Origin of the sequence: Candidatus Ichthyocystis sparus (genome assembly GCF_900078745.1) — a bacterium.
Taxonomy (GTDB): Bacteria; Pseudomonadota; Gammaproteobacteria; order Burkholderiales; family 2013Ark19i; genus Ichthyocystis; species Ichthyocystis sparus.
This window is the reverse complement of record NZ_FKII01000043.1, coordinates 1-57,671: the sequence shown is the minus strand read 5'-3', so window position 1 is coordinate 57,671 and position 57,671 is coordinate 1. Positions and strand designations below refer to the sequence as shown.

Sequence of the window (57,671 nt, the reverse complement as noted above, 5' to 3'; positions counted from 1 at the left end):
ATTAAGATGCTTATGTCCTACGGGTGGTGCCAGTTTTTTCTTAGCTTCGATGTCTTTCTTTGCTTCGACGTCTTTCTTTGCTTCGACGTCTTTCTTTGCTTTGATATTGTTATCAGTAAATATCTTAAGCCCAAAGTGAAGTGGTAAAATATGTCCTTTAAAGCGAGTACTAAATGTAAATGAACAATCAATACCATCACATAGTGGCAACGCTATTGCTTGTCCGACCTGAACATTATCCCCTTTTTGCACAATATTTTTTCCAAGATGAGCATACACTGTAGCGTAATTGTACCCATGTCTAACTACTATAAGATTTCCATATTTTTTTAGTGAGGACGAAGACATAACCACCTGCCCTGCTGCTGCAGACACAACCTTATCTTTAGGGGATGTTATAATTAGGGCACCTCCAGCATTATCTTTTTTAAACGAAATAGGCTTATGAGTAGTAGGAAAAAAAAGTGGAATAAATTTTTTAGAGTACTTGTTATCTGCTATAGATAAAATACAATGGTTATTATTTAGTATGAGAGGTGTTTTAAACTCGGAGTTATCACTGTCATTAATGTTAAGAGACGAAGTTACTTGTTGCACAACCAATCCTGAAAATCTATTATTTTTACATTCTTCTGGTAATACTATAACCTCACCATCATGGATAACAGTAGATGAGGAAAAGTGCGGATTCAAACTTATTAGTCTAGATTTAGGACATTTGTAGAGCGTGCTGAAAGTTTTTATATCCTTGCTATCACCAAATATTACGTAGCACCCACGACAATATGAAATTGTAGATACAAATTTTTGCCTTTGTATATTACTATGGCTAATCTTCCCTCTCTCAGAAATCATGGCACATCCAGAAAGCAAGAAAGAGAAGATGGCAAAAATTATGCCCGATCTAAAATTAAACATAGTGGCAGTATAAAATCAATTAGGTTACTGTAGTTCTATAACTTTACCATCCATGATGGATCGTAAAAAGAGGTAGAATTACTCTGTACAAATTTCAATGGTGTAATGGATGCATAACGATTACGCGTAGCCCAAAAATCTTGACTATTCGAAAGTCCTAATGGGCCACTTAGATCACCCAACGAACAATGATACTCCTTATCTGATACTTTTTGACAAGATATTGGATGGGAAGTTTTTCTTTGCCCAAGGTTGGTGTATGCAAATCCTCTGCAATCTGAAATAGCCACTGGAGGTATGTTAACACTTATGGCAGAAGGAAAAGGTCTTAAAAAAAGAGTTTTGAAATAGTTTTCTAGAAATAACTTTACCACATGTCTTGCTGTATTAAAGTATATGGGGTTGTTGCTGCATAGAGAAAATGCAACTCCATGCACCCCATGCCAAAAAGCTTGCATTGCAACTGAAACTGTACCTGAATAAATTACATCTGAACCTAAATTAGCTCCCAAATTGATACCAGATAGGACGAGATCGGGCTTCCAATCAAAAAAACCTTCTAACGCTATTATCATACAATCTGAGGGTGTACCAAAGACCCTGTATACATTGGATTCCATTTCTTCAACTATAATATTTCCCTTAGTTACTGCGAAACTGGATGCGCTTCTATTACGATCAGGTGCAAAAACCACAATTTCTGAAGTATAATCCCGGGCTATTTTGGACAAAAGTACAATCCCTTCTGAATCATATCCATCATCATTACTTATCAAAATTTTCATAAATTTTCCTGAGTTATTATAAGATAGGAATTAAACAATTTTATCTAGTTGCTGAGTAAGAAACAAAAATACTTTGTCAAAAAATGTGCTAATACCGTCAGGAAAATGTACCCTATACTGTGCAAGATTAGCCCTTCCACCTCCTTTAGCAATTATGAGACTCGGAAAATCCTTAGCTATGGAACGTGCGTCTAATACATGTGATATAGTGTTAGAAACTGAAAAAATAAGATTAAAGCACGAATCGTCATTAGTAATAAAAATTACGATACTTGGACTGTAGTCCTTGGATAGGTAATTTACACAGAAAACGGCGTCTGATTTTTCCAGTTTGTCATCGTAAATCAAGAAAATCTTAACATCGTTGTGCAAGCAACATTTATTTTTGTAAGAAAGAACTCGCTCTAACAGACGCTCATTTTTTACCTGCTCTAGCAATTTCTGTGAAGTTATCAATTTGTCTGAAATTTTAGATATGCTACCAATAATATTAACGGGTTTACAACTAAGAATTTTTGATATTTTTTGTATTTGAGATGATCTTTCGTAAAATAGTCTGAGACTGGAAAATCCAGCGACAGCCTCAATACGACGCACACCAGATGAAACTGCAGATTCACAGGTAATAGCAAACAGTCCTATATTTCCAGTATTTTTTACGTGTATTCCTCCACACAATTCCCTAGATGAGCCTATTTGCAGAACACGAACTACATCTTCATACTTGTCTGAGGAAAGACTTATAGCTCCTGAGTTGATTGCTTCCCGATATGGCATAAAACAAATTTTGGTATCAGAAGATTGCATAACTTCATCATTGACAAAATTACTAATCTCAGAGAGTTGCTCTTCTGATATAGGATCACGATGGGAGAAATCAAAACGCAACTTATGTTCATCTACATAAGAACCACGTTGCTTAACATGTGTTCCCAGAATTTTGCGAAGAGCTGAGTTTAATAAATGGGTGGCAGAATGATGGCGCGCAATTTGCATTCTACGCTCTAAATTTACTTCACCCAACATAATATCAGATGTTTTGCAAGTACCTTTAGACATGAACCCAAAATGAGCAATAACAAGGGCAGATAGGTTTTGTGTATCAGTAACATTAAAAACAGATGATAAATCTTCTGAATACCATTTACCCGTATCTCCTACTGGTCCCCCTCCCTCTGGATAAAATGGCGTTTTATCACAAACGATAACCCCCTCTTGTGATTCCAAAAGAGATGGTACTAACTGTCCATTAACGTATATAGCTAATATGCTGGCAGACAATTTGCTAGTATCATAACCACAAAAATTAGAACGTACTTCATCACCAACGAATACCGAAAAATTTTTGCCAAAACAGCTGTGTGAACGTGCATTCTCCCGCTGGGCAGCCATAGCTCTATCGAAGCCGTCAGTGTCTACATAAATATTACGGGACTTGCAAACGTCTTCTGTTAGATCAAGAGGAAAACCAAAAGTATCATATAACTTAAATGCTACAGAGCCGTCTAAAATAGATATATTTTTAGAAAGCTCCCTTTCTAAAAGTACCATTCCATTTGCTATAGTCTCAAAAAAACGCTCCTCTTCATCCCTAATTTCTGATGCAATTCTTTCTTCTTCTGTTTTTAACTCTGGATAAGCATCTCCCATTATTGAGACTAGCTCAGGAAGTAATTTGTAAAAAAATGGTGACCGTTGGTTAAGCTGGTATCCATGGCGAATAGCCCTACGTATTATCCGCCTAAGAACATAATAACGTCCTTCATTACCTGGTATTACACCATCAAAAATTAGAAAAGCAGTTGATCTAATATGATCAGCAATAACTCTAAAAGAAGATTTGTAAGAAGAATCTGACAATCCTACTATAGATTCTATCGCCGAGATTAATCTACGAAATAAGTCAATATCATAATTTCCGCTTACCCCTTGCATTACAGCAGAAATACGCTCTAATCCCATTCCAGTATCAACACATGGTTTTGGCAAAGGTCTTAGAACACTGTCTGAACCAAGATCAAACTCCATGAAAACTATGTTCCAAATTTCAACAAAACGGTCACCTTCAGCAGAGGGCGATCCTGGAGGACCACCGGCTACAGATGGACCATGATCGTAAAAAATCTCCGTACATGGGCCGCATGGGCCAGTAGTAGCCATTTGCCAAAAATTATCTGATGTGTAGGCTTCTTCATTTTTATTTCCTATGCGTATGATGCGATCTTCCGGTATTTTTATTTTGTCACGCCATATGTTGTACGTTTGATCATCCGAAAAGTAAACTGTTACCCATAGGCGAGATATTTCTAACCTTAGAAAATCAATTAGAAAAGACCAAGCATAAGTAATAGCCTCTTCTTTAAAATAAGAACCAAAACTAAAGTTACCAAGCATTTCAAAAAATGTGTGGTGCCGTGATGTATAACCGACATTTTCTAGGTCATTATGTTTACCACCTGCGCGTAAGCAACGTTGCGCAGAAGCTGCCGTATCATATGAAAGACATTCTTTGCCTATAAAAACGTTTTTAAACTGAACCATGCCAGCATTTGTAAAAAGCAAAGTAGTATCTCTGCTATCTGGAACAAGAGAGCTTGAAGGAGCTATAGTATGCCCGTTATCTTTGAAAAAATCTAAAAAAGCGGTACGAACCTCATCCAATTTCATTCAGTCACGTCTCCAGAGAAACCGACAACAAAAAAAAACAAACCCAGAGACTAAAGCAGGGCATTTTAGAATAATAGACTAAAACACCCTGCGCTAAGAACGTAGTTATTTTTTAGCTGATTCTGCTTTCTCAATTGCAACAAAGGCCCTATCAGAATCGCGCTGTATTAGAAAAGCCGCCGACTTAACTGGAGAATTAATCATTTCGTCAAACTGCGACAACTCCTTAAGTGGTTTTCCATTCATAGCAACAAGAATATCGCCTGAACGCAATCCTACTTTGTATGCTGTACCGGTATTAATAATATTACCAATAAGCAATCCAGCTTTAGTATGGGCATCATCAAGTTCGGATGGCAACATCTCCCTCAAATAAATTCCCATGGGCTCATAAAAATGGAAGGGAGGAATATTGGCAGAAATTTTCCTATTATTCCATTCAACAATAATTTTTTGTTGAGAGCCATCGCGCCAGAGTACTATAGTTGCTGGCTTAGTATTATCATGCGTAGTAATAAGTGAATATAAGGTGCCGGCAGAAGTGACAGGGGTATTTTCAAAATGGGAAATACAGTCACCTGATGTAATACCAGCGCTTAATGCTGGTGATCCAGCCATAACTTGAGAAACTAGAACACAAGAATTTGGCTTTAATTTAAAAGAAGCGGCTAAATCAGGAGACAAATTTTGTGCCACCACACCCAGATATGTTGGTTTAATGAAGCCCTTTTTCTTCAATTCCAAAACTATTCTAGAAGCATAATCAGAAGGAATAACTAAGGAAAAATTACTAGAAAAATCAACATGTGGGGTATTTAATCCCAGAAGATTACCATTCATATCCAGCAAAAGGCCACCAATACTTTTAACTGTAAGTGATAGATCTGTCATTATAAAATGATGCGGGATATAGTAGCGAATAACACCATGGGACAAAGAATCGTCATAGCCAAGAGAAATTACCCACTGACCAATTGCTACTCCGTCCATATTAGCTAGCTTCGCTGGAAACAGCTTTTCTTCAGGAGAAATTTTAAGCAATGCTAGTCCACTATTACGATCAATACCAATTACCTGAGCTTCATAAACCTTGTTATCGTAAGTTGTAACCTGAACTCTCTCTACTCCATACAGTAAATAGGCAGAGGTCAGTATATAGCCATCACTTGAAAAAATTGCCCCTGAACCTTCGTAAAAAGAGTGAATACCCTGCACTTGACGGACATTAATTCTAAGTGAATCATCTAATTGCCCAAACCAAGAATCTAAATCGCGAGTTATATCATCAACTCCCCACCTAAAAAAATCTGGTTTGTGAGTAACACGGACATGAACCACAGATTTGCGTGCAGAGTCTAGGATTTTCGAAAAATAAGAAGTATTGTTTGCCAAACATTTGGAACAATTTGGTGATGCACTACGTATATTAATAGATTTAAAATATTTACTATTGGCATACGAGGGGTAGGACCTGATGGCGGCGATGGCTATAGCAGCACCCAAACACCCGACAAACAGGTAAGAAAAAAATATCTTAACAAGCCGTGACATAAAACATGCCCTCCTTAACAAAGTCTTGCAATTTGGAAAAATTTATCAAATGAGTTTCTACGAATTACAATTGTCCTCATCCACCACACGCTCATCAGTAGTTGGGTCGTTTTTTCTGAATCGAGCAATAAATGACCTTATAAATCCCCACAAAAGGTATAGTACAGAGATAACGAACAGCATATCAAAAATATCAATTAATGATTGGGACAAAGCTACTATAGCTAGCACCACCCAAACAACCCTGGAAAACGGGACGCTTTTTCTAAAATTAATGTTTTTCCCACTATAAAATGGGATATTGGAGATCATCATAAGACCAACACTAACGGTAAGAAACCACGAAATCATAGCCAAAAAAAACGGAGAAATGGCGGGATTGTGATTTCTTATAACTGTCACGTAACTCACTAGTAGCATAGCAGCTACTGGGCTTGGTAGGCCCAGAAAATGAGTCTTTGGCTCATCCTCACAGTCTAGAGAGACATTAAAACGAGCTAACCGCAGTGCTGCAGTTACGCAATAAATAAACGCAGCTGCCCAACCAGGACGGCCCATCAACTTCAGCGACCATTCGTACATAATCAGTGATGGCGCTGCCCCAAAACAAATCATGTCGGACAAGCTATCATACTCTGCACCAAACGAACTTTGAGTATGAGTAAGCCTGGCAATTCTTCCATCTAAGTTATCAAATATGGTGGAAAAAAATATTGCCAAAGCGGCACTACGAAAATCACCATCCATAGCACGTATTATAGCGAAAAAACCACAAAATAATGCCACAGTAGTTAATAAATTTGGTAATAAATACACCGTCTTTTTTTTTAGATTGCGCCTAGCAGAACGCAGCTCAAAAGCCCTCTTATACATAAGGATACTTTAACTCCTCAAAAAGAACCTCTATTCTGGCAGCTCACACAAGGCCGTCGTAGCTGCTTTAACTTTATCTCCCAAAGAAACCAATACACGAGACTCCACAGGAAGATAAATATCTAGTCTGGAACCAAAGCGAATAAAGCCGTATCTTTGACCAATTTCCACCGTCTGAGAAGAATCAACATAACAGAGTATCCTTCTAGCAATGAGTCCAGCTATTTGAACACATACCACATCTACTCCCCTGTTTGTTTTTAACCACAGAGCACATCTCTCATTATTATCAGAGGACTTATCCAAAGATGCATGCAAAAATTTTCCAGGAGTGTACCACTTATTGCAAATAAGACCAGAAATTGGTATACGGTTGCTGTGAACGTTGAAGACATTCATAAAAACACTGATCTTAATTGATGGTCTCTTAAGGTACGGGTCCTCGGTTTGGGTAACACTAACAATTCTACCATCTGCAGCTGACATAACTAAGCTAGGATCGGGATTTCCTACCGGCCTTTGGGGATCACGGAAGAACTGAATTACAAAAAGCACAAGCAGAATAAAGAACCAGGAAAAAACTAATCCCAGGAATACATGAACCGTAAATGCCAAAACAACAAACCCGGCAACGAGATACCGACCTTCAGGGGCAATCCAAGAAATAAGTCTACGCATAAGAAACCATATCCAAACACATATAAACGTTAAATTGTAGTCCTGGTTAGGATAATATTAAAAATAAAGACGCTAAGAATGGTCTTTGATGCACTTATACCCTATGTCAGACCTATACTGCATTCCTTTAAATGATATAGAGGGAATCATATCATATGCATTCTTGCGAGCAATACGTGCCGTCTCCCCCAGGACTGTTATACCAAAAACTCTCCCACCGGATGTTAAAAGGCAGCCATTTTCATATGTCGTACCAGAATGAAACAACTTAAAGGTGGCAGTATTATCTGGCAAAGATAGAATAGGACGTCCAACCACAGGATTCGAAGGATATCCCTCAGAAGCAATAACAACAACAAGGGCATAGCGTGTGTCCCATTCTATGTCTGGGTAAGATTCCATTTTTTGATGAGCAGCGGAAAAAAGTAACTCACTAAAATCTGATTTTAATCTCATCATTAAAACTTGGGTTTCAGGATCGCCCAAACGACAATTATATTCAAGCAGGAACAAGGAGCCATCTGACGAGAGCATGATCCCAAAATATAAAAACCCGGTATACGGCACTCCTTGATCAGTAAGAACTCCTTTTATCGTTGGCCTAACAATTTCACGCATTATTCTAGCGTATAGCTCAGGTGTAATTGAGGGTACAGGAGAAGTGGCTCCCATTCCACCGGTATTAGGTCCCAAATCACCAGTTCGAAGGCGCTTATAGTCTCTACTAGTAGCAAAGGTTTCAATGTTTTTTCCGTCAGTTAGCACCATAAAACTTATTTCGGTACCATTTAAACGCTCTTCCACAATAATAGATGCCCCTGAATTTCCCAGAGAGCGCTCATTGATAAGACTATCTACAACTTTGTAAGCTTCGTCCTTTGAGGATGGTAAGAATACTCCTTTGCCAGCAGCTAACCCGTCGGCCTTAATAACATAATCATACGATAAGCTATCTATATGTACCCGAGCTGCATCTGAACTGTCAAACCATGAATATTTTGCGGTAGGAATAGAATGGCGCGTCATAAATTCTTTAGCAAATATCTTGGAAGTTTCCATCTGAGCAACATCTTTCATAGGCCCAATAATAGGAATACCACGGCTTCTAAATAAATCCACTATTCCAAGTTCTAGTGGTTGCTCTCCACCAACAATTGTGTAATCTACTTCGTGCAATTTAGCAAAATCCGCTAGTGACTCAATATCAGTTGCTGCTATGGGAACATTTTCCATAGCCTCCTCGGAAGCGGTACCAGCGTTACCTGGTGCTACATAGATCTTGCTAACACGAGCTCCATAGGAAAGGCGCCATGCCATAGCATGCTCCCGACCGCCGGACCCAACGACTAAAATTCTCATAAAACCTATTCTCTCTATGTATATTCAGTAGTAATAATCAAGTAGATGAATAAAAAGCTAATTAATCCTAATGGCGAAAGTAACGAACGCCAGTGAAAATCATCACCAGGCCGCAATTATTTGCTTTATCAATTACCTCTTGATCACGAACAGAGCCTCCAGGCTGTATTATTGCTACAGCACCAGTCGTAGCTATACGTTCTAGGCTATCTGGAAAGGGGAAAAAGGCATCTGATGCTATAACCGACCCAGCTAAGTTCAGGTTACGATTAGCAGCCTTTGAAATGGCAAGATCAACTGCATCAATACGGCTCATCTGAGCCGCACCAATTCCCAAAGACATGCTATTTGCACAGAATATAACAGCATTTGACTTGAGGTGCTTGACCGCTTCCCAAGCAAACAAAAGGTCCCTTTGCTGTAATTTAGTGGGGTGTTTATCAGTAACTACGCGACATTCATTAAAAGTTATTTGACGAAAATTACGCTCTTGAAGTATAAACGACCCGGAACTGATGTGCTTCATCTCATACAAGTCATCTGATGAAGGTGGCATAGGAATCAACACACGAACGTTAGGTTTGCTGGCCAGCGCCCGCTTAGCGGCGCTAGTAAAGCTTGGCGCAACAACTACTTCAACAAAGACATTCAGTATCTCAACCGCAGTTGATTCATCAACTTCACGATTAAAAGCCACTATCCCACCAAAAGCAGATAAAGAATCACCACGGAATGCTTTCTTGTATGCCTCAAGGGCAGCGTCACCTAAAGCCAAACCACAAGGAATTGCGTGCTTTACTATAACACATGCTGTCTCCTTGAATGAAGAAACACAAGACCAAGCAGCATCGGCATCAACTAAATTATTGTAGGAAAGATCTTTACCTTGCAAAAGGGATGAATGTGCTACCCCCCCCTCTTTGAGAGAAGAATCAAAATAAAGTGCAGCTCTTTGATGTGCGTTTTCTCCATACCGTAAATCTTGCGCTTTACGCAAAGAGAGGAATAAATGTGGCTCAAACTCAAATTGGCAAGAGGACCTGTGAGAAGGAAAACTCTTTTGAAAATAATCAATAAAGTACGCTGATATAGCGTGATCATAATCAGCAATAAGCCTAAAGGCTTTTGTTGCCATTTCAAGGCGAAATGAATAATCCACACCACCTTCCTTAAGTAACTGCTCTAAAGCCCGATCATAGTCTGCTGGATCAACGAGAACCAAAACATCCTCATAATTCTTGGCAGCAGAACGCAAGAGTGTTGCTCCACCAATGTCTATATTCTCTATAAGTTTTTCATGGTCAGAAGAATGTTCTAATAATACTTCTTTAAATGGATAAAGATTAACAACAACAACGTTAATGGCAGAAATACCGTGCATGGATAAATCACGAGAGTGATCATCTCTATTGGACTTAGCCAATATAGCGGCATGTATTTTCGGATGAAGGGTTTTAAAACGGCCATCTAAAATTTCTGGGAACCCTGTCCAATCTTCCACTGTTTCTGATTTAAGGTTATTTTGAGAAAGAAGAGCAGCAGTACCAGAAGAAGAAACCAGTTTAGCGTTAGCACGCTCCAACATAGCCTTCGCAAAAGAAACAATACCAGACTTATCAGATACACTTAACAAAACGGTGAGAGAAATAATATTTTTTTCCATATAACACGCTACAAAACATTACACATGCAAAAATCCTAGCAAAAAATAAAGCAGCACTATTTACCACTATCTGCTGTTATTTTGTAAAGATTAATTTTCTTCCTAAGAGTATTACGATCAATACCCAAAATTGAGGCAGCCTGGGTTTGGTTACCACGAGTTTTGTCAAGTATGATCTCAATCAATGGACGTTCAACAGCATGGATAACCATGCTATATACCTGATGAGGTTTGGCACCGTCCAAATCATCGAAATATCTATATATTCTCTTACGCAGGCATTCCACTAAATCATCACTATCTTGAGTCATACCCCCTCCAAAAAAATAAAAGACCTACACAAATCTATCACACTACAATCGGGCATATAGACGCATAGAAGCACAATAAAACCTTTTTTAGAAACAGGAAAGCTAGCACGACGAATAAATAATTCGCCGCAAAACAGATTTAAGTATCTTGCTTCCGTTAAAAACAAACAGCCCACAATCTTCTAGAAGTGAAAACAGCGCCCGACGATGTGTAAGATATCTAGACAGTGAATCCGTTGAGTACCACAACATTTTACGTTTGCAGTAGCACTCTTTCTCGTAGCAGGAAAATGCCATCAATGCAGATCCTTGGCCACTGGTAGCAGATTGTCTCATACAATTGACCAAAGAGCGAACATTAGAGAGTGAAAAATTAATTCCACGAGCACCTATCGGATGCAGCGCTTGGGCAGAACTTCCCATAAATAGTACTCTATTTTCCTGAGTAAAGTTTAACCTAAAAAAAACTGGTATCTCTGATGAGACCACGTGTTCAATATTACCAATATAACCCAGATGGGAGGCCACTGAAAAACGCAAGCGATTAGAAACGGAAGACGTAGACAAAAGCGAGCTGTCAGTTAGCATTTCTATAAATCTCCACTCATGATTATCTTGGGGCAACAACGCCGTAACAGAAAATTTCCCTAAAATTTCATATGCGCACCTCGGTGTAGCGCAAGGAAGAGAAATTGTACCTAAGGCGGCATAGTGCTTAACACTGGAGGTCGCATTTAAAAAATTAGACTTCAGTGGGCATGTTACGACCAAATGTGATGATCGGCAATTGTAAATTGAGCCATCCTTTCTTTCAAACAAAACATTAACATACTCGCTACATACTTCATGACTGATATAGCGCATACCCAAAAAAATATTTTGAGAATAACTGTTTTGTAAAGAATTTACTCTCATAAGAGAAAAAAGCTTAGTATAGTCCACACAGTAGGCTAGATGGTGCTCGTTGTAGTCGGATGCGCGAACAGTTAATTTTGAAAACCCTGATGCATGAAAGATGTCGGTCCGATCAATAGGGCTAAGATCATCAAGTGATAGTAGGCCCTGTGAGCACAGGTATTTTGCGTTTTCTAGCATCAAAACAATGCATCTAGCATCTTTGGAGGAAGGAAGGTCGTCCGTACCGAAAAGAACAGGAGAAAAATTGGCTCTGCTCAATGCGCTCATGAGCGTTAAACCCACTGGTCCAGCACCAACTATTATAAAAGGATAAAAATCAGTCATGACCTCATCATTACCTCGACATCTTCGCAGGATTTAGGAATACGAGAGCTCATAACTATGCACCCGTTATCTGTAACCAATACATCATCCTCTATCCTAACTCCAATTCCCCAGAAAGAATCAGAAATATCATCTGATTTTCTAAAATACAGACCTGGCTCTACCGTTATAATAACACCTGACTGTAGTATATTAGGCTTGTGGCCTACATCATGGAATCCTGTATCATGTACATCAGCGCCTAACGTGTGGCTTGTACTGTGTATAGAGTATTTCTTATACAATTTTTTTGAAAGCACATCATCCAGTGGCTGTTTAAAAACTCCCATATCAATTAAACCTTGGGAAAGGGTATTAATAGCGGCTAAATGTACCTCTACCAAATCACGGCCAGGACAGATTGCACGAATAGCTTCCTCTTGTGCCAATATAACAAGCTCATATATTTCTTTAGATAAGCCTTCATACTTTCCAGAGGCGGGGTAAGTTCTAGTTATATCCGAGGCATATCCTTCGTACTCGCAACCAGCATCAATAAGAACCAAATCTTTAAGCTGTATCAGCTTATCGTTATTAGTATAGTGAAGTGTACAAGCACGATCTCCACTGGCAACAATGCTGTCATACGCAGTACGACGTGAACCTTCTTTGTAAAAAACATGCATAAGCTCGGCTTCTATTTCATATTCCCAACGACCTGGAGCGATAGATCTAGCTGCTTGGCAGTGAGCTTTTTCTGTAATGTCAATAGCCCTTTGTATTGTTTGTATTTCATAGTTATCCTTAATAAGGCGTAATTTGCCTATATGATATTGAATATCCTCAAGTATAATGGAACTATCATAGGAGGAGCTAAAGTGCTTTTCTTTTTGATAATCATACAGTAACTGATCAACTTTTGGATTCTGTCCGAAATTGGCATATATATGTGTAAAATCCGGCAGCATCGAGCTTAATTCATCAATCAGGACGTCATACCGAAAAAATTTATCAAAATTGAATTTATCTTTCGCCCCTTCGATACCTAACCTTTCTCCTGTCCAAATTTCTTCATCTGGATTTTTGGGCAAGCAGAATAGAGTGGTTTCAGCGATGTTTCCTTGGTGAATTTTTATGCATATAGCAGATGATGGCTCGGAAAAACCTGTTAGGTAGTAAAAGTTGCTGTCATGGCGGTATGGGTAAGCAATATGAAAATTCCTGTACTTTTCTGGAGAATTGGAGATTATGACTAATCCGTTTTCCAATTCACAAGCAAGATTGCCGAGCCTTTTTAAACAAATGCTATTATCTATCATTTAATTTAGTCCTAATTCCTAAAAAAATTATCCAAAAAAAATAAAACCAATCACCTTACCAAACAGGATCCATTCTAATAGAAAAAGTACTCGACTACTAAAATTTAGTAAAAACAACCTAACGGACAAATAAATTAAGTAAGTTTCACAGAGCAATTCTTATCATAGGATCATAATGATACACTAGAGACAATTTAGATGATGTTGTGTTGCTGTCAGATTTTGAAAATCATGTACAAAAAAAAGTTAGGAAGGCTCTTTTGTAGGTTTATCTTGTTGATTAATGTAAGTTACACTATAAGCATTTTATCAAATACAATACGTTACATAGAAAATATAGTAATTGAGACACATGCTAATAATCAAGACAAACACGCACGCCAATTTAGGTTCACTTAGGTAGTGCATTTAAGATGCATCGTTATTGATTGGTATGTACAAAATAAAAAATTTCATTGTTTAATTTAATTAGTGATAATTATTGTAGTTGGTACCATAAAAAAAAATCAAACGTAGTATAGGCATTACTTACACTACAAACAAAAATACAGTAACTGTACATATATATCGTATAAATTATTTGTTAATCAATAATTTTAATTAATAATAATTATAATCAATATTAATTAAATAATTGGCAAAATTCCGGGTTGCTTTTTTAGTATGAGTCTACTATGACGTCATACACTGGTATTTCCTATAATGATGAACGGCTATGTTCAAGGGATATTATCGTGTAGTAATGGCATTCGTAATTATTGTAGGTAATTTGAATCCCTGTAATCTACAAAGACAAAAGGAAATACCTATGAGGAATTCTCATACTTCATCGAAGAAGAAAAAGGTTAGTCCTAGGGAAATAAGAAAGAAATTGGGACTAAACCAGCAGCAGTTTTGGGAGCAAGTTGGAGTTACTCAGAGCGGAGGATCTAGGTATGAAAGTGGTCGTTCTATACCTAAGCCGGTTCTTATGCTCTTACAGCTCGTTCATATGGAGAACATAGACATAAGAAAACTCAATAAAGACGATATTGATGTCATAAAATATCTCAAAATAAGTGACTACAGTGCTTATAAAGAGCTAAAAAAATTAGCCAAGCACTATCTAAAAGAAAACAACCTTAGAAATCAGTAGGGCATCAGACTGGATTGAAAGTACTTGCTAGGTTAGTATATGTGATACTGAATTTATAGATGTAAGTATAAATGAAAATTTTTCCTGAGAGGGTCAGTATTGCATCTTCGTCATGGATTGCCCCCACGTCTTGTATAGTTGGCGATGTGCTTCTGTCTGACAATGTTGGGGTATGGTTTGGAAGCGTCCTACGTGCGGACAATGAGCCTATAGTTGTTGGGGATTGCTCTAACATCCAGGATGGATGTGTTTTACATAACGACAAGGGATACCCAGTAAAAATAGGTAAGATGGTTACGGTAGGTCACGGAAGCATACTTCATGGATGTATTGTAGATGACGTAACCCTGATAGGTATGGGCTGTATAATACTTAACGGGTGTCATATATCGTCTTTTTGTCTTATAGGAGCTGGAACACTTATTACCGAGAATACTTTTATTCCAGAGAGGAGCCTTGTTTTGGGTAGACCAGGAAAAGTTGTTCGCTCGCTTTCTGATAGTGAAATAGAAGGAATCAAGGAAAACGCTGTTCATTATGTTAGTAAAAAGGAGCTATATCGATCGGCTAGTGATTAGCACCTCCTGCTTTTCGTTTATTACAGTCTTCTCTTTTTCAAATGTCATCTTTGGAGAACCCAATGTCTTTGTTAGCTGACAAGTGTATACTTGTTACTGGTATTTTATCAAAAAAATCAATTGCCTATGGAATTGCTGAGCAATGTAGAAATATGGGATCTGAATTGATTCTCACTTATCAAAATGAACGTTTTGAAAGCAGAATAAAGGATATAGCGTCAGAACTGGGAAGTGCCTTAGTTTACCCATGTGATGTAACAAATGATGAACAAATAGATACTTTATTCAATAATTTAGAAAAAAATAATTTAACCATTGATGGCTTAGTCCATGCTGTTGCTTACGCACCACGTGATGCTATAGGAGGTTCATTTTTATCTGGTTGTAGTAGAAATTCTTTTCAGATAGCACACGATGTATCGGCCTACAGTTTGGTTGCACTTGTCAGGGGTGCGTTACGCTTGATGACCAATGGTGGCTCTGTAGTTGCTATGACATATCTTGGATCCGAGCGTGCCGTTCCAAATTATAATACTATGGGCCTAGCAAAAGCTTCTTTGGAAGCTGCGATTAGATATACTGCATATGAGGTTGGCTCTAAGGGTGTTAGAGTTAATGGAATATCTGCTGGGCCAATTAGGACAATAGCTTCTTCAGGAATTGAAGACTTTTCAAATATACTAAAGCATGTATCCAGTCATGCCCCTTTGAAGCGCAACGTAACTTTAGATGACATTAGCGGGACCGCAGGATTCTTGCTTTCATCTCTTTCTTCTGGAATAACTGGGGAAATACTCTATGTAGACTGCGGATATAGGACGGTTCTTCCAATAGGATGACGGTAGGACGGTAACAATAGCAACTCACGTCGTTGTACAAGCGGCAACTCCTGTATATCACGTATGTGAGTAGCGTCATTTACGTGATAGCGACCAACCATCGTACGTATCAGTTGTCCCAAGTAGGAGCAGCATCCAAGAGATGCACCTATATTTTCTGCTAAAGTTCTTATATAGGTACCTTTACTGCAATAGACCCTTATATCTATTGCCGGGTAACTATATCCTAACAGAGCTATTCCGGTTATCGTGCAAGTACGACGTTGTCTAGGTACAGTCACACCCCGCCTGGCCAAGCTATACATACGTACCCCACCAATCCTTATTGCCGAATACGCTGGAGGTATCTGCTCTATTGCACCTAAAAAAGAATATACAGCATCTTCTACTTCGCTAAATGTAGGTTCACGAGATGAGACTGCTTCAATTTCACCTTCTCCATCTCCGGTTGTTCTTTTTTCTCCTAAAATCACCCTAGCCCAATAGCCCTTTTGAGAGGAAACAAGCGTATCAAAAAGTTTGGTACATCTTCCAAAACAAATTAACATCAAACCAGAGGCAAGGGGATCAAGAGTACCTGTATGTCCAACTTTTTTGGCACAAAACAAATGCTTTACACGCTGCACAGCATCATTAGAAGTAAACCCGACCGGTTTATTTAACAGAAGAACACCATCCAGTGCATCCATACTCTTAGTAGTAGAGGAGAATTTATTAATCATCTGTACACAATGACATCGCATGATTTATGAGTACAGACATACGATCAGCCTTATCAAATAGATCATCGTAGACGAAAGCAAGCATTGGAGCATTTTTTATTCTCAAGTTCCGGTAGAGCTGTGCACGCAAAAAACCGGAGTAAGAATCTAGAATGGAGCGTACATCCTCACAGCGTGAATCGTTATTTCTACATCCTCCTAGAGGAACAAAAAAAACCTTAGCTGACAAAAAATCAGGGGCCAATAAGACATGAGTTATCGTCAAAGAAGGAACATCAGGATTCTTAACAGAAAGACGCACTAGCCTGGATAACTCATCCCTAATCTGGTCAGCGACCTGCAAACAACGTCTACTGGGGCACTTAGATTTTAGTTTTTTTTTCATAGCTCTGTTCTAATAATCTCTTCAAAATCATAAACCTCAACTAAATCATTTTCCTGAAGATCAGAAAAATCTTTTATTGATACACCACACTCAAAGCCTGCACGAACCTCTTTAACATCATCTTTGAAGCGCTTTAAAGATAAAATCTCACCATCAAAAATTAGATTATCTTGCCTAAACACACGTACCTTAGAACCACGTTTCAGCATTCCATCTATAACAAAAACACCACAGACCACACCTCCCCGACCGAGAGAAAAAACCTGGCGAATTTCAAAGTGACCAAGTATACGTTCCTTTTTCTCCGGAGAAAGAAGACCTGTCATAACAGAGCGTATTTGATCAATTATGGAATAGATAACGTTATGGGATATAACAACAACAGAGTAGCTTTCAGCCAACCTCTTTGCTGATAGGTCAAAACGAGTGTTAAAAGCTATAAGAATAGCTTTGGAGGCGGAGGCCAAATTAACGTCAGAATCAGTAACTATTCCAGCTGCGGCATGTACTATATTGATACGCACTTCGTGAGTAGAAAGCTTTTGTAGGGACTGCGCCAAAACTTCTTGTGAACCCTGAACATCAGCTTTTATAACAATTGATAAAACTTTGGCAGCCGAAGTATCACCTTGAGAAAAAACAAGCTCTGAATCAGTTTTAACAGAAGCAGCACGACGCGCAAGTTTGAGTTCCCTAAATTTACCTTTACGAAACAGGGCAATTTCCCTAGCCTTACGATCGCTTTCTAGTACAAACGCTTCTACCCCAACTGCAGGCAACTCAGAAAGGCCATGAATCTCGACTGGCATAGAAGGACCAGCAACCTTCACTGCCACCCCGCGATGATCAACCATGCTACGAATACGCCCAAACGATTCACCAGCAACAAGAGCATCGCCTTGAGAAAGAAATCCCGACTGTACTAGTATAGTAGCAACTGGTCCCCTACCCTTATCAAGCCTAGCTTCTACGACTACGCCACTAGCAAGGCCAGAGTGAGAAGCCTTTAAATCCAATACTTCTGCTTGAAGCAACACAGACTCCAGCAGCTGATCAATACCATCACCAGTTTTAGCAGAAACATTAACAAATATAACATCCCCACCAAATTGTTCCGAAACAAGTCCGTATTGCAATAGATCCTGACGAATCTTCTCTGGATTGGCATCTGGCTTATCAATCTTATTTACAGCAACAACCATAGGAACATTAGCGGCTCTGGCATGATTGATAGCCTCAATAGTCTGAGGCATAGGCCCATCATCTGCAGCAACCACTAAAATAACCACATCTGTAGCTTTAACACCACGAGCACGCATAGCTGTAAATGCTTCATGGCCAGGAGTATCCAAGAAGGTAATTGCACCAAGGGGAGTCTCAACATAGCAAGCTCCAATATGCTGAGTTATGCCACCAGATTCACCCACCACAACATTAGAGGAGCGCACATAATCCAACAGAGAAGTTTTACCATGATCAACATGGCCCATAACTGTAACAACTGGTGGACGACGGTGTTTCTCAATATTTTTAGAAGAAGCAAGATTTGCAAGATAAGAATCTGGATCATCCAGGGTTGCAACAATGGCGGTATGTCCCATCTCTTCTACAATTATCATTGCAGTTTCTTGATCAATAATCTGATTTATAGTTACCATAACCCCGTTTTTCATCAGGGACTTTATAACATCAGTAGCCTTAACCGCCATTTTTTTGGCCAGATCAGAAACAGAAATAGTTTCAGGCACATACACATCCCTAACCACAGGTTCAGTAGGCACATGAAACACTCCATGATCCTTATTAGTCAATTTTTTGCGTGAGTGATGTTTCTTAACATGCCAACTCTCAGCAGAATCGGGATCAAGAATCCCCATAACCTTTATACCAGAACGCCGAGCAGGTGAAGATTCATCATGATCAGAATGAGAAGATCTCTTAGATCTCTTCGCCGGACGAGAAGCAGGGGCAGCATCTTGACGATTCTTTGAAGTTGAAAACCTGTCCTTCTTGGAGGAGGAAGAATCTGCATTTGCAGCAGCAGGCTTAGCTTTAGTCTTAGGTTTAGGAGTTTCATCAAAAACAGGAGCAGAAGGAGTGGAAACAAACTCCTTAGCAGTAGGAGGAGTATCTTGAGCAACAGACCTGACTTGGATGTTAGAAGGAATTTCTACCACCTTGGAAGAAGGAGAAAAAGATTGGACCTCCTTACCATCAATAACCTCAGACCCAGTAATTGGGAAGGAGTCTATATCAACAGGCAATACAGAATCGTGATCCGCTTTAGAAGAAGCTGACAAACCAGCACCTAGCTCTGCCTCGATTGATGGAGACAAGGAGACTTCTTCCCTTGTCGGAACAATTTCAGAAGCAGCAGGCGGCTTTAAAAGAACGCGCCGCCGCCTAACCTCGACAGGAATAGTTCTCTCCCTACCCATAGGGTATGACTTTTGTATCTTACTCGTCTCACGACGAGTCAAAGTGATACGAGAGGAAGAACCAGAGCTGCCATGAGACCTTCGCAAATAAGACAAAAGAAGCGCTTTATCCTCAGCACTAACAGTTTCGGATGGAGAATTCTTCATTACGCCAGCCGCACTGAACTGATCCAACAAAACAGTGACGGAGACATTCAGTTCAGTGGCAAAATCACTGACACTCAAACTTGACATGCACAAAACCTTTAAATGGTAAATCTAATCGAACCAATGCGCACGTGCCCGTACGATGATATCACTTGCACGTTTTTCATCAATGTTAACTATCTCAACAAGCTCATCAACAGATAATTCAGCAAGAGACTCCCTGTCTAAAATATCGTGTGATACAAGAAGAGACAATAACCCACTATCAATACCTTCAAGTGAAAGAAGATCTTCAGAAACAGCACCCATCTTCTGTTCTGCAGCTATGGCCTGAGTAAGTAAAAAATTATGGGCACGCGACCTAATCCCTTCAAGCAATTTCTCTTCAAGATCAAAAATCTCAAGTAATTCATTAAGAGGAATATATGCCACCTCCTCCACCGTCACAAAACCCTCGCGAATAAAAACATCAGCAATATCACTATCAACACCTAAGCTGCTAGTAAACAATTCTCTCAGGCGAAGAAGCTCCTCCTCTCCTTTCTTCTCTTTTTCCTCAAGTGTCATAAGATTTATAGTCCACCCAGTAAGCTCAGAAGCAAGACGAACATTTTGTCCCTTGGCCCCAATGGCTATTGCTAAGTTATCTTCGTCGACAACAACATCCATAGAAGCATTTTCTTCATCAACTACTATGCTACTTACCTCTGCCGGAGCCAAGGCATTAATTACAAACCGCGCCGGCTCTGGGGACCATATTACTATATCTACTCTCTCACCCAATAACTCCTGAGTAACAGATTGAACACGAGAACCGCGTATCCCAACACATGTACCAATCGGATCAATGCGCTGATCGTAACTCTTCACAGCAATTTTAGCGCGCAACCCCGGATCTCGAACGGCACTCTTAATCTCAATAGTGCCCTCACTAATCTCGGGAACATACAAAGCAAACAACTTAATAATAAGTTCAGGGGCTGTACGAGATAGCTCTATCTGATGCCCACGAGCCGACGAGTCAACCCGATACAAATACGCACGTATACGATCACCAACTCTTAAATTCTCTTTAGGTATCATATGTTCGCGCCTAAGTACAGCCTCAACACGACCACAATCAACTATAGCTTGGGTGCGATCAACACGCTTTACAACAGCACTGACTAACTTATCAGTTCTACGCAAAAAGTCATTTAGTATTTGTTCCCGTTCGGCATCACGAATCCTCTGAACAATAACCTGCCTAGCCGCTTGAGCTCCCACGCGTCCAAGCTCTACAGAGGGAATTTCCTCCTCTATGTGGCCTCCTACAGCAGCGCTAGGATCCTTAAGAAGGGCCTGAGAAAACTGAATTTGATGGGATGGATCATCAAGGTCCTCATCGGAAACTATTTCCCAATAACGGAAGGTACGATATTCACCGGTTTCTCGATCAACAGAAACCCTAACACTAACTTCGTTACGAAAATTCTTCTTCGTAGCCGAAGCCAAGGCAGACTCTACGGCAACAAAAACAATGTCCTTATCAACATTTTTCTCGCGCGCGAGAACATCAACAATCAACAACAAATCTCGACTCATCTAGCCCCCTAGGACAGTGCCAAATCTAAAAAGTTGCCTTTCAAAACTTTGACACCAAACAAACCTTCCTTGTCTTATCTAAAGAAAGAGTAACCTCACAATCATTAACTAAAAATGTCATCTCATTCTTAGCTTGATCAAAAGCAAGAAGCAAACCCACAACAGTTTTAGAAAAAACTAGATCGCCTACAACTATCGGTTGGGAAAGTACAACCTTAACTTCATGGTTCTTGAAGCGATCAAAATCAGCCGCCTTTTTAAGTGCTCGATTCAAGCCAGGAGATGAAACCTCAAGATTATCGTATTCCACACCCTTAACAGCAAATGCCTTCGATAAGTGCCTGCTAACCCGCGCACAATCACCAATAGAAACGCCATTTTTGTGATCAATAAACAAGCGAATAAGTCCCCCGGGGGATAACTCAAAATCCACCAACTCGTACCCTAAGCCAGACAGCGTCATCTCCAGCCAAGGCAAAAAATCATCCATAAGCAACACAGAAGAGAACAACCCCAAAAGAGCCAACGGCAAGGGATTGTAACACAAGAGACAACAATCCCAAAAACTGAAAGAAGCAACAGCGTGGAGTAAAGACTCAACCGAACCAGGTATTTCCCGGCATGTGAAGAAAACACCACACCCATGCGTTAACGGCCCATTTTAAAAAACAAATAATCACAATTTCAAAGATAGACGAGGACGACCCCGATCATCTAGACCAATCACCTTCACAGAAATAATCTGACCTTCAGAATAAATATCACTAATTTTTTGGCTCTTATCCCTTACCATCTGGCTAATGTGCAACAAACCATCTCGCCCCGGAAGAATATCAACAATTACACCAAAATCAAGAACACGTGACACCTTGCCATCATAAGTTTTACCGACAACAATTTCAGCGGTAAGTATTTGGATACGTCTAACGGCTTCTTCAACACAAGACAAGTCAGATGAAGCAACACTAACCGTGCCATCATCCTTTATATCTATGGAAGTCCTAGTTTCCTCTGTTAGGTTTTTTATGGTCCCCCCACCCTTACCAATTAGTAGATGTATTTTTTCAGGATTTATGTGTATGCAAGAAATACGAGGGGCAAAAGCTGATAAATCCATACGGGCAGAAGAAAGAGCATTCTTCATGGCACTTAGTATATGCAATCTTCCTTCTTTAGCCTGTAACAGAGCAATGTGCATAATTTCTTCAGTTATGCCATCTATCTTTATGTCCATTTGCAAAGCTGTAATCCCTAATTCAGTTCCAGCAACTTTGAAATCCATATCCCCTAAGTGATCTTCATCAGCTATGATATCGGTAAGAATAGCAAAACAGTTACCTTCTTTAATCAGACCCATAGCAACGCCTGCGACATGCGAAGCCAACGGAACACCCGCATCCATTAAGGAAAGACAACCCGCACAAACAGAAGCCATGGAGGAAGAACCATTAGATTCAGTAATTTCAGATACAAGCCTTATGGTGTAGGGAAAATCTTTCTTACTAGGAACAACAGCAGCCAAAGCCCTCCTTGCTAAACGGCCATGCCCAATCTCGCGCCTCTTTGGCGCTCCCATACGACCAACTTCCCCAGTAGCATAACCGGGCATATTGTAATGAAGGATAAAGCTTTCCCTAGTATCTCCTACTAAACCGTCCACAACCTGAGCATCACTTTCAGTACCTAAAGTAGTTACAGCAAGAGCCTGAGTTTCACCTCGTGTGAAAAGAGCAGATCCATGAGCTCTAGGCAAAATACTAGTTTTTATATCTAACGGGCGAACAGTACGAGTATCGCGTCCATCTATCCTAGGTTCACCAGAAAGAATGGCAGTCCTAACTATAGAATACTCAAGAATAAAAAATACAGACTTCAGAAGTGATTCTTTGTGTCCTTCAGGAAGTAATTTTTCAAGAACATCAGAAAAAGACTTGTCAATTGCAAGATTACGCGCCTTTTTATCACGGATACGATAAGCATTTTCCAAACTTTTACGAGCAATTTTCTCCACATCTTCCTTGAGCTTTAAATCGTCTTCTGGCTCAACCCAATCCCAAACTTGATTTCCAACTTCATTAGCAAGCTCACAAATAGATTTAATTACAACCTGCTGCTCACGATGTCCAAACATAACAGCTTCTAGCATAATTTCTTCGCTTAACATATCTGCATCAGACTCTACCATCAAAATTGCAGATGAAGTGCCAGAAACGATAAGATCAAGTCGTGAATTCCTGCGGATACTAATAGAAGGATTAAGAACAAATTTCCCATCCACATAGCCAACTCTTGCCGCAGCAATTGGCCCGGAGAAGGGTATACCAGACAGAGTAACAGCTGCAGAGGCGGCGATCATAGCTGGAACATCTGGGTCAATTTCTTGATTAACAGATAAAACAGTTAGTACAACCTGAACCTCATTGAAGAAGGACTTTGGGAACAAAGGACGTAATGGTCGATCAATAAGACGAGCTACCAATGTTTCACGTTCAGCGGAACGCCCTTCTCGCTTAAAAAATCCACCAGGAATTTTACCTGCAGCATAAGATTTTTCTATGTAATCGACAGTCAAAGGGAAAAATCCCTGTTCTGCAGACAACTCTTTTTTTGCCACAACAGTAGCTAAAACTATAGTATCCTCAATATTCACCACAACGGCACCATCTGCCTGGCGAGCAATCATACCTGTTTCCAGGCGAACCTTGTGATCTCCATATTGGAATTCTTTAACAACTCTTTTTAACACCCAGAATCTCCCAGATAAACAAAGGAATAACTAAAAACAAGCATAAGTCAAAAAAGGCGGAGCTCGCAACCGAGAACCGCCAAGAAAACAGGAACTCAAAAACGAACTACTACTACTTACGCAAGCCCAATCTTCCAATTAATGACTTGTAGCCATCAAAATCTTTTCTCTTTAAATAATCCAGTAGTCTCCTACGTTGCGAAACCAACTTTAGTAGACCTCTCCTGGAATGTAAATCCTTTCCGTGAATTTTGAAATGAGACATAAGATTCGTTATACGAGCAGTCAAAAGAGCAACCTGTACTTCAGTTGAACCAGTATCCCCTTCTTTGCGGGAAAAATTCGAGATAACCTCCGACTTGTCACCAGGTGATATAGACATATTGCCCCACTTTCAGACCAATCAATGAATCAACAAAACATACACGAACCGAGAGAGTATATCATAAAGCGAAATAAAAATCAGGCATCATCTACACTTAGTCTTCAGTAATAACGATATTAAAAAGCTTAAAAAAATTAGAAGTAGTGGCATTAGCCAATTCATCTAGTGGTATACCCTTTAATTCTGACAATTTCTGTGCAACATGAGCCACATATGCGGGCTGATTTGTAGAGCCACGAAATGGAATTGGAGCAAGATAGGGGGAATCAGTCTCAATCAATAGCCTAGAAAGTGGAATCAATTTAGCCACAGATTGAACTTCACGTGCATTCTTAAAGGTGACAATACCAGAATACGATATAAAGAAGGAAATCTCCATTGCTTGCTCAACAAAAGATTCAGACTCGGTACAGCAGTGCATAACCCCTCCAACAACATCGCCGCCCTCCTCCTTTAATATGCGGATAACGTCAGATCCAGCTTGACGACAATGTACAATAAGTGGCTTTTTTAATTTCTTAGCAACACTTATGTGCCTCCTAAACATCTCTTGCTGAATAGAAATATCACCTTTATCGGCAACGCGATAGTAATCTAAGCCCGTTTCACCAATTGCAACAACGCGATTGGACCTTTGAGCCATAAGAGCTAAATCTTCCTCAGAAATAAGCTCAGCATTATGTAAAGGATGAATACCAAAAGATGCAGATAAACAAGGGAAAGGTTCTATTGTTTCAAGTAAAACTTCATAATCATTTTGATCAACAGAAACACAAAGCGCGTGAACTACGCCAGTGGAAAGCATGTTATCAACAATCTCAGAAACCTTGCCCGAGAACTGAGGAAAATGAATATGGCAGTGCGAGTCAACTAGCATATGTATATATTATAAAATAAGAAAGATGGTGCCGAAGGAGAGAATCGAACTCTCACGCCCTCACGGGCACTGGATTTTGAGTCCAGCGCGTCTACCTATTCCACCACTTCGGCTACAAACTGGAATCATTATTATCAAAAGAACATGATAATTCAAGTGGTCAGTATTGTCCCACAAAAATATGCATTAACTAACACGTTACAAAAAATCAAATACTGAACCTCAGATCAAGTTATGCACCGTATGGTAGTATAATTGCATTCTTCATTGTAATATCAAAGCTGTGAAACTATCTGATTTTGACTTTAATTTTGACCATGATCAAATTGCGCAACACCCTGCGCAAGGGAGGGAATCCGCCCGACTTATGAATGCGTCCACAAATCAAGACATAAAGCATCAGTTCATTTACCAACTACCAGAAATTTTAACAGAAGAGCACATCATAGTAATAAACAATACAAAAGTCATTCGCGCAAGACTTATAGGAAGAAAAGAGACTGGCGGTAGCATAGAAATATTCCTAGAAAGACTTATTAGCAGTGATCTTGCCATGGTACAAATTAAAACCCACAAAAAACCACAACTACCGTTTTCCGTCATAATTGACAACAGAGCATTGATTGTAATTAAGGAAAGAGTAGATGGTACTTTTTTTTTAGGAGAATCACAAAATATAATGTCGATTTTTAATGAGTATGGGGAAATACCGATACCGCCCTATCTAAACAGAAAAGCATTTGATTCCGACGCATACAATTACCAAACAGTATTTGCCAACGTTCCAGGGTCAGTTGCGGCCCCGACTGCTGGATTACATTTTACAGAAAGTCTTATAGACAAATTAAAGAAAATAGGAATCGAGTTTTGTGACATTACTTTACACGTTGGTGCAGGAACGTTTCAGAAAATTCACACCGAAGACCTCAGTAATCACAAAATGCATAGAGAGTACTATAGGGTACCAAATAAAACGAGAAAAATACTAAGCAGAGCTATAAAGAATGGAAAAAAGATCATCGCTGTTGGAACAACCGTCGTACGAGCCTTAGAAAGCTATGCACAACATCAAAATGAAAGCGATGAATGGCAGTCTACAACACTATTCATAAAACCTGGATTTAAATTTAGGATCACAGACCTATTAATCACAAATTTTCACCAACCGAAATCATCCCTCATTGTATTGGTATCAAGCTTTGCCGGACATAACATAATAAAAAGATGCTACGACGAAGGATTGAAAAACAACTACCGACTATTCAGCTACGGCGATGCTATGCTTCTCAAAAGAGAACGGTAGCTTGAATAATCAATAAAGCAAAAACTATCATCATCATTCCATAATACGTCCTACGAAACAATGAAAATGCCTTATTATCCAAATCACTATCTTGGACCACGGACGAAGAATCGTCGTGAAGAAAAAATAGTTGTAGGAAAGACAGAGTAAATTTATCAGAATTTCCTGGTACGAAATTTGGTGGATAGGAAAACCAATCCACACGATGAAAGAAATTGGAAAAATTAGTCAGCAAGCACATAAACAATCCCATAAGCCTAGACGGAATTAAATCGCACCACTCAAAAATCCCAAGAAAAAAAGGTGAGCTCAAGCACTGCGTGGCCAAAAACTTTTTAGTCTGAGAATATGAGAAATAAAAAACAAGCCCCCACGGGCCGATAACAAGAGACCATAACAAAGGAGCAAATATAATTCTTTCAAACAAAAGCCCTGCCCAGCAAACATCACTGTAAGAATTTTCATCAACAGATAAACCATATTGTTCTGCCCAAACAGAAATCACTGCAGAGCCTTTGCTAGTAAATTGATGGCCATCGGAGGAATCAGTATCAGGATAGCTATCAATTACAAAGGAGTGAAACGGAACCAAGGAAATATAAAGCAGCACCACCAACACCAAATAAAAAACAATATTAAGGTGATAAATAAGAAAAAGAACTCCCCATACAATTGTTGCCAAGAAAAAAGGAATGCAAAAAAGAGTCAACCCTAAAGGAAGCATGGTTGATAACATTTTGAAAGATTTAGATACAACATAGAAAAAAAGTCGCGACGAATGTAGAGCTATCCGGGAATTAAGGAAACGATCACAGAAAAATGCTATTATGACCGCCAGAAGCAACAGAGAATGCATATCTATATAACCCCCTTATTTACTAAACAACGGCACCTGCGTTGGCGTCATCGTTGTGGTCTTTTCTCTTCTCTACCACAAAGTTGTCCCTAGAAACACAAAACCACATGAGCAAAGGTGTTGATACTAGGACAGAAGAATAGATACCAAAGCAAATGCCTATTGTAAGAGCTAAAGAGAAATTATGTAGTGATTCCCCACCAAAAATAAGCATAGAGGTAACCATCATCTGAGTGCAGAGATGAGTAATAACGGTACGAGACAATGTGCTAGTAATTGCATAATCTAGAACCTGTATTGACGGTAGGTGTCTACAATTAATAAATGTCTCGCGAACACGATCAAAAATAACCACTGATTCATTCACAGAATAACCCAACACTGCCAAAACTGCCGCTAACACAGGAAGTGAAAACTCCCATTGAAAAAAGGAGAAAAAACCAAGAATGATAACCACATCATGAAGGTTAGCTATTATAGCAGATATTGCAAACTGCCACTCAAAGCGAATAGAGAGGTATATGATAATGCCTATACATACTAAACATATAGCTGTTAGCCCGTCTCGAACTAGCTCGGACCCTACTTGAGGGCCTATAAATTCAATGCGCCTAATGACAGGAGAGCCACCACCAGACGACAAAATATCGTCAGTTAGCTTAGAGGTATTTAAGTTGTTTACTCCAACAATACCTAAGTGCTTGACGTCTTTGTTAGAAAGTCGAATTAAAACATCATTACTTGATCCATAATTTTGAACAAAAGTCTCCACCAGACCCTTTTCTAATAAGCTTCTTCTTATAAGTGAAATATCTGCAGGAGTACTGTATCTAACCTCGACTATGGTTCCACCAGTAAATTCTGTAGACAAATTCAAACCACGAGTAGACAGAAAATATACCGACAAAGCAAACACAAAAATAGAAAAAATGTTAAAGACAAAAGCGTACCGCATGAAAGGAATGGTTCGTGACAAGCGAAAAAATTCCATCCATATTTCTCCTAAAAAACTTATCAGTCGTTAGCAGCGGAAGATTCAGGCTTCCAAATTTGGCCAATTGAAAGCGACGATGGGGAACGGTTAGCATAGAACAGATCAACAATTGTTCTAGAGATGACAACTGAAGAAAAAAGAGATGTAAGGATACCTATACAATGAACTACCGCAAATCCTCGCACAGGTCCAGAGCCAAATATTAACAATACAACACCAGCTATAAGGGTTGTGACATTAGAATCTATAATGGTTGAAAAGGCACGTGCGTAACCCTCCTTTATAGCAAAAATTGGCAAAACACTAGATCTCAATTCTTCCCTTATACGTTCATTGATAAGGACATTGGCATCAATAGCCATACCAAGAGTCAAAGCAATAGCAGCAATCCCAGGTAGAGTAAGAGTAGCCTGGAGAATAGACAAAATAGCCAACAAAAACAAAAGATTAACGCTAAGGGCAATTACAGAAAAAACCCCAAAAAGCCTGTAATAGAAAATCATGAAAACAGCAATAGCCAAAAGGCCAGCCAGCGTAGCATGAACACCTTTTTTAATATTCTCGGTGCCTAATCGAGGGCCAATAGTCCTCTCCTCTACTATCTCCATAGGTGCAGCCAAAGCTCCTGCACGAAGAAGAAGTGCAGTCTCACTTGCTTCTTCAAAAGTAAAAGCACCAGTTATCTGAACGCGGCCGTTCGGAATCTCCTCATTGATCCTAGGTGCAGTAACAACGTTCGCCACACCATCCTCAAAAAGTACTATAGCCAACCGCTTACCAACATTTTCGCGGGTTACTTCACGAAATATTTCAGCCCCAGCAGAATCCAGCTGTAATGAAACAATTGGTTGATTATTCTGATCAAAATCAGCATCAGCACGTATTATGTGGTCCCCGGTAAGAAGAACAGTACGGTTAACGATCAACTTTCCTCCATTAGCAGCGGCAGACAACTTCATATTAAATGACTCTTCGTCAGGAGGAGGATAGTCTGATGAAAGTTGATCATCTGAAACTAAATGCATTTCAAGGGTAGCGGTTTTACCTAAAATTTTCTTAGCTTGAGCAACATCCTGAATACCTGGTAGCTCAACTACTATTCTATCAGCCCCCTGCTGCTGGATTAGCGGTTCTGAGACCCCAAGCTCATTCACACGCTTATGCAAAGTGGTAATATTTTGTTGTATAGAATCAGAAACAATTTTTTCCTTATCCTTAGGCTGAATAGTAGCAATAAGCAAGAATTTACCAAGTGTTTGAGATTCTAGGAAGGATAAATTTGGGTAATTATGTCTAAGCAAATCAAGGGCTGCCTTCATACCCTCAGAAGACCAAAAACGTATCTCGATATTCTCCTCACGAGACAAAACACCAGCATTAGAAATTTTACCATCTCTTAGAAAGTGTCGGATAGACAAGGCAGAACTTTCTTTATACTTTTTCAAGGCACCAGAAACATCAAGCTGAAATAAAAAATGCACCCCTCCCCTCAAGTCTAGGCCAAGATACATAGGAACCGCATGAATAGCGGACAACCATCTAGGAGAATAGGAGAGAAGGTATATAGCAACAGTATAATCTTTAGGGTTACTGCCCTTATTGAGCCCCTTATCAAGAATATCACGAGCGCGTAACTGAAAATCAGCAGATGGGAGTCGAAACTGCAGAGACGATTTCCCATTAAGACTAAGATCAGTGTAAGGAATGTTGGCAGCATCTAGAAGCGAGGCCACTTTGTTTCTAGTTTCTTTGTCTATAACGACACCAAAATTAGCTGGTGCTATCTGGATAGCTGGATCACTACCGAATACATTAGGCAATGCATACAAGAAGGCCATAACAACCGTAGCTAGTACGAGCACAGCTCTAAAAAGGAGAGAACGGTCAACTATCATAAAAGTATACAGATTTTCTCAACTAAAATTCTAATGTTCCTTTGGGAAGCAAAGAGTTAACAGCTGATCTTTGGACAGTTACTTGGACATTTTCAGCAATTTTAAGCTCCAAAGAGGTCTCAGATTTTTTCACGATCCTTCCGTACAGACCTCCAATAGTAACAACCTCGTTACCCACATCAAGCTTCTCTATCATTTCTTTTAAAGCTTTCTGCTTTTTCGCCTGGGGTCTAATAACAAGAAAATACATAACGGCAAAAAGTGCAACTATGAAAGCTATATTAATCCAAGGATCTGGCTGTTGAGGAGATGATGTAGCTGCAGCAGAGCCGGTAGCAGCTAAAGCATTCGTAAAAAAGCCCACAGAGTTCTCCTTAAAAAAGTTAAAAAATTCCAAAGATAACAAAGAAGGCGGTGATTGTACCACAGTAGTTGCACGTTTTCACAAAGTCGGAGCGAACGAGATCATTACAAACAACTTTGACATTGTAAACATAGCCACAGCATAACATATGCAATGCAGACTATCCAAAAATAAGAATTCGCAATCAAGGTAGATTGATCGTAATCGTATAGAGATAAACAGGATCTCACTTACTATCATCGGAACATAAATTTTCTTTTTAGGCGTCCATTATCCGGTGCATCCAAGATCTTAGGTCAAGTATTTCTTCCTGAACTATCTGATGTCCCGCGTCATACTTCTTGTATGTAAGATTATTCTCAGTTAGTCCTTCCATAACATTCTTAGTCTCTAACCTAACACTTTCAGGAACTGTAATATCAGACATCCCTTCAGCAACAAACAAAGGGGTTGACACTTTTTCAACCCCAGGAGGCAAATCTTGCTTTCTCATAAAAGAAGAAAGAGCAAATACCCCTCCTATTTGTAGATTAAAAGTCATTTCAGTTATTAAAGCAACAAATCCACCCTGAGAAAACCCTCCCAGAAAGATATTTTTTGAACTGATACCCTGATCAACTGCGTCCCCCACAATCTTCGCAATACGATCACATGATGAATACAGACCTGCTGCATCGGTAATTGGTGCTTCCCAATCTAAAATATTCAGACTAAACCAAGCCCTAGTTACCTGGCCTCCAAAAGCAACGATAGGCTTGCGTGGGGCATTAACATACATCATGCGAACAGCTAATTTAGGATGCTTAAGGTGTTCGCCAAGAAAAACCAGATCAGAAGCATCAGCCCCCAATCCGTGCAATAAAATAACCATAAAAGAGGGATTATCACCCCAAGATTGGGCAATAATATCTTCAGATACATAGCTCTTATTCATGGCACAATCTCCACAGAGAAGTACAAAACTAATGTAAAGATCAACAGATTTATCAAATGCCCCTACTTACTGCAAAAAATTCATGCCAAAGCCATTTACAAATCAGGGATCACGCACGCATAAAGCAAAAAGATCCAAAAACCAAGATTGCAGTGTAAGTATGACTGATGTCTAAATAGTTCCTATCTAGATTCTCTGTATATGAACTAGTTAACATTATACTTAAAATATCATAAATACATATATGTACCTTAATATAGTAAACTCACTAAAAACTGCAGCAATAGCCAAAAGTAACCACCTATCCGTTATAAACTATTTTTTAGTGGCATAAAAACACAACTATTACATCTGATACCTCATATTGACACCATAAGCTAGGAAAGGCACTTAAAAAATTAACCATGCCAACATTGCAAGCAATAAAAACAATATCCCTACGTCAACACACCTGGTGCTACCATAAAGATAGTTTATTTGAACAATAATGCGCAGCAGGCCACAGTTTTAAACCATTTGCATGTTCTACGTACATAACGCAGTGAGGAATTACAATAATACGACTTGTAATTTTAAATTACACACTCTCAAACTACCTTGATAACAATATAGATTTGATATTGCAAAGAGCAAACACCAGCCTAAAATCACAATGACAAATATATATCCTATGCAACTACAACTAAATCAATTTAATTTATACCTACTGTAAAATTTAGATATTAATTATAGTATAGATAGTAGAATAGCCCAATGTAGTAGGACATATAAAGCCAACATAGTAAGATGTTTACTCCAACAAACATATGTAAGACCTTATGACCCTAGTGTGGATCGGCTAGCATAAAGCCACAAACAGATAAAGCGTAAAAAAACGAATACACTAATAAAACATAAACAACACAAATGGCGCTTTTGCTGATACAAGAAATAAAATAAAAAACAAGAAATAATTATCACTTTTTTAGTAAAAAATATACACTTCCCTGGAAAACAAACAGCAAGCTACAATTTTATCTACATATAGACCTATTACCATTTTGACAAAGTGTGAATAATGGCTTTAACCGCCTAATTGGCTTCAAACTTCCAGAACTAAGTTTCTGATACAATCCTTGCTGACCAAAACATAAACTGATACGCAGTAATGCCATGATACTCCTAGAACATTTCAAAAAACTATTTGCAAATTTTGTTGCTAGTCGTGGGATAGCACACCATTTCCAGAGATTTATGATTCTGGACAGCACCAAAAGAACCAGCAGCACGCGTGACATTGAACTTCACACCTACCTTGGTCACATCTCTAAACAATCTGTTTCCGAAGTAATTAACGGACTTGATAGCCACCCAGAAGGGTTAACACCAGAGCAGGTAAGAATAAGGCAGGAAGAGTTTGGAATAAACAAGATTGACTCTGATCACAGAGTAAGTAATCTAATTCATCTCTGGAAATGCTATCGCAATCCTTTCAACATACTTCTATCCATCCTAGCTATTGTCTCGTACTTAACTGAAGACTACAACGGCGCATCAGTCATCGGTGCCATGGTTTTATTTTCAACTATGCTACGCTTTGCCCAGGAAAGCCGCTCTAACAGTGCAGCTGACCGTCTTCAAGAAATAGTAAGTAACACAGCAACTGTCTTACGAAGGACAAGTGACACTGAACTATCTTCAAACAAGCTATCGTATCCTAAAGTACTGCATCAAAGTAGCGACTTACCGATTCACGATCTCGTTCCAGGAGACACAATCCGCTTAACAGCAGGAGATATGATACCGGCCGACGTTCGCATATTACATGCCAAAGACCTTTTTGTAAATCAGTCGTCGATGACTGGTGAATCGATGCCGATAGAAAAATTTGCATATCTAACATCTGATACAGATCACGAAACTTTCTTAGATTTAGACAATATCTGTTTCATGGGAACCAACGTTGTCAGCGGTTCTGCAATTGCAATAGTCTTGACTACAGGAAAGCAAACATACTTTGGTACATTGGCACATCGCGCCAATCTATCGTACGAGGACACAGACAGTAGCTTCCAAAAAAATGTAAACAAAATAAGCTGGCTTCTCATAAAGTTTATGCTGTTAATGGTTCCATGCATTTTTGCTATTAACTTTTTCACAAAAGGAAGCTTTATAGGATCAATGTTTTTTGCTCTATCCATAGCAGTTGGACTAACCCCTGAAATGCTTCCCATGATAGTAACTTCTACCTTAGCAAGAGGGGCTGTTGCTCTATCTAAGAAAAAAGTCATTGTAAAACGACTAGATGCTATTCAAAATTTTGGTTCAATGAACATTTTGTGTACAGATAAAACTGGAACTTTAACTCAAGATAAAATTGTTTTAGAGTCCTACACCGATGTTTTTGGACATTCCTCAGATCGTGTACTAGAACATGCCTACCTGAACAGCTATTACCAAACCGGATTAAAAAATCTGTTAGACATAGCTGTTTTGGAACACGTTGAACTACAAGGGGAGCTAAATTTATCTGCAAATTTTAGCAAAGTAGATGAAATACCATTTGACTTTCATAGACGAAGAATGTCAGTGGTTGTAAATGAACATATAAATGAAAAAGAAGATCATCATCTTTTAATTTGCAAGGGAGCAGTAGAAGAGATTGTTACTATTTGTAGCAATTTGTACGCCAATGATCAAAAAGTTCCATTAACTAAAGAAGCGTTAGAGTCAATACATAAGGTAACATCAGGTCTAAATGAGCAAGGTCTTCGTGTAGTTGGTGTTGCTGTTAAAGAACTACCACCTGATCGTGAGGCATATTCGATCAATGATGAAAGTGAAATGACACTAGTTGGATACGTTGCTTTTCTGGACCCGCCAAAGGAATCTACAGCTCCTGCTATAAAAACTCTCTTGGAACATGGGGTAAAGATAAAGATCCTTACGGGAGATAATGAGCTAGTTACACGAAAAATCTGCCATGAGGTTAGGTTACCCATAACTGGTATAGCCATGGGAAGTGCAATTGACAAAGCTTCAGATGAAGAATTAAAAAAGATGGTTGAAGATTGCAATATATTTGCCAAACTCTCACCCATGAATAAAGAGAAAATCATCAGACAATTGAGAGAAATAGGACATGTAGTGGGTTACATGGGTGATGGAATAAATGACGCTCCAGCATTACGAGCAGCAGATATAGGAATTTCTGTTGACTCAGCCGTTGATATTTCAAAAGAGGCTGCAGATGTTATATTGTTAGAAAAAAGCTTAATGGTGCTGGAAGAAGGAGTAATACAGGGCAGAAAAACTTTTGCCAACATGCACAAATATATAAGAATGACCATTAGCGGTAACTTTGGAAATGTGTTATCTGTTATGTTAGCAAGTATCTTTTTGCCATTCTTACCTCTTATGCCTTTGCAAATTTTAACTCAAAACTTAATGTATGATCTTTCACAGGCTGTTATTCCATTTGATAATGTTGATGAAGATCACATATCCATACCTTGTGCTTGGAATTTTAGCAATCTGACTTCCTTCATGCTGTTTTTTGGACCAATAAGTTCTATATTTGACGCAATAACATTCTTAACCATGTGGTACGTATTTGGCGCTCAATCTATAGAAAAACAGTCACTATTCCAGTCTGGATGGTTCGTTGAGGGATTAATTTCGCAGATTCTTATTGTTCATATAGTTAGAACGGGAAAACTGCCATTCATTGAATCTAATGCTTCATTACCAATAATAATTACCTCCATTATAACTGTAATCATCGGGATAGTTTTGCCGCAAATTAGTATTGGCTCATATTTTAAATTTTCTCCTCTTCCTTGGCTTTATTATCCTTTTCTTGCCATAATAGTTACTGGATATGTATTGTTAGCACAAGTCGCAAAGTATTTTTATATAAAGCGCCATAAGGTTTGGTCTTGAGACTCTTTTTTAGGAGAAACACGCCTAATGATCGAAATTTGTTCAGAAGGATTCCCTTTAGATACGGCAATTGCCTTGGAGGAACTATTTGTACCTTATAAAGTTATAGAGCGTATGCGGGGCAGCAAATCACTACCACCTATAGATTATGGACAATCATACATAGTTGATACTACTCCATCTGGTAGCATAGAACACGTTTGTGTTTACGGCTCTTGCGCTATTCTGGAGTACTTATCAGACAAGTATCGCATGCTTGTCCCAGATGACTCTTTTGATTTTCTGGACACAAAGCAGTGGCTATACTGGTACTGCTCTTACTTAGAGCCCTTTGTGCCTGGCATCATGGGACTTGCTCCTCCGGCAGAAAAGAGGATACTTCTCGACCGTTTCTCAAAGCTAAATCAGCATTTAGAGAAAAAGAGGTTCTTTGCAAGATCATACTCCATTGCAGACATAGTATTCTATCCTGCATACAAGTTACTACGACAATCTCACCCAGAACAAATGCAATTATTTTCCAATTTGGAAGAATGGACCGAAGCTATTGAAAAGAGACCAGCAGCAGCAAGAGCCCTGGAGAAGGCCATTGCCTTCTCCCACTAACTGCAGGCTCACATTGTACTAATCTATATTCATAGTTGAAATCATAAGTTTATTCATTGTACTAACGAAAGTTGCCGGATCATCTAGCTTCCCTCCTTCAGCCAATAAGGCTTGGTCAAATAGCACTTTGGACCAATTTTCAAATAGAGGATCATCAACTGTAAGGCGCTTTAGTAATGGATGCTGCATATTCAGCTCCAAAATGGGTTTAGCAGTAGCAACATTTTGTCCCATTGATTTCAGCATCCGTTCCAAGTGGCCTCCCATATCTTGCTTGTCAGCAACAAGACACGCTGGAGATAGGGTGAGCCTACTAGAAACACGAACATCCTTAGCTCTATCAGATAAAACAGACTTCATCTTATCTATGATAGATGAAGCATCCTCTTTGTTATCTTTTTCCTCTACTGAATCTTCCTTTACTATGTCTTCCAAGTCTGAATCATCCTTAGTGATAGACTGGAGCTGATGACCATCAAATTCAGTGAGAAAATGTACCACATATTCGTCAATACGATCATGTAATAGCAAAACCTCTATTCCTTTGTCACGAAAGATCTCAAGGTGAGGGCTGTGCTTAGCTGAAAGATACGAATCAGCTATCAGGTAGTAAATTTTCTTCTGCCCTTCCTTCATACGTGATAAATAATCGGAAAGTTTAGTATTACTCTGTGAATAAGATTCATCATCAGTGCTAGAAAATAAAAGAAGACCAGCAATACGCTCGCGATTACCAATATCCTCCGCTATACCTTCTTTAAAGACAGGACCAAAATAAGACCAGAAATCTTTGTAATCTGTAGGCGAATCACGAGAAATATCATCAAGCAAGGACAATATCTTCTTAGTGCACCCTTCACGTATAGCACGTACATCTCGGGATTCTTGTAAAATTTCTCTTGACACATTAAGAGGCAATCCAGAGGCATCTATTACCCCTCGCACAAAACGCAGGTAGTTCGGAAGTAATTGATTGGCCTTATCCATTATAAAAACATGTTGAACATAGAGTTTTATACCTGATACTTGATTAGCATCATATAAATCATATGGGGGCTGTTTAGGAATGTACAGTAATTGGGTATATTCTACTTTGCCTTCAACACGATTATGTGTGTACGCCCAATACTCACCCACACCGCCTATTGCCTGATAAAACTCCTCATATTCATCTGGCTTAATTTGCGACTTATTCCTTGTCCAAAACGTCTCCGCCCTATTTGCTACTGACCATCCATCTTTCCTAATCATTGATTTACTAGGCTCATCCCACTCAAAAGTGGGTAATTCTATAGGCCAAGAAATATGATCAGCATATTTTTTAACTAGTTGCTTTAACTCCCAATCATTCAACCACTTAGTTTCATCATCCCTAAGCAATAATTTAACCACAGTACCATGTGTTTTCTTTTCAATCTTATCTATTTTATATTCCCCAGATCCATCAGATGACCAAGAAACCCCTTCACTCTCCGGCAACCCAGCCTTTCTAGTCTCTAAAAACACTTCTTTCGCTACAACAAAAGCAGAATAAAATCCAACCCCAAATTGCCCTATAAGTTGGCTATCTTTAGATTTGTCACCAGTAATGTGTGACATAAATTCCTTAGTTCCTGAACGAGCAATTGTTCCAATATGGCTAACAACCTCGTCAAAAGACATGCCAACACCACTGTCCTCGACAGTGATCATTTTTTTGTCAGAATCATAGTCCACTCGTATAAAAAATCTATGATCACGGGGCAACAATGATTGGTCCTGCAAAGACAGGTATCGCAATTTGTCACATGCATCAGCCGCATTGGATAACAGTTCTCTGAGAAAAATCTCTTTATTGGAATATAAAGAATGTATAACCAAGTGAAGTAACTGTTTAACCTCTGCTTGAAATTCTTTTTTTTCCGCAGTAGAAGTATAGTCGCTCATCAAAAAATCCCCCAAAGAAACATAGGATAACTCACACAACGGTAATGCTGGATAAGCAATAAGCTACCGTGCACTTAATACCAAGCAATAACTATATATAGCATTAATATGTAAAATGACAAGAATTAAGATATAACTATTTGTTTGATAAGTATATTATTACAAACAATTCCTACCCCAGCTCCGTGCTATCAATAGGTTAAATGAAAAGGCATATGAATTAGTAGAAACACTTAATATTTAAGCAGTGATTAATAAATAAGCGCGCCGAGCCTAACCTATAAACAGAGAATGTACCAACATGGGCATTACTAGGATTAATAAACTAGCAAATAATGACTGTGGCATTAAAATCGAAAGGACATTTCCATACATGACATGAAAAACGTGCTCAAAAAGCCACTAAATTGTAATAAAAGCACAAATAAATGGCTATGTTGTCACAGATTTTAGTTATTTGTAAAAAGCTTCCCGAACAATGATTATAAATTATAATCCCCTTATATACCCAATTCAATGTAATTATTATGATCCATAAGAATTGTAAATATAAATAGTTGCCCGTGCTAAGTGTATGTTTGCACCGTGAATGAAATTTCGTGATAAATTTATCTGTTTCTATATAAATAGATCATACACTCTTGTGAAATTAGTTTTTTTTATTTCCGCACATTAGATAAAAAAAGATAATTTTCTACTTTACATGCATATATAAAAAAGACATGACTTATATGTAATATACACAAGGCAAGGCAATATTTTTATTTTATATTGTCTAATAGTGTATAACGGGAATGCATGTTAGATAATATACGCATAGGTATACTAATACTTGACAGTATAAATTTAGATCTATCTGATATGCTCGTCATCGAGTAAGTGACAATGACAATTGTTGATGTGCCATGTGTTGAAACACACTATAAGCAAATACGGGTTGCTGTATGCATGTTGTACGATGCTTAAATTAATGTAATTTTTTAACTATTTTAATTTATAGAAAATAGGTATCTGCGCAAGTATCTGCGCGTCAAATAAAAATCCACATCAAATAGACCAGTATAAATTTAGTGTAAGCTTGTAACGGCTGTTTTGTGTTTACTAAGTTTGAAATGCTTGATTTTATTTTAAGTAGTGTAGACATGCAAATTTACTGTTACTGTATTAGGATAGAAAATATTTTCAATCTAAATAATCGTTGCTGAGATAAGCATTATTAATGTTGGTAATGTCGATAAACAAATGGAGTAATAATAAGGTTAGTTCTACATCATTACGTAACAGTGAATATAACTGATATCAATGAAAGTATTAATTAGGATTATTATCCTGATACGGCTGGTAAATATATGGATTTAATTAGTAAGGTTTTTTATTATTGAATATGCAGCAAGGATTTCTGTTGCTATAGTTCTAGCATCTATTAATTGATAATGATAGAAGTGGTGAATATGCACCTTCAACAATAAAACTAGTAACAGCCACAAAAAAACAGTATTTGGGCACGTATTGGAAATAATTTCCAGCAAAAAAATTCAATATTAAGACTATTAATAGCATTAAGAGTTGAGCATTAAACAATTTATCAAGTTTTATAACTACTTGAAGTAGTTAGAAATAACTTTTTAGGTGCAATTAACCTTAGTGATACTATCTCCTCACTATCTAATTTGCTGTTAAAATAATGTTGTCCTTGATTAAAAATAGTTCTACTACATAATACTGGTGATGCAGAAATTGCCGGCAGTACAGTAGTTATTGTATTATCGGTTATATTGTTCGTAGTAATCTTGTCATTTATAATGTTATTTAGTGTTATTAGGACATTAACAATAAGTTGCTTGCTAAACAACTACATCTAATGTGTTGCAGTACCTGAAAAAATTTATCATTGTTTTAGTATGTGAATTTGAAGGAAAAAAAGAGGATAAAATATGTTGTAAATGTATTTATAAATTATGATAACATGCGGCTCTTGTTAAGCAGATGTTATATACAATTAGAATGTGTGATGTTGCATAGATAATGGACTAGGTTACGTAGAAAATTGAACATTAGGCCTGTTCTGTGCTGCTACTGCGTATGAGTGGGTGCGTTGCATATAGAAATTTTGTGGTGGTGCTATGATTATGTTAAGTATTTAAGTGATTGAATAAAATATCAACAACACACAAAGTGTGATAAGAATATATTCGTACTTCATATATAATTTATAAAGTTGCTTTTATTTTATATTGCAGCTGCCGAACATGTTGGCATGCAATAAAAAACGGTGTTGGTGTTGTATTGTTTTGATAATAAATGGGGACAGTGTAATTACATTTACAACTAATGTCGCATAAACTAATAGTCCACGCAAAGTAATTGCTTGCAGTAATTAGCTCAAACGGACCTCTCACAATATTAAAGTCTATTCGTGATGATAAGGAACAAATGATAACTCTTTTTTTGCTATCCTATTTTTACTATCTCTAAATATTTAATTAAGATCGGCGATTAATCATTGACTAGATTTATCAATTATAAACTAAATCAATATCAAATAAGCACGTCAACAATACATACCTCTAACCAACACTGCATACACTGTCTGAAGCAATGGAAGCTAACGTATAACTCTTTGTCTCAGTGATTACATCACAACAGCTCCCACATCGAAACAACACAAGCCTAACAAGAAAAGAATGCTTGGGATATGGTGTTATAAATATATTAATTATTAACATCCTAGTCACACTTACTGACATCTAAAATATCAGCACATAATAACAAACTTATTTTTGTGTGTATGCATTATATTATTAATGCCAAACTAAATTAAAAGCACTAAGTATAGCATTTTACCATTCTTAGTTATTTATATGGTATAACTGAATTACGCTAAAGCTAAAAAAAGAATCGCTAATAGTTATAACTACTCATCTTTCGTGAATTCAAAGTACTGTCGCATAATATGTAAAGCATTACACTATTGACTATAAAAGTATTAAGAAATTGCATATGCCAAATACCATTTATTTGTGTAAATTTTTTTGTATATGTTAGTATTCGCGCATGTACACACGTACAAAATTAATATGTGAGGGCCGGTATAGTACAAAAAACACTGAATGTTTTACATACCATGAAATTAAATTGAGATTACAACCTTTACAAACAAGCTCACAACGACTATAAATATGTCCATGGTAACATCAATATTGTGGGATCGCGTTTGATAATAAACATTGGTACTGCCGGTGATACTTATAGCTATGATTTGCAACAAAAAGCTTTCGAGTCATCTTCTATTCTTGATGCTGATAACAGCACTTATGTATACGACACTGCTACCTCACCGCAAGACGAGATCAGAGTTTATACGGGAACGTTTATGGTAGTAGCGGCCATAATTGCTACTCTCATAATTTTAAAATTAACGGCAATCTTCCTGTCGCCTAGGAACGATAGGATAGCGGCAGAAGTGCTGGAAATGGACATGATTCCTGTCAATGCGCAAGCTGATAATGAACGGCAACTCCCCGACCTTATTCCTCAATATCAGTTGCCGGATATCATTAGTCAGGCATAGCCAAGGTATAAAAAGGTCAAAATCATCACAATTGCAGAACCTCCTAAATCTTGCTAATTCTATATCCATCTAATTAAGGTTTGTTTAGTTCAATATATCTCTTAGAATGAGTAATATGTAACATGCATGTATTTGTTAAATAAATTACCTTCTCCCTTATAATTTGTGTGTCTGTCGATCTTGATCAACTGGAACTAGGTATGCCATTAACCAGATAGCATAAAAATACAATGCAATAAATAATAAACAAACGGAGATGTACAGCATGAATCACGGGATATCAGGCTCTGCAGGTGTTAACCTTTCATCGGTTGATGATTGCAGTGATACAAAAAATGACAATAATAATCATCCTAATATAGAAAAGGATGGTAAGAGGCATCAGTCATCTTCAGTTTTATCCCGCGCCTCAAGTTCTTCATTGTCGCTAATCTCGCTTTCGGCGATATCTATGCTAACATTGCTATCCGGTGTTGAGGGATATTCTACTGATCAAACGAGTAACGCTACTATCGTAACAACTGGTGCTGCTACATCAACTGAATCTACATCGACAATAGCTACTACTACCTCCCATGCTTACGATGGATCTCTTACCGTAGGTGCTATATTGGCCGTAATAATGATAGCAATAGTAATTTTATTCTTTGGCATTACATGTAAGACTCTAATAACGCAGGCGGCAAGAAGAATAGGAATAATAGATGTTGCTGAACGACAAAGACGAGGGGGAGTGGACATCGGCGCTCATATTGGTGGAGATGTTTTTGGTAACGGGAATGCTATGATGGGCAATCGTGACCCGGACGATAACCCAGGTGAAATAATGGAACTTAATGAAGCTCAGTGGGGGTGGGGCTATGTTCCAGGAGAAATAATACCCATGATTATGATGGGTGGTGCTCGAGGAGATGAAGAGGAGGAGGCGGAGGATGCCGTGTGATAATACCGTATTTATAATAATGCAACTCGGAGGACCTTTGCGAAAATTAAGTTATAAGTAAGACACATAGATAATTTTCATGACAATGCTGTATGTGCTCTACGAATATACTGGCAATTAATAAAATGTTTAGTTCATTGCTTTATATCTGAATTGTGAGAGGTTACGGTAATTATTGAGAGGGTGTTTGGCGTGCGCACGGAGACGGTTCGGTTATACGAAACAAAGAAAGGACAGCGGTCGTCTATCTAGAATTACAGCTGCTTGTGTTATATTTCTATAGCTTATGACCGTGCTTTGGCTAACAGTACTCGTGGTTATCATCACAATCGTATTATTGTGGACATTTGTGGCTTATGCAATACCTGTAAGATAAGATCTATCTTCCCTATCTTCCTTATGTGCGTTAGTATTTGTTCACGTACACGCATACTAAATTAGTAGTGCGGGAATTAGTGTAGTGCAAAATACACTGAAATCTTTTACATGCCATAAAATTAAATTGAGACCACAACCTTTACAATAACCTTACAAACAAACTCACAACAACTATGAATAGTTAACATCAAAGCTATAAGAATCACATTTGGTGATAAACATTTGTACTGCTGGTGATGATTATGATTTGCAACAAAAGACTTTTCAATCATCTTCTATTCTTGATGCTGATAATAGCACTTATGTATACGGCACTGCCACCTCGCCACAAGATAAGAGTTTATAGTAGTAGTAGCCATAATTTGTTACTCTCACAATTTTAAAATTAACAGGCGATCTTCCCATAGCCCAGGAACAGTAGGCTAGCGGCAAAAGTGCTGAAAATGGACATGATTCCTGTCAATACGCAGGATGATAATAAACGGCAACCCCCACCTTGTTACTCAAGCTCGGTTGCCGGATATCATTAGTCAAGAGTAGCCAAAGTATAAAAAAGTAAAAATCATCACAATTACAGACCCTACTCTATCTTGCTAATACTATATCCATCTAATTAAGGTTTATTTATTTCAATATATCCCTCAAAATGTGTATAGTATATAACATGCATGTTTTTGTTAAATAAATTTAACTTTCCGCCAGTGTGTGTCAAGATATCTCTTGATCAACTGGAGCTGGGTATGCCCGTAAGTAGGTAGTGTAGAAATATGATATGGTGCGATAATAATAGACAAACTAATAGACAAACGGAGACGTAAATAATGGACTACAAGATATCAGGTTATGCAGGTGTTGACAGTTCATCAGTTGATGATTGCAGCGATATAAAAAATGACAATAATGATCCTGATAAAGGGGAAGACGGTGGAGGGCATCTCTCACCTCCAGTTTCAATATCCAGCACCTCAATTTCGTCCTTATCGCTGTTTTCGCTTTCAGCACTATCTTTGTTAACATTGCTATCCGGTGTTGATGGATCATCTACTGATCAGACTAGTAGCGCTACTGTGGCGATAACGGGTGCTGCCGCATCACCATCCACATCAACAGTAACCACCACTACTGCCTCTCATACTGATGAGTCTCTTGCCGTGGGTGCAATATTGGCCGTGATAGTAATAGCAACAGTAATTTTGTTCTTGGGTGTTACATGTGGCACTTTCATAAGGCGGGCAGTAAGAATGATAGGAGGAGGAGTAGATATTGGACAGCAAAGACGAGAGGAGATGCGTCAGTTAGTGCATATTGGTGGAGCTGCCTTAGGTAATGGGCATATTGGTGGTGAAGAAGCTGCCTTAGGCAATGGACATGCCATTGTAGGTGCTCGTGACCCAGGTGATCTACCAGGTGAAATAGTGGAGCTTCGTGAAGCTCGGTGGGGGTGGGGGCATATCCCAGGAATAATAATCCCCGTGGTTATCATGGATGGTGCTCAAGAAAGTGTGGAGGAAGGAACAGAGGACGACGTGTAGTTATGCATTCATCGAGTTAGGTTATAAGTGATAGACGCCATAAAGGATTTGCATGGCAGTTCTTGTGTAGTCTACGAACACACTGGGCGGTTAATAAAATGAATGTTAGGTTTATTAATTGATATCTGAATTGTAGAAGATTGCATCAATTATTGTGAGAATGTTGGCGTACGCACGGAAAAGGTTCGGTTATAAGAAACAAAGAGTACAGCAACCGCCCATCTAAAATTACAGCTCGCTTGTGTTCTATTTCTATATTTCAATTCATCACCTGCTATGCTTCTATGTCTTTAGATTTGGATATCTATTCTGGCAGAGGAGAGGCGCCTGATTGAAGATTAAAGTGGTCGAAGATGACATCACTGAGCCACTACTGTAGGACTCGCTATATCTATTTTGTACAAACAACAGCTCCTCTCTAACTAATATTGATAATCTTGGTGCTACTGCTTTGGTGTTAATAGCTGCGATATTAATACCAATGGTGCAAATAAAAGAAGTAAGTATAACAATCATTGTTACATAAGTTGATCGTCTTCATGGTAATCGTCGTAGTTGTGTTGTAATGAACGAAAGTATTAGTTATGGGTGGCCGTGCTCTAGAAAGTAGTAAAGGTAAAATAATAATGATTGCCTAAAATCAATCGTTGTGAGATAGCACAATTACCACAGGGAAACAGTGCCCATGATTATTATGTGATACCAATCTTCAAAAATATCAAAAAAATTCAGAACAGAAAAATCAAGACACTGACAGATCAAATCAAGAAAAAAAATGATAAGAAAAAAGAAAACTCCGCGCGACCTCTTGCTTATTATAGGAAACAATCAACGGCAAATAGGATGATGAACGTGATCCTCTTTCCATTATAGTAAAAAAATATTAATGCACTACCATATCTAATTCCACCCTATAAATCAATTTATTCTTTACAACTCAATCACTCTCGTACGTGTGCGAGGTGCAATAACTAATGCAGGAGCAAGAATCTGTCTAGCACAGCAATATTCTGTTTCTAATAAACCTACTAAATACTAATAGTCTCAATAAAAATCAAATAAACAAGACTCATAAGGCATAAATTGCAACAACAAATCATCGTACTGCACACGATACAATACCGAAATTTTATCTATTACAACCACCACTTGTAGCATAGACCTTGCATTTTGCGTATATCATAGGACTAATAAAAGCTATACATCATGAGACATTGTACAGGTCAGCATAAACACTAAGCAACCTAGTTTACAGAAATAGGTTTCCATTTTCGTGCAACCTCACAACTTGCATACTTAACATATCCACATTGGTAAATCCACATTGGTAAATCGCATTTATTTTCCCAAATGAAAAATACACAAATCGTATCATCAATTACACATGGCACTACATATTATGCTATCACGCGTATTATCACTCAAAGCACAACAATAGTTCCATTATACCGTGAACGCATCACTATCAATTGTATTATAAATAATCATTAAGTAGTGTAGAGTAAGCATACTTTACTTGCTGTACTTTACATGTATAAAACAATAAATAACTACTTTATTATATTCAACTTCCTTATAATCAACTTCCTTGTATCATTGATCATTATACTCACGTTATATGTCAAGTATATAGCCAAAGCATAAGCTAATATTATAAAGCTCTTCTCGCTATGTGATACATTTTGTTGTCTTACCACATATAAGGCGTAAAGTACGCAAAGTACACTCAACCAACTACCAATATCTGCAGGTGCGTCATCAAAAAATGGAATTATAAAATGTGATATATAATATATAATATTTTTATGTGTTTGTTAGTATGGTGTCGTTGGCTGCTCTGTGGTGGATAATAAATATACCACCCGCTAATAAATATACAACGCACACAAGGATAACCGTATGCTTTCTACGTCCACAGATAACACCTTAGGATATGAACACGATTTATTATCATCAATTGACGACTGTGTTGACCATAATGTTAATGTCAGCGATGCTTGTGGTGACACCGATGTTTCTTTTGAGATAGATTCACAATCACTGGGACAAATAGGACGATCATCTTCATCCGGAGCTTCGGCGTTATCCGGTGCACCTGTATCATTGTTATTTGCACTTTCTACGCTGACCATTCTTGCGGGGACATCATTGGCCGAACATACCACTCTCAGTCAAGATAATAGTATCGCGTCAACAACTAGTCCTAAAACGACGACAACTACTTTGCCGTACTATACAGGTAACAGTACTCCTGAAGTTTCTGAAGATGCTGGTGCTATCTCGGCGTTATTCATTTCTATGGTGGTGGAACTAGCAATTATCGTATGCATAATTTTTACTTGCCACATATCGCAAAGAGCAACTAATAATCAGGGGCCTGACCTTCAACAAGGGCCTGCCTTTCAGGAGGAGGATAATGCTGGTAATCAGAGTAATGGTCATGCCATAGTTGGGCATCGTGATCCAGGTGATCACCCGGATGAAATAATGGAACTTAATGAGGCAGGGTGGGGATGGGGATATATTCCAGCAGAAGTGGTGCCTATGGTTGTTATGGGTGTGGGTGATGCTCGGGAAGGAGAAGAAGGGGAAGTGGAGGACGCCGTATAGATGCTTCTGGGTGTTGTTATTAGATCAATAATAATAGGGATCTGGGAACCGTCTGTGTCCTAGTCGGTGGATTTGTTAAAAGTAGAGTTGGTAGAGATTGAGTTCGCTATAACTCATACTGCATTATCCGCATGAAGTGTCGCATACTTCAGCCCTGGGTGTGTATGTGTTGTTGGTATGGTTTCGCACAACAATATTTTTGGGCAGTTTGCATAGGTCGGTCTGTGATACTATAAATATTGAATGTCGCATAGTGTCATACAAAAGTTAAAACCTCACACGTCTACCTGACATGTATAGTCATTACATGTATAATTTATTTATAATATATTAGAGGTTAAAGAAAAAGGAATTCAAATAGAGTGTGTATCTATGAAAAATGAATTTCTAGCTTATGTGATACTTATAAGAATAAGATCTATCCTTTAGTTTGTGTGTCGTATAAGTAATAAAGCCCCAAGAAAACACCATATGAAATAAACGATATAAGCTAATGTCTACATTTGATCAAAAAAGGTAGATAAGATGCCAATGTAAAATAAAAATCCCCCAATTTGTACTTATCTTAGTTAATAAATTTATGCCGGCTACACTTGTATAAGCGGTAAGGACTACTATCTCATACGATATTATGATCAATGCCTATCTACTTCTAACTGCACTTGAAACAAATTTATAAAGAGAAATTACCAAAATTTAAAACATATCTAAAAGATTTACTTATTGAACCGTGGTATGTTCAAATGTTTTAGAACAATGTAGGAATTAATTCTTACAGACAGAGATTTATTCACTACCTGTATATAAAAATTATAAATACTATGTGCCCATTCTCTTTATATGCAAAATTTTACTATCTTAATATATGTAAAATTTTTGTTTAACTGAGGGTATATCTATGTCTATTTGTGTCTATTTGTGTATATGAAAATTTTTCATTAAAAACGTGGGGTCGTGAATTATTAAATATTTTTAATTATTAATTTGCATACAGAATATTGGTATTCGTACACTTCAGATTAATACGCCTTAGCTAATAAGGGTAAATATCAGTGCCAGAATGAATACAATTAGTTAGTAGTGTATAATATAAATATATAAGATAGGACGAGAACATGGAGCCTAAAATTGGTGTTGTGGGAGCTGAGTGTGTTTGTTGTTCGGATGATGATGAGGGTAGTTACGTAGTAAATAATTCTGTTCGAAGAGAGCAACCTGTAGCTCTCCAACAAAGATTTTCTGCCGGTTCGTTTGCGCCTTCATTGCTTGTCCTTTCAACAATGGCGGTCTCTACACTCTCCTCGGCAGAAGGTGTTTCAACAACAAACAGTCAAACTAGTAGCAACAACACTACACCGGCTACTAGCGTAACAAGTACTGGAGGCTATACCAGTGTTAACTCTCGAGAATATACACTGAATGTAGTATTAGGAGTAGTATGGTCTATTGCATTCTTGTTGTTGGTTTTTGCTGCAGTAGTATCTCTAAGAGAATGCAGAGCAAGGTTAGCAAGGAATGAAGAAGAAGATGCGGCTGACGATCCTCAAGAAGATAATGCTCAACAAGTAATGCCTGATGATCATGCTCCTAATGGTCGAGCTGTAGTTGGTCATCGCGACCCCGGTGATCACCAAGGTGAAATAATAGAGCTTCGTGAGGTACAGTGGGGGTGGGGATATATTCCAGGAGAAGTAGTTCCTATGGTTATTATGGGTGCTGCCCCAGAAGTGGTAGCGGAAGAGGAAGAAGAAGACGCCGTGTGAGTACTTTGGGCGTTATAAATATAACATTTTATCAAAATCAACAGCAGCCAACCTAGCTTGTCAGTAAAAAAGCACCACCGTACTACACAAACCCATCCTGTACATTCTTTTGCAGTTGTCTGCAGTGCGGTTACTGATTGTCATAATCAAATAGTAGAAGTCAGAATGGGTAGTTTATGTTCTATCACGTAAAGTTAATAGAAATTGAGACGATTTATAAATACTTTACAACTTTATACACTAACGCCGAAGATTAATTTCGATAAAAATTACATACACTAATTATATACATTACCTTCATAGAGGGCACGTATACCATCCCTTGATATGTGTATACTGTAAGTATGAGCCTGTGCAATAACTAAATTTGCACGAAAATGTTATGGAACAGGTCGCATGAACCGTGTTATGTAACACTATCAATACCGTAAAATGTCGTACAATAACTAAAATCTAGCATATGTAATTTCTTTATCTTTTAAAAATAGAAAGTACAAATCATGCTTACTAATGACAAATATGGGGCAATACTGGAAATGATAATACTCTCAACAATCAATGATATACCATTAGTAAATAATCTCATTAAAACTAACATTTCAAGTACGCAAGACCATATAAATAATAATTATCACCATTTTACTGTTGCAGTGTGCACATCATCATTAGCATGCCGCTAAATGCCATAAATCAAGTATTGGTATGGCCGTAAACTATGGAAATAAAAGACATAATTTCACCATTACTCTTGTATGCATATAACTTTATTTTCTTACTAGATCTTACTGGATGCAAATGTTTTATTTTAATTAATCAAACAATCAGCATATCTAAAAATTTTCTATCAAAAACATGAAATTGTGAATTAAGTGATATTTGATCGTTAATTTATATATCATGATGTTTGGGGATACAGTAAGCAAGAGCAAACAGCACTGTTTTGTAACATATTATAATAATTAGGTTAGGTCATGAGACCTGTAATTAGCATTTTAAAGAATGATTATGCTTGTCTTCAGATGATTAATATGATTCTACAGCAGACAATTTAAGACAGGAAGAACAAAATCTGACTCATCAAGCAAGATCATATGTCTCTTCATTTATGTCATCATTACTGCGCCTTCTGCACTAGCACCCTCTGCAGCCTCATTATCCGGAGGTACAGGTAGAAAAAATCAAATCGCTAGTGGTGGCGCGCACTACACTGGCAAATGCTACAATAAGAAGTGTTACTACACTCGGCAGTATTAACACATACCATCCGTAGGAATGAGCATATCACTGCATTTAGGACAACAATTATACTACTGCTAAAAATTGTTGAAGTGATTTGTTTGTTTTTGCTGATAAGAATTATGTTAAGGAGAACACTCCCAAATAATCAAGTAGATGCTGCTAAACAGTAGCTATCAACTTGATCGTCCAAATGAAATGATTGAACCACGTGAAGTTCAGTTGGAGAATATATTAGTCTAAATGCATGAAGCGCGGTGCGAATATTCCTCATAAGAAATGATACACCCGGCCACTGTAAATTGTACCGAAAGGGAATAAAAAAGCAAGAAAAGAAGAGAGAAAATGGTAGGTATTAAAATTAAAATTTGTGTGATCTAATGTGTGCGTGGTAAGTCTTAGTCTGCATTATATTTATATCCATTAACAAACAAGCATTTCAGCATTTGACCAATGTTTGTCTTTAAATACATCTCGTTAAGTGTCGCTCGAACACCATAAAGTAGGTAAATAATAACTAGTATAGCTTGTGACAACATTATCTAGACGATATATGAACTCACTTATATATCATAAAACAAATACCATCAATATAGAAAACCTCCATCCATAAGAAAGAACCCCAAAAATAGTACAAACCACCACGATAATATTTTGAGATATTTTGGCATTATATGAAACAACTTCTATAATCAAACAACTTCTACAATCACTAGATTTATAATACTAGAAACTTCAAGATACAATGTGTATTTTTATGCAATCCAACCGCATTCAAACATAAATTAGTTGAAGATATAAACTACACGTGTAATAAAAAAATGCGTGTACTATAAATTGTATTAATAATGCAAATATCGTTACCAAATAACGCCAGGATTAACAAAAAAATACAATCCACAGTGGTAAGTAATAAATTATAATGGAAGCAAGCTACTACCATACCCATACATGTCATACATATTGTTGATAAAACAGAAAGCCAATGATGCCTAAAAAATATTACATGTGAAACACAATATGTTTATGCTTCACATGATGTATATATGTATTTAAATTTATATGAAGTATCATACTAGCAAGCACTATTTTTACTCATTGCTAGCATATAATTTCTTTGGCAATAATTATAAGTACACTAAAAGATATCATAAAATAGATATGACTACCATTTACATCTATGAATACAGTAACCACAATATAATACGCTCGCTCTATTTTGTATAAAAAAATATATCTAGTTGGGTCTAGTTAGGTTTAGGTTTAGTTCAATTAATCAAACATTATTAGTCTATGTGTATGAAAAATTTTACAAAAAATATGCTTAAATGTGGTTCATGGTTAAATACGGTTCATGGTCGAATGCAGTTTACGATTGTTTGGTCGTTGGTTTGAATGCCTCTGGATGGGCGCCACGGAAGTACAAGGGTGAATAATGACGGTAGCGCAGTCGTGGTCAAATACTGGTTAGTGTCGCAAGTATAATGATAATGAGGAGGTAGATTATGAGATATGGGACTGGTGTTTCTAGGGTCAAATATTCATCAGAGGGTGCAAATGGCTCTGAGGAGGGTAATGATTCGGAACTGGAGGAAAACAAAGCCGGGGGAAGGGGCTCTTATCAATTCTGGATCCTAGGGGCCGAAAATCGTTATCCTCTGGTCCTTCTTTAGTGCCTTCGATTTATGTGACAGCGCTGTGTGCACTCTCCTTGGCAAGTAGTGTTTCAGCGGAAGTTGGCAACGCTACTCTTGCTGCCGGAAACACTACGCTTCCTACTGCTACTAAAGAAATGGTTATCATGAATACTCATACGGTCTCGCCTAGAAACGATGAATTTAACGTTGATGGTATCATACCCGGAGTAGCCGGAGTGGCGTTGTTGTGTGCGGCGATAGCATTTGCGTCTTGCTTTGCATATTACATTACGGGACATTATCTAGAGATATGTAGGATGAGGTTGGCTGGACCAGAAAACAATGATCAAGAAGGTAATAATCATCAGCAAGAAATTCCCAACGGACATGCTTTAGTAGGACAACGTGATCCTGATGATAACCAGGGTGAGATAATGGAAATTCATGAAGCTCGAAGGGAAGATGTTCAAGAAGAAGCGATTCCTATGGTTGCAATGGGTGTTGTGGGCAACGCCGCCCCTCAAGAGATGGGAGAAGGAGAAGAAGAGGATCATGTATGATGGTATCAATATTATAAGATAGAAGAAAAGTTCCAAGTACGTATTTTACCACGGGTATACATAGCTTTTAGTAAGTATTAGTTCTGTGGCACGGTGTGCGGGCTGGTTCTCAGTGTCTGCTTGGTTTTTACTAAGATGCAGATCAAACACCGCAAGAACACAAGCGGTGCAGTGAGCGGTGCAGTGTGTAGTAGAGTGGTTGTACAATTAAGTATCGCTTTCGGCTCTTTATTTAATACAGTGGACTCGTTACTGTCTCATGCAAAATGATTCTTACAGCACTTGTGATACTGCCGTTATTGGTGAGTTTGCTGAGTATATTAGCGTAGCGGGAGAGCTCTGTGATGATAAATACTGTAAATGAATTTCGCAATGGTTTTTCATGTGGCAGCAATTGTTGCTATATCAATCAGCCTTTTTCAATGCTCACTGGAGCATTGCACTGGAATGCTGTACAACTAGCCTTGATAGAGACTACTTTACACGCTATGCGATATGTCAGTATCTAAAACGTTGTTATCTTGTTATCTCAATATATGTGGAATTTTTTTGTAATTAACTTGAATGTATTTGAGTATCTAAAAAATTTACATCAAAAAGAAGTTGTGAATTATGTGATGTTTGTTTGTTAATTTATATATCATTATCTTTAGCAACACGGAGAGTACAATAAATATCAACTGATTGATTTCTGTATTTTATAGTATGTGATACGCAATAGTAAGAAAATGAAAGGTATAAAATAATATATGAGGCCTATCTGTGAAGCGTATCGCTAACCTAGTTTGTTGATCCATTGATAATGGAATGATGATATTTCTACGATGCTTCAACACTTGAAGGAAAATCCCATTATCAACTAGCAGTAGGGATGATCTTGCATTTCATCGCAGTCATTGCTCATGCTTTCGCGTGCTAGAGCTATCTGCGGAAATCTCATTGGTCGAAGAAGGTGTTTCATCAGGAAGCAATCAAGCCCCTAACAGCGCGCTACATCATCTTCTGTTACTGCATAAATATCTGTTCTCAGTACTTACATCCTACTTGTGGATAACAATACTAATATCAGTACATGTAATAATGCAGTGCTTATATTTGTGCGTATGTGTATCTTGGCTGTTTAGATGCCTAGTGTTTATAAAGCAATAGTACGCCTGAGGGCACCACAACAGTTGAAATAAATAGGACTTCACGAGGCACCACAGTGGAGATAGGAATATATTTAATGATAGATAAAATGCCCGTTACTATCGCGGATGATGCTCAAGGGGAAGAAGTACGTCATATACAAGTCTTGGTAGTTGTAAAATATGATATCTTACGTAGTATAGAAAAATCTCTTACTACTAGCCTGTCACTCTTAGTTTGTCAGTAAAAACAATACACATGTATTTACGCATTACGCAAATCTAACCTATCTTTACAGTCTCAGTATTGTTAGCATTATCAACAATAAAAGGTTTGTACAGAACGTCTATATTTCAGAATATTAATTTACTTACAATTTATCATCAAATTAATACAATTTATTTTAAGAAGAAAAAGCACAAATCACGCTTACCAGCAGCAAATATGAGAGTAATAATCAAAATAATAATATTCCCAACAACCAATGACGTATCGTTATAAATAATGTCATCGAAACTAATATTTGGGGCTTGCAATATTTCATAAACATAAATAATAATCACCACAATATTCTTACCGTTACAGTATGCAAATCATCATCAGCGTGCGGCCAAAAAGCATAAGGCCAACTTAAGACACAAAGCTACGCTTACTCTCTTATTGCAACGTATATGTAACTTTATATTTTTGCTATCTTACTATATGACTCACTAGATGAAAATATTTTACATTTTATCAAAAATTTCCACACATCTAAAAAATTTTCATCAAAAAAATATAAAACTGTGAATTAAATGATATTTGATCGTTGATTTATAATTATAATTCATATACCAGTGTATCACGATGTTGGGTAATGCAGTGAGCAATGATAAGCGGCGCTACTTTGTAGCGCAAAGTATTGTAATAGTTAAGAATAATGTGAGAATATGGTGCCTGTAATTAGCATTTTAAGGAATGATTGTGTTTGCTCATTAGAAAATGGAGATGATTCTACGGTGGGCAACTCAAGACAAGAAGATCAACCTCTTCTGACCCAGCAGGTAAGATCATCTTCATCTATCTGTTCGTTAGCATCGTCATTGTTTACGCTTTCTACACTAGCAATCTCTGCAGTCTCATTATCAGAGGGTGCTGAGGCAGAAAGAACCTCTAATATCACTACACCAGCCACTGTGACAACAGGAAGCGCCACCACTCTCGGTACTAACACCATCCGCAGAAATGAAAATAAAGATATTACTGCACTTAAGGTAGTAGTTATACTATTGCTGGCAATTGTTGCGATGGTTTGTGCATTTCTGCTGATAAGAGTTATATTAAGAGGAACACGTCCAAATAATCAAGTAGGTGCTGTACAACAAGAAGTTCCTAATGATAATGTTCCAGGCGGTCGTAACCAGCGTGGTCGTCCAGGTGAGATGATTGAACTGCGTGAAGTTCGGTTGGAAGATGTTCCAGAGGGAGTGATCGAACCACGTGAAGTGCAGTTGGAAGGTGTCCAAGAAGAAATAAGGCGCTTGGTTGTGAATTGCACTGAAGGAGGCTAAAAACAAGGTAAAAAGAGAGAGGATGGTAGTAGGATTGGGGTATTTTGCTAAAGTTGTAGGTACTACCACCTTAAGTAACGTTAACGCGTTAAAATGTTGCAGACATTAAAATCCTAGGTCCCTTGGTAAGTCATTGATAATGATTATTAGTAGATTCACCGCTACTGTATTTATTGGGAATACTAACACGGTACACCCGGTGTGGAGTATGTATAAAAAAATATAGTATCGCAAGTATCCCTACACTCATATATGTGTCTAAATTAAGAACTAGCTGTCAAAGATATGTAATCATGAGGTATATAGTCGTAAAATATCTAATGTGCATATACTACAATACTTATATTTACAACACCTTCGTACACAAACTAAACACGTTACATTTTATGTCATTTATGAATATAAAACATACTAACATCGTATAAAAAAATTGTTATCACATAATTACTTTATAAATAATACCTAAACACACTAAAAAATATCTAAAAACTAAAATAGTTGCCTTGCCTAAATTTTGTCTTACCTAAATTAATTTAACATGGGTAAGTATTTACGTAATAACATCTATAAGAATCAAAGCCGTATATGTGTTATTTTATTTATAAATAGCTACCACATAATAAATTCTGGCTATCACTCAACAATTGCCAAAATTACACAAAGTAAAGTACACAAACCAAATTCTTAAAAAAATAGATTCCTTATCCATATGTTACAATCGTGCTGCTACAGTAAAGCATCACAAATTAAGTATGGGTGATACAGCCCCAATTATGAATAAAAGCATAACACACTGTCTGCCCATTCTTGGCGGACAAAAAAGAAAGATACAATATTGCGTGCTATAACAATCCTACTCTCACTCATAGACCAGCGCCTATAACAACTCAAAAAGCACACGCGTTACAATAACCATCAATATTGTAATAAATGCCAGCGCATACGTTATAATACAATTGTAAATAAACATTACGCAAAAACTAAACTCTTCAAACTATGATTTTAAAAAAAAATTGACTTACCTCCGCATACCACACTCGTGTTACCACAAACGGTACGTGTATAGATATACACCATCATCTATCTCCATGAATATAATAATCACAATACCATATGCTCATTCTACCCAATTTGTATAAAAAAGTATTTGTATTTTTTTATTAAATCTTAAGTTTTTGTTTGGGTTTAATTTAATTACCCAGAAATATCTTGGTATACATATATACGTATAATCTGCATATCTATCCGTATGCCTAAAAAATTTCCAAAATATGGCACAAAATATGTAATTGATCGTGAACTACTTAATATTTAGTTGTTAATTTGCATGTGACACTACTCCTTAGTGCGATGAACGAGGATGTACGATAGTACATCACGTAGGCAATGGGCTCACATAATACAACAAGAAGAGGGTGAGATTTTGAGATCTGAGGTTAGTGTTTCTGGAACCAAGGGTTCATCAGAAGGTAATATTGACTCTGGAGTAGATGGTTTAGAACCGGGAAGAAAGGAAGAACTGGAGCTACGGTCGGCGCCATCTTCTGGTTCTTCGTCTGTGCCTTCATTGCTTTCTATTTCGGCAGCAGCTCTATCTGCTCTTTCCGTGGCAGGGGCTGCTTCTGTCGGAGACAATCAGGCTGCTAGCGGTGCCACACCGACTGCTAACATCACAGAAATGGGTACTACTACCCACGCTCCTAAAGGCAGTGGCTCGGGAGTTGTTAGCATTAGCATGTTTGATATGCTTATGGGGGTGGCATCATTTGTTGTGGTGTTAGTGCTAGCATTTTGTATAAAGGGTTGCTTTCGTCTCGCAAGACTTTTTCTAGGAATTCCTGGAGCAGGGCCAGCAAACAATCCTCAAGCAGGTGCTGCTCAACAGGGACAAGGAGTTCCAAATGGTCGTGTTTTAGTAGCAAATCGTGGTCCAGGCCGCCAGGGTGAAATAATGGAACTCCACCACCATGAAGCTCGGGAAGATCTAGAAGGAGAAGCAATTCCTATGGTTGTAATGGAAGCTCCTCAAGAGGTGGACGTAGAAGAAGAGGAAGAGGATGCTGTGTGATATAGCATATCTTGAGAAGAAAGGAGAGTTCTGGGCACGTATTACCCATGGATGCATTGCTTTTTTTTAATGTTAGTCTGTAAAACGTGTACAGAGGGTGTATCGGTGTCCGCGTTGAGTATTTTTTGCTAAGTGCCAATCAGGTAAGGTAAAAACCACATGTAATTCGTAAGTGGGATAGTTGACTGAGTGAAATTGCGGATTAAAAAGTAGCACCGTTTAGCTTCTTTGGTACAATTCACTAACCCGCTACTATACCAGACGAACGTTGCCCGTAACAATAATTATGGCATTACCATAGTTGGAGGATTATTCGCTCTCCTAATGAAAGGCTATACAGTCATAAAAACTATAAAGGACGCGGTAAATTATCACACAGCAAGCAACAATTTATACTTATACCAGCGATGTATCTTGTTTTCATTTTTAATATATCCAAAGTTTTTTTAATTAACTATGCACATCTGTATGCCTAAAAAATTCCCATTAAAGGCACTGTATTTATAGACTTGCATATATGGTAGATTGTTTAATATTTACTTGTTGAGTTACAACACACTCTGAGGTAACAAGTAGAAGAAAGAAGCAAATAATAAGTGTGGTGTAGTAAGCAAGAGTATGAAATAAAAATATAATTAGTATGATAATAAGAAGGTCGAGACTATGAGACCTAGGGCCGGTGTTTAAATTTAAAGATCTAAATGTTGTTCTTCAG

Annotated in this window: 41 protein-coding genes and 1 tRNA gene (1 of these 42 running past the window's edge); 16 read left to right on the top strand and 26 right to left on the bottom strand. The window is 38.0% G+C overall.

What is annotated here, in order from left to right:
• The 11 genes from A6733_RS01305 to A6733_RS01255 form a co-directional block, all read right to left on the bottom strand.
• Window positions 1-918, bottom strand: partial view of a M23 family metallopeptidase gene (locus A6733_RS01305; RefSeq protein ID WP_092400875.1) — the 5' portion only. It extends 150 nt beyond the left edge of the window; 918 of the gene's 1,068 nt are visible here — the first part of the coding sequence; the start codon lies at window positions 916-918; the stop codon falls past the left edge of the window.
• Between the two features lie 35 nt (window positions 919-953).
• Window positions 954-1,703 carry a 5'/3'-nucleotidase SurE gene (gene surE / locus A6733_RS01300; RefSeq protein WP_092400872.1) on the bottom strand — a complete coding sequence of 250 codons (750 nt, stop codon included), beginning with the start codon at window positions 1,701-1,703 and terminating at the stop codon, window positions 954-956.
• Window positions 1,704-1,733: 30 nt separating this feature from the next.
• Window positions 1,734-4,370 (bottom strand): alanine--tRNA ligase, encoded by a 2,637-nt coding sequence (gene alaS, locus A6733_RS01295; RefSeq protein ID WP_092460264.1) that lies wholly within the window; start codon window positions 4,368-4,370, stop codon window positions 1,734-1,736.
• A gap of 105 nt (window positions 4,371-4,475) precedes the next feature.
• The gene (locus tag A6733_RS01290) at window positions 4,476-5,921 is read right to left on the bottom strand and encodes a trypsin-like peptidase domain-containing protein (RefSeq protein WP_092400865.1); all 1,446 of its coding nucleotides are present in this window, start codon (window positions 5,919-5,921) and stop codon (window positions 4,476-4,478) included.
• Window positions 5,922-5,978: 57 nt separating this feature from the next.
• Window positions 5,979-6,794: a CDP-diacylglycerol--serine O-phosphatidyltransferase gene (gene pssA / locus A6733_RS01285; protein WP_092400862.1), complete on the bottom strand. Its 816-nt coding sequence runs from the start codon at window positions 6,792-6,794 to the stop codon at window positions 5,979-5,981.
• 30 nt (window positions 6,795-6,824) lie between these two features.
• Complete coding sequence (locus A6733_RS01280) at window positions 6,825-7,472, bottom strand: phosphatidylserine decarboxylase (RefSeq protein WP_092400859.1); 648 nt, start codon at window positions 7,470-7,472, stop codon at window positions 6,825-6,827.
• A gap of 72 nt (window positions 7,473-7,544) precedes the next feature.
• Window positions 7,545-8,831 (bottom strand): phosphoribosylamine--glycine ligase, encoded by a 1,287-nt coding sequence (gene purD, locus A6733_RS01275; protein WP_092400856.1) that lies wholly within the window; start codon window positions 8,829-8,831, stop codon window positions 7,545-7,547.
• Window positions 8,832-8,898: 67 nt separating this feature from the next.
• The gene (gene purH / locus A6733_RS01270; RefSeq protein WP_092400852.1) at window positions 8,899-10,494 is read right to left on the bottom strand and encodes a bifunctional phosphoribosylaminoimidazolecarboxamide formyltransferase/IMP cyclohydrolase; all 1,596 of its coding nucleotides are present in this window, start codon (window positions 10,492-10,494) and stop codon (window positions 8,899-8,901) included.
• A 56-nt stretch (window positions 10,495-10,550) separates the two neighbouring features.
• Window positions 10,551-10,805: a helix-turn-helix domain-containing protein gene (locus tag A6733_RS01265; protein ID WP_092400849.1), complete on the bottom strand. Its 255-nt coding sequence runs from the start codon at window positions 10,803-10,805 to the stop codon at window positions 10,551-10,553.
• 102 nt (window positions 10,806-10,907) lie between these two features.
• Window positions 10,908-12,047, bottom strand: a complete 1,140-nt coding sequence (locus tag A6733_RS01260) for a Rossmann-fold NAD(P)-binding domain-containing protein (RefSeq protein WP_092400846.1) — start codon at window positions 12,045-12,047, stop codon at window positions 10,908-10,910.
• Entirely contained in the window at window positions 12,044-13,345 is a 1,302-nt protein-coding gene (locus A6733_RS01255; protein WP_092400843.1) for an aminopeptidase P N-terminal domain-containing protein, read from the bottom strand. The genes A6733_RS01260 and A6733_RS01255 overlap by 4 nt, the downstream gene beginning before the upstream one ends.
• A gap of 808 nt (window positions 13,346-14,153) precedes the next feature.
• Here A6733_RS01255 and A6733_RS01250 point away from each other — a divergent pair.
• The 3 genes from A6733_RS01250 (at window position 14,154) to A6733_RS01240 (ending at window position 15,897) form a co-directional block, all read left to right on the top strand.
• Complete coding sequence (locus A6733_RS01250; protein ID WP_092400925.1) at window positions 14,154-14,480, top strand: helix-turn-helix domain-containing protein; 327 nt, start codon at window positions 14,154-14,156, stop codon at window positions 14,478-14,480.
• A 71-nt stretch (window positions 14,481-14,551) separates the two neighbouring features.
• On the top strand, window positions 14,552-15,058 hold the full coding sequence (locus tag A6733_RS01245; protein ID WP_092400840.1) for a gamma carbonic anhydrase family protein: 507 nt from the start codon (window positions 14,552-14,554) through the stop codon (window positions 15,056-15,058).
• 62 nt (window positions 15,059-15,120) lie between these two features.
• Window positions 15,121-15,897 carry an enoyl-ACP reductase FabI gene (locus A6733_RS01240; RefSeq protein ID WP_092400837.1) on the top strand — a complete coding sequence of 259 codons (777 nt, stop codon included), beginning with the start codon at window positions 15,121-15,123 and terminating at the stop codon, window positions 15,895-15,897.
• On the opposite strand, the gene truB is transcribed toward A6733_RS01240, so the two are convergent.
• The 9 genes from truB to A6733_RS01195 form a co-directional block, all read right to left on the bottom strand.
• Entirely contained in the window at window positions 15,855-16,619 is a 765-nt protein-coding gene (gene truB / locus A6733_RS01235; RefSeq protein ID WP_175330492.1) for a tRNA pseudouridine(55) synthase TruB, read from the bottom strand. The two genes, A6733_RS01240 and truB, sit on opposite strands and share 43 nt — an antisense overlap.
• A complete protein-coding gene (rbfA, locus tag A6733_RS01230) occupies window positions 16,612-17,004 on the bottom strand; it encodes a 30S ribosome-binding factor RbfA (RefSeq protein ID WP_092400831.1) in 393 nt (130 codons plus the stop codon). The genes truB and rbfA overlap by 8 nt, the downstream gene beginning before the upstream one ends.
• Entirely contained in the window at window positions 17,001-19,676 is a 2,676-nt protein-coding gene (infB, locus tag A6733_RS01225; protein ID WP_092400828.1) for a translation initiation factor IF-2, read from the bottom strand. The genes rbfA and infB overlap by 4 nt, the downstream gene beginning before the upstream one ends.
• A 24-nt stretch (window positions 19,677-19,700) precedes the next feature.
• On the bottom strand, window positions 19,701-21,173 hold the full coding sequence (gene nusA, locus A6733_RS01220) for a transcription termination factor NusA (protein WP_092400825.1): 1,473 nt from the start codon (window positions 21,171-21,173) through the stop codon (window positions 19,701-19,703).
• 40 nt (window positions 21,174-21,213) lie between these two features.
• Window positions 21,214-21,720, bottom strand: a complete 507-nt coding sequence (gene rimP / locus A6733_RS01215) for a ribosome maturation factor RimP (protein WP_242641486.1) — start codon at window positions 21,718-21,720, stop codon at window positions 21,214-21,216.
• Between the two features lie 129 nt (window positions 21,721-21,849).
• Complete coding sequence (gene pnp / locus A6733_RS01210) at window positions 21,850-23,919, bottom strand: polyribonucleotide nucleotidyltransferase (protein WP_092400822.1); 2,070 nt, start codon at window positions 23,917-23,919, stop codon at window positions 21,850-21,852.
• A gap of 112 nt (window positions 23,920-24,031) precedes the next feature.
• A complete protein-coding gene (rpsO, locus tag A6733_RS01205) occupies window positions 24,032-24,301 on the bottom strand; it encodes a 30S ribosomal protein S15 (protein WP_092400818.1) in 270 nt (89 codons plus the stop codon).
• A gap of 97 nt (window positions 24,302-24,398) precedes the next feature.
• A complete protein-coding gene (locus A6733_RS01200) occupies window positions 24,399-25,181 on the bottom strand; it encodes a TatD family hydrolase (RefSeq protein WP_092400815.1) in 783 nt (260 codons plus the stop codon).
• Between the two features lie 26 nt (window positions 25,182-25,207).
• Window positions 25,208-25,294 (bottom strand) — tRNA-Leu (locus A6733_RS01195).
• Window positions 25,295-25,464: 170 nt separating this feature from the next.
• On the opposite strand from A6733_RS01195, the gene queA reads away from it, so the two are divergent.
• Window positions 25,465-26,484, top strand: a complete 1,020-nt coding sequence (gene queA / locus A6733_RS01190) for a tRNA preQ1(34) S-adenosylmethionine ribosyltransferase-isomerase QueA (RefSeq protein ID WP_175330491.1) — start codon at window positions 25,465-25,467, stop codon at window positions 26,482-26,484.
• Here the strand turns inward: queA and A6733_RS01185 are convergent.
• From A6733_RS01185 to A6733_RS01165, 5 genes are all read right to left on the bottom strand, one after another.
• Window positions 26,468-27,340 (bottom strand): hypothetical protein, encoded by an 873-nt coding sequence (locus tag A6733_RS01185; RefSeq protein WP_092400807.1) that lies wholly within the window; start codon window positions 27,338-27,340, stop codon window positions 26,468-26,470. The genes queA and A6733_RS01185 overlap by 17 nt on opposite strands.
• A 22-nt stretch (window positions 27,341-27,362) precedes the next feature.
• Window positions 27,363-28,331 (bottom strand): protein translocase subunit SecF, encoded by a 969-nt coding sequence (secF, locus tag A6733_RS01180; RefSeq protein ID WP_092400803.1) that lies wholly within the window; start codon window positions 28,329-28,331, stop codon window positions 27,363-27,365.
• Window positions 28,332-28,354: 23 nt separating this feature from the next.
• The gene (secD, locus tag A6733_RS01175) at window positions 28,355-30,229 is read right to left on the bottom strand and encodes a protein translocase subunit SecD (RefSeq protein ID WP_092400800.1); all 1,875 of its coding nucleotides are present in this window, start codon (window positions 30,227-30,229) and stop codon (window positions 28,355-28,357) included.
• Window positions 30,230-30,251: 22 nt separating this feature from the next.
• Window positions 30,252-30,656 (bottom strand): preprotein translocase subunit YajC, encoded by a 405-nt coding sequence (gene yajC / locus A6733_RS01170; protein WP_092411500.1) that lies wholly within the window; start codon window positions 30,654-30,656, stop codon window positions 30,252-30,254.
• A gap of 196 nt (window positions 30,657-30,852) precedes the next feature.
• Window positions 30,853-31,527, bottom strand: coding sequence for an alpha/beta hydrolase (locus A6733_RS01165; protein ID WP_092400794.1), 675 nt, complete (start codon window positions 31,525-31,527; stop codon window positions 30,853-30,855).
• Between the two features lie 1,155 nt (window positions 31,528-32,682).
• On the opposite strand from A6733_RS01165, the gene mgtA reads away from it, so the two are divergent.
• Both mgtA and A6733_RS01155 read left to right on the top strand, forming a co-directional pair.
• Window positions 32,683-35,448, top strand: coding sequence for a magnesium-translocating P-type ATPase (gene mgtA / locus A6733_RS01160; RefSeq protein ID WP_420885964.1), 2,766 nt, complete (start codon window positions 32,683-32,685; stop codon window positions 35,446-35,448).
• Between the two features lie 27 nt (window positions 35,449-35,475).
• Entirely contained in the window at window positions 35,476-36,054 is a 579-nt protein-coding gene (locus A6733_RS01155) for a glutathione S-transferase family protein (RefSeq protein WP_092400788.1), read from the top strand.
• 18 nt (window positions 36,055-36,072) lie between these two features.
• Here A6733_RS01155 and htpG read toward each other — a convergent pair whose 3' ends face one another.
• Window positions 36,073-37,980, bottom strand: a complete 1,908-nt coding sequence (htpG, locus tag A6733_RS01150; RefSeq protein WP_092411499.1) for a molecular chaperone HtpG — start codon at window positions 37,978-37,980, stop codon at window positions 36,073-36,075.
• Between the two features lie 3,202 nt (window positions 37,981-41,182).
• Here htpG and A6733_RS01145 point away from each other — a divergent pair.
• The 10 genes from A6733_RS01145 (at window position 41,183) to A6733_RS01105 (ending at window position 56,956) form a co-directional block, all read left to right on the top strand.
• Window positions 41,183-41,551 (top strand): hypothetical protein, encoded by a 369-nt coding sequence (locus A6733_RS01145; RefSeq protein ID WP_092402899.1) that lies wholly within the window; start codon window positions 41,183-41,185, stop codon window positions 41,549-41,551.
• A 265-nt stretch (window positions 41,552-41,816) separates the two neighbouring features.
• The gene (locus tag A6733_RS01140; protein WP_092460261.1) at window positions 41,817-42,494 is read left to right on the top strand and encodes a hypothetical protein; all 678 of its coding nucleotides are present in this window, start codon (window positions 41,817-41,819) and stop codon (window positions 42,492-42,494) included.
• Window positions 42,495-43,083: 589 nt separating this feature from the next.
• Entirely contained in the window at window positions 43,084-43,218 is a 135-nt protein-coding gene (locus A6733_RS09600; protein ID WP_278183864.1) for a hypothetical protein, read from the top strand.
• 475 nt (window positions 43,219-43,693) lie between these two features.
• Window positions 43,694-44,404, top strand: a complete 711-nt coding sequence (locus tag A6733_RS01135) for a hypothetical protein (RefSeq protein WP_092402903.1) — start codon at window positions 43,694-43,696, stop codon at window positions 44,402-44,404.
• Between the two features lie 1,899 nt (window positions 44,405-46,303).
• Window positions 46,304-47,014, top strand: coding sequence for a hypothetical protein (locus tag A6733_RS01125; RefSeq protein ID WP_092460257.1), 711 nt, complete (start codon window positions 46,304-46,306; stop codon window positions 47,012-47,014).
• A 1,115-nt stretch (window positions 47,015-48,129) separates the two neighbouring features.
• Entirely contained in the window at window positions 48,130-48,777 is a 648-nt protein-coding gene (locus A6733_RS01120; protein WP_092411627.1) for a hypothetical protein, read from the top strand.
• A 2,741-nt stretch (window positions 48,778-51,518) separates the two neighbouring features.
• A complete protein-coding gene (locus tag A6733_RS08760) occupies window positions 51,519-51,686 on the top strand; it encodes a hypothetical protein (protein WP_176696751.1) in 168 nt (55 codons plus the stop codon).
• Entirely contained in the window at window positions 51,686-52,210 is a 525-nt protein-coding gene (locus tag A6733_RS01115) for a hypothetical protein (RefSeq protein WP_092460255.1), read from the top strand. Before A6733_RS08760 ends, A6733_RS01115 begins: the two co-directional genes overlap by 1 nt.
• A gap of 2,057 nt (window positions 52,211-54,267) precedes the next feature.
• Entirely contained in the window at window positions 54,268-54,888 is a 621-nt protein-coding gene (locus A6733_RS01110; protein WP_092460253.1) for a hypothetical protein, read from the top strand.
• Between the two features lie 1,360 nt (window positions 54,889-56,248).
• Window positions 56,249-56,956, top strand: a complete 708-nt coding sequence (locus tag A6733_RS01105; RefSeq protein WP_092411287.1) for a hypothetical protein — start codon at window positions 56,249-56,251, stop codon at window positions 56,954-56,956.
• Window positions 56,957-57,671: the final 715 nt, after the last annotated feature.

Coding starts and splice junctions, on each gene's coding strand:
- A6733_RS01280 (WP_092400859.1), bottom strand. CDS start 7,472: ATGCGTAGACTTATTTCTTGGATTGCCCCTGAAGGTCGGTATCTCGTT.
- A6733_RS08760 (WP_176696751.1), top strand. CDS start 51,519: ATGAGATATGGGACTGGTGTTTCTAGGGTCAAATATTCATCAGAGGGT.
- A6733_RS01255 (WP_092400843.1), bottom strand. CDS start 13,345: ATGATAGATAATAGCATTTGTTTAAAAAGGCTCGGCAATCTTGCTTGT.
- A6733_RS01260 (WP_092400846.1), bottom strand. CDS start 12,047: ATGACTGATTTTTATCCTTTTATAATAGTTGGTGCTGGACCAGTGGGT.
- A6733_RS01185 (WP_092400807.1), bottom strand. CDS start 27,340: ATGCATTCTCTGTTGCTTCTGGCGGTCATAATAGCATTTTTCTGTGAT.
- rbfA (WP_092400831.1), bottom strand. CDS start 17,004: ATGAAAAAAAAACTAAAATCTAAGTGCCCCAGTAGACGTTGTTTGCAG.
- infB (WP_092400828.1), bottom strand. CDS start 19,676: ATGTCAAGTTTGAGTGTCAGTGATTTTGCCACTGAACTGAATGTCTCC.
- A6733_RS01250 (WP_092400925.1), top strand. CDS start 14,154: ATGAGGAATTCTCATACTTCATCGAAGAAGAAAAAGGTTAGTCCTAGG.
- rpsO (WP_092400818.1), bottom strand. CDS start 24,301: ATGTCTATATCACCTGGTGACAAGTCGGAGGTTATCTCGAATTTTTCC.
- A6733_RS01110 (WP_092460253.1), top strand. CDS start 54,268: ATGGTGCCTGTAATTAGCATTTTAAGGAATGATTGTGTTTGCTCATTA.
- A6733_RS01155 (WP_092400788.1), top strand. CDS start 35,476: ATGATCGAAATTTGTTCAGAAGGATTCCCTTTAGATACGGCAATTGCC.
- secD (WP_092400800.1), bottom strand. CDS start 30,229: ATGATAGTTGACCGTTCTCTCCTTTTTAGAGCTGTGCTCGTACTAGCT.
- alaS (WP_092460264.1), bottom strand. CDS start 4,370: ATGAAATTGGATGAGGTTCGTACCGCTTTTTTAGATTTTTTCAAAGAT.
- A6733_RS01240 (WP_092400837.1), top strand. CDS start 15,121: ATGTCTTTGTTAGCTGACAAGTGTATACTTGTTACTGGTATTTTATCA.
- nusA (WP_092400825.1), bottom strand. CDS start 21,173: ATGAGTCGAGATTTGTTGTTGATTGTTGATGTTCTCGCGCGCGAGAAA.
- htpG (WP_092411499.1), bottom strand. CDS start 37,980: ATGAGCGACTATACTTCTACTGCGGAAAAAAAAGAATTTCAAGCAGAG.
- truB (WP_175330492.1), bottom strand. CDS start 16,619: ATGATTAATAAATTCTCCTCTACTACTAAGAGTATGGATGCACTGGAT.
- A6733_RS01290 (WP_092400865.1), bottom strand. CDS start 5,921: ATGTCACGGCTTGTTAAGATATTTTTTTCTTACCTGTTTGTCGGGTGT.
- pssA (WP_092400862.1), bottom strand. CDS start 6,794: ATGTATAAGAGGGCTTTTGAGCTGCGTTCTGCTAGGCGCAATCTAAAA.
- A6733_RS01265 (WP_092400849.1), bottom strand. CDS start 10,805: ATGACTCAAGATAGTGATGATTTAGTGGAATGCCTGCGTAAGAGAATA.
- surE (WP_092400872.1), bottom strand. CDS start 1,703: ATGAAAATTTTGATAAGTAATGATGATGGATATGATTCAGAAGGGATT.
- A6733_RS01200 (WP_092400815.1), bottom strand. CDS start 25,181: ATGCTAGTTGACTCGCACTGCCATATTCATTTTCCTCAGTTCTCGGGC.
- A6733_RS01245 (WP_092400840.1), top strand. CDS start 14,552: ATGAAAATTTTTCCTGAGAGGGTCAGTATTGCATCTTCGTCATGGATT.
- A6733_RS01140 (WP_092460261.1), top strand. CDS start 41,817: ATGAATCACGGGATATCAGGCTCTGCAGGTGTTAACCTTTCATCGGTT.
- A6733_RS01125 (WP_092460257.1), top strand. CDS start 46,304: ATGCTTTCTACGTCCACAGATAACACCTTAGGATATGAACACGATTTA.
- A6733_RS01165 (WP_092400794.1), bottom strand. CDS start 31,527: ATGAATAAGAGCTATGTATCTGAAGATATTATTGCCCAATCTTGGGGT.
- purH (WP_092400852.1), bottom strand. CDS start 10,494: ATGGAAAAAAATATTATTTCTCTCACCGTTTTGTTAAGTGTATCTGAT.
- secF (WP_092400803.1), bottom strand. CDS start 28,331: ATGGAATTTTTTCGCTTGTCACGAACCATTCCTTTCATGCGGTACGCT.
- A6733_RS01105 (WP_092411287.1), top strand. CDS start 56,249: ATGTACGATAGTACATCACGTAGGCAATGGGCTCACATAATACAACAA.
- A6733_RS01120 (WP_092411627.1), top strand. CDS start 48,130: ATGGAGCCTAAAATTGGTGTTGTGGGAGCTGAGTGTGTTTGTTGTTCG.
- purD (WP_092400856.1), bottom strand. CDS start 8,831: ATGAGAATTTTAGTCGTTGGGTCCGGCGGTCGGGAGCATGCTATGGCA.
- A6733_RS01135 (WP_092402903.1), top strand. CDS start 43,694: ATGGACTACAAGATATCAGGTTATGCAGGTGTTGACAGTTCATCAGTT.